This window comes from Pseudomonas sp. GW821-FHT07G06 (assembly GCF_058986625.1).
Window position 1 is genome coordinate 113,790 of the sequence record NZ_JBYSVW010000011.1, and the last position, 56,164, is coordinate 169,953.

The 56,164-nt window shown below is 59.8% G+C and carries 51 protein-coding genes and 3 pseudogenes (1 of these 54 running past the window's edge); 30 read left to right on the forward strand and 24 right to left on the reverse strand.

What is annotated here, in order from left to right; translation table 11 throughout:
- Positions 1–101: 101 nt before the first annotated feature.
- The 5 genes and pseudogenes from AC3WJW_RS19330 to AC3WJW_RS19350 all read left to right on the forward strand — a co-directional run bounded on the left by AC3WJW_RS19330 (position 102) and on the right by AC3WJW_RS19350 (position 4,765).
- Complete coding sequence (locus tag AC3WJW_RS19330) at positions 102–650, forward strand: sigma-70 family RNA polymerase sigma factor (protein ID WP_493727016.1); 549 nt, start codon at positions 102–104, stop codon at positions 648–650.
- The gene (locus AC3WJW_RS19335) at positions 647–1,660 is read left to right on the forward strand and encodes an ABC transporter substrate-binding protein (RefSeq protein ID WP_007974473.1); all 1,014 of its coding nucleotides are present in this window, start codon (positions 647–649) and stop codon (positions 1,658–1,660) included. Before AC3WJW_RS19330 ends, AC3WJW_RS19335 begins: the two co-directional genes overlap by 4 nt.
- Before the next feature lie 714 nt (positions 1,661–2,374).
- A pseudogene (locus AC3WJW_RS19340) lies at positions 2,375–3,043 on the forward strand (PAS domain-containing protein); the annotation flags it as partial.
- A gap of 129 nt (positions 3,044–3,172) precedes the next feature.
- Positions 3,173–3,589, forward strand: a pseudogene (locus AC3WJW_RS19345) (methyl-accepting chemotaxis protein); the annotation flags it as partial.
- A 516-nt stretch (positions 3,590–4,105) separates the two neighbouring features.
- The gene (locus tag AC3WJW_RS19350) at positions 4,106–4,765 is read left to right on the forward strand and encodes a peptidase inhibitor family I36 protein (RefSeq protein WP_493727017.1); all 660 of its coding nucleotides are present in this window, start codon (positions 4,106–4,108) and stop codon (positions 4,763–4,765) included.
- Positions 4,766–4,898: 133 nt separating this feature from the next.
- On the opposite strand, the gene AC3WJW_RS19355 is transcribed toward AC3WJW_RS19350, so the two are convergent.
- Entirely contained in the window at positions 4,899–5,537 is a 639-nt protein-coding gene (locus AC3WJW_RS19355; protein ID WP_493727018.1) for a glutathione S-transferase family protein, read from the reverse strand.
- A 179-nt stretch (positions 5,538–5,716) separates the two neighbouring features.
- A complete protein-coding gene (locus tag AC3WJW_RS19360; RefSeq protein WP_493727019.1) occupies positions 5,717–6,388 on the reverse strand; it encodes a hypothetical protein in 672 nt (223 codons plus the stop codon).
- A 277-nt stretch (positions 6,389–6,665) separates the two neighbouring features.
- Between AC3WJW_RS19360 and AC3WJW_RS19365 the strand changes: the two genes are divergently transcribed.
- Entirely contained in the window at positions 6,666–6,914 is a 249-nt protein-coding gene (locus AC3WJW_RS19365) for a DUF6124 family protein (RefSeq protein WP_493727020.1), read from the forward strand.
- Positions 6,915–7,069: 155 nt separating this feature from the next.
- Here the strand turns inward: AC3WJW_RS19365 and gntR are convergent, their stop codons facing one another.
- On the reverse strand, positions 7,070–8,101 hold the full coding sequence (gene gntR, locus AC3WJW_RS19370; protein WP_116582929.1) for an HTH-type transcriptional regulator GntR: 1,032 nt from the start codon (positions 8,099–8,101) through the stop codon (positions 7,070–7,072).
- 215 nt (positions 8,102–8,316) lie between these two features.
- Here gntR and AC3WJW_RS19375 point away from each other — a divergent pair, with 215 nt between their 5' ends.
- Positions 8,317–8,850: a gluconokinase gene (locus tag AC3WJW_RS19375; RefSeq protein ID WP_116582928.1), complete on the forward strand. Its 534-nt coding sequence runs from the start codon at positions 8,317–8,319 to the stop codon at positions 8,848–8,850.
- 81 nt (positions 8,851–8,931) lie between these two features.
- Entirely contained in the window at positions 8,932–10,284 is a 1,353-nt protein-coding gene (locus AC3WJW_RS19380) for a GntP family permease (protein WP_015096544.1), read from the forward strand.
- Positions 10,285–10,463: 179 nt separating this feature from the next.
- Here AC3WJW_RS19380 and alaC read toward each other — a convergent pair whose 3' ends face one another.
- The gene (gene alaC, locus AC3WJW_RS19385; protein WP_007974487.1) at positions 10,464–11,681 is read right to left on the reverse strand and encodes an alanine transaminase; all 1,218 of its coding nucleotides are present in this window, start codon (positions 11,679–11,681) and stop codon (positions 10,464–10,466) included.
- A gap of 139 nt (positions 11,682–11,820) precedes the next feature.
- Here alaC and AC3WJW_RS19390 point away from each other — a divergent pair, with 139 nt between their 5' ends.
- The 3 genes from AC3WJW_RS19390 (at position 11,821) to AC3WJW_RS19400 (ending at position 13,623) form a co-directional block, all read left to right on the forward strand.
- Positions 11,821–12,483, forward strand: a complete 663-nt coding sequence (locus tag AC3WJW_RS19390) for a LysE family translocator (protein WP_493727021.1) — start codon at positions 11,821–11,823, stop codon at positions 12,481–12,483.
- 67 nt (positions 12,484–12,550) lie between these two features.
- Positions 12,551–13,036, forward strand: coding sequence for a GyrI-like domain-containing protein (locus tag AC3WJW_RS19395; RefSeq protein WP_493727022.1), 486 nt, complete (start codon positions 12,551–12,553; stop codon positions 13,034–13,036).
- 98 nt (positions 13,037–13,134) lie between these two features.
- Positions 13,135–13,623 (forward strand): GNAT family N-acetyltransferase, encoded by a 489-nt coding sequence (locus AC3WJW_RS19400; RefSeq protein WP_493727023.1) that lies wholly within the window; start codon positions 13,135–13,137, stop codon positions 13,621–13,623.
- A gap of 135 nt (positions 13,624–13,758) precedes the next feature.
- Here AC3WJW_RS19400 and AC3WJW_RS19405 read toward each other — a convergent pair.
- A pseudogene (locus AC3WJW_RS19405) lies at positions 13,759–13,839 on the reverse strand (GNAT family N-acetyltransferase); the annotation flags it as partial.
- Between the two features lie 103 nt (positions 13,840–13,942).
- Positions 13,943–14,428, reverse strand: coding sequence for a GNAT family N-acetyltransferase (locus AC3WJW_RS19410; protein WP_493727024.1), 486 nt, complete (start codon positions 14,426–14,428; stop codon positions 13,943–13,945).
- 141 nt (positions 14,429–14,569) lie between these two features.
- Here AC3WJW_RS19410 and AC3WJW_RS19415 point away from each other — a divergent pair, with 141 nt between their 5' ends.
- From AC3WJW_RS19415 to AC3WJW_RS19425, 3 genes are all read left to right on the forward strand, one after another.
- The gene (locus AC3WJW_RS19415) at positions 14,570–14,995 is read left to right on the forward strand and encodes a YybH family protein (protein WP_493727025.1); all 426 of its coding nucleotides are present in this window, start codon (positions 14,570–14,572) and stop codon (positions 14,993–14,995) included.
- Between the two features lie 66 nt (positions 14,996–15,061).
- A complete protein-coding gene (locus tag AC3WJW_RS19420) occupies positions 15,062–15,406 on the forward strand; it encodes a YciI family protein (protein ID WP_102675444.1) in 345 nt (114 codons plus the stop codon).
- Position 15,407: 1 nt separating this feature from the next.
- Positions 15,408–16,643 carry an RNA polymerase sigma factor gene (locus AC3WJW_RS19425; protein WP_493727026.1) on the forward strand — a complete coding sequence of 412 codons (1,236 nt, stop codon included), beginning with the start codon at positions 15,408–15,410 and terminating at the stop codon, positions 16,641–16,643.
- A 125-nt stretch (positions 16,644–16,768) separates the two neighbouring features.
- Here AC3WJW_RS19425 and AC3WJW_RS19430 read toward each other — a convergent pair whose 3' ends face one another.
- A complete protein-coding gene (locus AC3WJW_RS19430; RefSeq protein WP_102700535.1) occupies positions 16,769–17,623 on the reverse strand; it encodes a LysR family transcriptional regulator in 855 nt (284 codons plus the stop codon).
- A gap of 90 nt (positions 17,624–17,713) precedes the next feature.
- Here AC3WJW_RS19430 and AC3WJW_RS19435 point away from each other — a divergent pair, with 90 nt between their 5' ends.
- A complete protein-coding gene (locus AC3WJW_RS19435; protein WP_493727027.1) occupies positions 17,714–18,151 on the forward strand; it encodes a multidrug/biocide efflux PACE transporter in 438 nt (145 codons plus the stop codon).
- Between the two features lie 54 nt (positions 18,152–18,205).
- Here AC3WJW_RS19435 and AC3WJW_RS19440 read toward each other — a convergent pair whose 3' ends face one another.
- The gene (locus tag AC3WJW_RS19440; RefSeq protein ID WP_493727028.1) at positions 18,206–18,964 is read right to left on the reverse strand and encodes an SDR family NAD(P)-dependent oxidoreductase; all 759 of its coding nucleotides are present in this window, start codon (positions 18,962–18,964) and stop codon (positions 18,206–18,208) included.
- A gap of 122 nt (positions 18,965–19,086) precedes the next feature.
- Between AC3WJW_RS19440 and AC3WJW_RS19445 the strand changes: the two genes are divergently transcribed.
- Positions 19,087–19,983, forward strand: coding sequence for a LysR family transcriptional regulator (locus tag AC3WJW_RS19445; RefSeq protein WP_493727029.1), 897 nt, complete (start codon positions 19,087–19,089; stop codon positions 19,981–19,983).
- A 122-nt stretch (positions 19,984–20,105) separates the two neighbouring features.
- Here the strand turns inward: AC3WJW_RS19445 and AC3WJW_RS19450 are convergent, their stop codons facing one another.
- On the reverse strand, positions 20,106–21,716 hold the full coding sequence (locus tag AC3WJW_RS19450; protein WP_493727030.1) for an inorganic phosphate transporter: 1,611 nt from the start codon (positions 21,714–21,716) through the stop codon (positions 20,106–20,108).
- A gap of 229 nt (positions 21,717–21,945) precedes the next feature.
- The gene (locus AC3WJW_RS19455; RefSeq protein WP_104449153.1) at positions 21,946–22,968 is read right to left on the reverse strand and encodes a transporter; all 1,023 of its coding nucleotides are present in this window, start codon (positions 22,966–22,968) and stop codon (positions 21,946–21,948) included.
- Between the two features lie 272 nt (positions 22,969–23,240).
- Between AC3WJW_RS19455 and AC3WJW_RS19460 the strand changes: the two genes are divergently transcribed.
- Complete coding sequence (locus AC3WJW_RS19460) at positions 23,241–24,866, forward strand: methyl-accepting chemotaxis protein (protein ID WP_493727031.1); 1,626 nt, start codon at positions 23,241–23,243, stop codon at positions 24,864–24,866.
- Between the two features lie 52 nt (positions 24,867–24,918).
- Here the strand turns inward: AC3WJW_RS19460 and AC3WJW_RS19465 are convergent, their stop codons facing one another.
- Both AC3WJW_RS19465 and AC3WJW_RS19470 read right to left on the reverse strand, forming a co-directional pair.
- Positions 24,919–25,224, reverse strand: a complete 306-nt coding sequence (locus AC3WJW_RS19465; protein ID WP_007974512.1) for a PepSY domain-containing protein — start codon at positions 25,222–25,224, stop codon at positions 24,919–24,921.
- A 209-nt stretch (positions 25,225–25,433) separates the two neighbouring features.
- The gene (locus tag AC3WJW_RS19470; RefSeq protein WP_493727032.1) at positions 25,434–26,561 is read right to left on the reverse strand and encodes a glycerophosphodiester phosphodiesterase; all 1,128 of its coding nucleotides are present in this window, start codon (positions 26,559–26,561) and stop codon (positions 25,434–25,436) included.
- A 211-nt stretch (positions 26,562–26,772) separates the two neighbouring features.
- Here AC3WJW_RS19470 and AC3WJW_RS19475 point away from each other — a divergent pair, with 211 nt between their 5' ends.
- A complete protein-coding gene (locus AC3WJW_RS19475; protein WP_493727033.1) occupies positions 26,773–27,099 on the forward strand; it encodes a DUF2025 family protein in 327 nt (108 codons plus the stop codon).
- 124 nt (positions 27,100–27,223) lie between these two features.
- On the opposite strand, the gene AC3WJW_RS19480 is transcribed toward AC3WJW_RS19475, so the two are convergent.
- Complete coding sequence (locus tag AC3WJW_RS19480) at positions 27,224–27,547, reverse strand: antibiotic biosynthesis monooxygenase family protein (protein ID WP_493727034.1); 324 nt, start codon at positions 27,545–27,547, stop codon at positions 27,224–27,226.
- Positions 27,544–28,251 carry a CTP synthase C-terminal region-related (seleno)protein gene (locus AC3WJW_RS19485; protein WP_493727035.1) on the reverse strand — a complete coding sequence of 236 codons (708 nt, stop codon included), beginning with the start codon at positions 28,249–28,251 and terminating at the stop codon, positions 27,544–27,546. The genes AC3WJW_RS19480 and AC3WJW_RS19485 overlap by 4 nt, the downstream gene beginning before the upstream one ends.
- 15 nt (positions 28,252–28,266) lie before the next feature.
- Here AC3WJW_RS19485 and AC3WJW_RS19490 point away from each other — a divergent pair, with 15 nt between their 5' ends.
- Positions 28,267–29,208 (forward strand): LysR family transcriptional regulator, encoded by a 942-nt coding sequence (locus AC3WJW_RS19490; protein ID WP_493727036.1) that lies wholly within the window; start codon positions 28,267–28,269, stop codon positions 29,206–29,208.
- A gap of 6 nt (positions 29,209–29,214) precedes the next feature.
- Here the strand turns inward: AC3WJW_RS19490 and AC3WJW_RS19495 are convergent, their stop codons facing one another.
- Both AC3WJW_RS19495 and AC3WJW_RS19500 read right to left on the reverse strand, forming a co-directional pair.
- Positions 29,215–29,745, reverse strand: a complete 531-nt coding sequence (locus AC3WJW_RS19495; protein WP_493727037.1) for a DUF1003 domain-containing protein — start codon at positions 29,743–29,745, stop codon at positions 29,215–29,217.
- 124 nt (positions 29,746–29,869) lie between these two features.
- Positions 29,870–30,481: a TetR/AcrR family transcriptional regulator gene (locus AC3WJW_RS19500; RefSeq protein ID WP_493727038.1), complete on the reverse strand. Its 612-nt coding sequence runs from the start codon at positions 30,479–30,481 to the stop codon at positions 29,870–29,872.
- Between the two features lie 214 nt (positions 30,482–30,695).
- On the opposite strand from AC3WJW_RS19500, the gene AC3WJW_RS19505 reads away from it, so the two are divergent.
- Positions 30,696–31,757 carry an MBL fold metallo-hydrolase gene (locus tag AC3WJW_RS19505; protein ID WP_493727039.1) on the forward strand — a complete coding sequence of 354 codons (1,062 nt, stop codon included), beginning with the start codon at positions 30,696–30,698 and terminating at the stop codon, positions 31,755–31,757.
- Between the two features lie 142 nt (positions 31,758–31,899).
- Here AC3WJW_RS19505 and AC3WJW_RS19510 read toward each other — a convergent pair whose 3' ends face one another.
- A complete protein-coding gene (locus tag AC3WJW_RS19510; protein WP_007978167.1) occupies positions 31,900–32,217 on the reverse strand; it encodes a helix-turn-helix domain-containing protein in 318 nt (105 codons plus the stop codon).
- A 119-nt stretch (positions 32,218–32,336) separates the two neighbouring features.
- Entirely contained in the window at positions 32,337–33,302 is a 966-nt protein-coding gene (locus AC3WJW_RS19515; RefSeq protein WP_493727040.1) for a hypothetical protein, read from the reverse strand.
- A 276-nt stretch (positions 33,303–33,578) separates the two neighbouring features.
- Here AC3WJW_RS19515 and AC3WJW_RS19520 point away from each other — a divergent pair, with 276 nt between their 5' ends.
- Positions 33,579–35,357 (forward strand): SulP family inorganic anion transporter, encoded by a 1,779-nt coding sequence (locus AC3WJW_RS19520; protein WP_493727041.1) that lies wholly within the window; start codon positions 33,579–33,581, stop codon positions 35,355–35,357.
- A gap of 220 nt (positions 35,358–35,577) precedes the next feature.
- Here the strand turns inward: AC3WJW_RS19520 and AC3WJW_RS19525 are convergent, their stop codons facing one another.
- From AC3WJW_RS19525 to AC3WJW_RS19545, 5 genes are all read right to left on the reverse strand, one after another.
- On the reverse strand, positions 35,578–36,336 hold the full coding sequence (locus tag AC3WJW_RS19525; RefSeq protein WP_493727042.1) for an HNH endonuclease: 759 nt from the start codon (positions 36,334–36,336) through the stop codon (positions 35,578–35,580).
- 70 nt (positions 36,337–36,406) lie between these two features.
- Positions 36,407–36,940, reverse strand: coding sequence for a BRO-N domain-containing protein (locus AC3WJW_RS19530; RefSeq protein WP_493727043.1), 534 nt, complete (start codon positions 36,938–36,940; stop codon positions 36,407–36,409).
- A gap of 406 nt (positions 36,941–37,346) precedes the next feature.
- Positions 37,347–38,594 (reverse strand): ribonucleotide-diphosphate reductase subunit beta, encoded by a 1,248-nt coding sequence (locus tag AC3WJW_RS19535; protein ID WP_007978181.1) that lies wholly within the window; start codon positions 38,592–38,594, stop codon positions 37,347–37,349.
- Between the two features lie 527 nt (positions 38,595–39,121).
- Positions 39,122–39,397, reverse strand: coding sequence for a hypothetical protein (locus tag AC3WJW_RS19540; protein ID WP_493727044.1), 276 nt, complete (start codon positions 39,395–39,397; stop codon positions 39,122–39,124).
- 189 nt (positions 39,398–39,586) lie between these two features.
- The gene (locus AC3WJW_RS19545) at positions 39,587–39,850 is read right to left on the reverse strand and encodes a DUF2790 domain-containing protein (RefSeq protein ID WP_429386284.1); all 264 of its coding nucleotides are present in this window, start codon (positions 39,848–39,850) and stop codon (positions 39,587–39,589) included.
- A gap of 696 nt (positions 39,851–40,546) precedes the next feature.
- Between AC3WJW_RS19545 and acs the strand changes: the two genes are divergently transcribed.
- The 7 genes from acs to argR all read left to right on the forward strand — a co-directional run bounded on the left by acs (position 40,547) and on the right by argR (position 48,600).
- Positions 40,547–42,502 carry an acetate--CoA ligase gene (acs, locus tag AC3WJW_RS19550; RefSeq protein WP_493727045.1) on the forward strand — a complete coding sequence of 652 codons (1,956 nt, stop codon included), beginning with the start codon at positions 40,547–40,549 and terminating at the stop codon, positions 42,500–42,502.
- 674 nt (positions 42,503–43,176) lie between these two features.
- Positions 43,177–43,953 carry an ABC transporter substrate-binding protein gene (locus AC3WJW_RS19555; RefSeq protein WP_493727046.1) on the forward strand — a complete coding sequence of 259 codons (777 nt, stop codon included), beginning with the start codon at positions 43,177–43,179 and terminating at the stop codon, positions 43,951–43,953.
- A gap of 91 nt (positions 43,954–44,044) precedes the next feature.
- Positions 44,045–44,734: an ABC transporter permease gene (locus AC3WJW_RS19560; protein WP_047532379.1), complete on the forward strand. Its 690-nt coding sequence runs from the start codon at positions 44,045–44,047 to the stop codon at positions 44,732–44,734.
- Positions 44,731–45,429, forward strand: coding sequence for an ABC transporter permease (locus AC3WJW_RS19565; protein ID WP_007971009.1), 699 nt, complete (start codon positions 44,731–44,733; stop codon positions 45,427–45,429). The genes AC3WJW_RS19560 and AC3WJW_RS19565 overlap by 4 nt, the downstream gene beginning before the upstream one ends.
- Before the next feature lies 1 nt (position 45,430).
- Positions 45,431–46,543: a M14 family metallopeptidase gene (locus AC3WJW_RS19570; protein WP_493727047.1), complete on the forward strand. Its 1,113-nt coding sequence runs from the start codon at positions 45,431–45,433 to the stop codon at positions 46,541–46,543.
- A gap of 27 nt (positions 46,544–46,570) precedes the next feature.
- Entirely contained in the window at positions 46,571–47,335 is a 765-nt protein-coding gene (locus tag AC3WJW_RS19575; RefSeq protein WP_007971015.1) for an ABC transporter ATP-binding protein, read from the forward strand.
- A 272-nt stretch (positions 47,336–47,607) separates the two neighbouring features.
- Complete coding sequence (gene argR / locus AC3WJW_RS19580; protein WP_015096503.1) at positions 47,608–48,600, forward strand: transcriptional regulator ArgR; 993 nt, start codon at positions 47,608–47,610, stop codon at positions 48,598–48,600.
- Between the two features lie 7 nt (positions 48,601–48,607).
- On the opposite strand, the gene AC3WJW_RS19585 is transcribed toward argR, so the two are convergent.
- Complete coding sequence (locus AC3WJW_RS19585) at positions 48,608–53,539, reverse strand: dermonecrotic toxin domain-containing protein (RefSeq protein ID WP_493727048.1); 4,932 nt, start codon at positions 53,537–53,539, stop codon at positions 48,608–48,610.
- Positions 53,540–53,849: 310 nt separating this feature from the next.
- On the opposite strand from AC3WJW_RS19585, the gene AC3WJW_RS19590 reads away from it, so the two are divergent.
- A complete protein-coding gene (locus AC3WJW_RS19590) occupies positions 53,850–55,070 on the forward strand; it encodes an aspartate aminotransferase family protein (protein WP_493727049.1) in 1,221 nt (406 codons plus the stop codon).
- 200 nt (positions 55,071–55,270) lie between these two features.
- Positions 55,271–56,164, forward strand: partial view of an arginine/ornithine succinyltransferase subunit alpha gene (gene aruF / locus AC3WJW_RS19595; RefSeq protein WP_007971023.1) — the 5' portion only. It continues 126 nt past the right edge of the window; the window shows 894 of its 1,020 coding nt (coding positions 1–894); it begins with the start codon at positions 55,271–55,273; the stop codon falls past the right edge of the window.

Genomic DNA, 56,164 nt, shown 5'->3' on the forward strand with positions numbered 1-56,164 from the left:
ATAAAAATAAGTTTTAAGTATTATTAATGAATAAGGCTCCTTGCTAGGATTCGCCTCACCGGACCACCGGACATTCAGCGACCCCTAACCCAGGAGCCCCTATGTCCGGCGCCGATATTCTTCACCGCAAGCACGTGGACGGACTGTTCCGCGCTCACTACCACTGGCTCTGCACACGCCTGCGTCAGTCCATGAACGATGCCGCCGCTGTCGAAGACATCGCCTGCGAAACCTTCGTGCAACTGCTCCAGGCGCCAAGCCTGACGGCAATCCGTGAACCCCGTGCCTTGCTCACCACCATCGCCCGGCGCCTGCTCTATCAGCGTTGGCGCCGAGGTGACCTGGAGCGCCAGTACCTTCAACAACTGCAACAGGCCGAGCCGATCCACGCCGAATCGCCGGAGGAACTGGCTCAACGGTCCCAGACCTTGACCCGTGTGGAGCGCAGTCTTCAGCGGCTGCCCGGCAAAGTGCGCTCGACCTTCCTGCTGTCGCGGATCGACGGCCTGACCTATCCGCAAATTGCCGCTGCGCTGGGTATCTCCCTGCGTTCGGTCAGCGACTACATGACCCGTTCCCAGGCCCTGTGCGACCGGCACAGCGCCAACCAATCCCTGAACCGCCCACTCCAGAACAAGAGGTCCGCATGAGATCGATCAAAACCCTGCTCGGCAGTTCGCTGCTGGCCCTGAGCCTGTTGTCCCACCCGGCATCGGCCACGGAAAAAGCGGCGCCTATCCATTTTGGCGACATCACTTGGGAAAGCGGCAGCCTCATCACCGAAATCCTGCGCCTGATCGTTGAAAAAGGTTACGGCTACCCGACCGACACGCTGCCGGGCAGCACCGTCAGCCTGGAAGCGGCGCTGGCCAAAAACGATATCCAGGTCATCGGTGAAGAGTGGGCCGGACGCAGCCCGGCCTGGGTCAAGGCTGCCGCTGAGGGCAAGGTCTTCGGCCTCGGCGATACGGTCAAAGGCGCCACCGAGGGCTGGTGGGTGCCGGAGTATGTGATCAAGGGCGATCCCGAGCGCGGCATCAAGCCCTTGGCCCCGGAGCTCAAGTCCGTTGCCGACCTGGCGAAGTACAAGGATGTATTCCGCGACCCCGAAGACCCGAGTCGTGGACGCTTCCTCAACAGCCCGACCGGCTGGACCTCGGAAATCGTCAACAGCCAGAAACTCAAGGCTTATGACCTGACCGCCAGCTACGTCAACTTCCGCACCGGTTCCGGCGCAGCGCTGGACGCAGAAGTGGCGTCGTCGATCCGCCGTGGCAAACCGGTGCTGTTCTACTACTGGTCGCCGACACCGTTGTTGGGGCGATTCAAACTGGTGAAGCTCGACGAACCGCCGTTCGACGCCGAAGCCTGGAAAACCCTGGCCGACGCCAACAACCCGAACCCCAAAGGCACGCGCTCGATGCCCGCGAGCCTGGCCATTGGCGTGTCGGCACCGTTCAAGGCGCAATACCCGGATCTGGTGACGTTCTTCGAAAAGGTCGACCTGCCGATTGATCTGTTGAACCAGACCCTGGGCCAGATGAGTGAAAAGCGCCAGAAACCCCGTGAAGTCGCCGAAGCGTTTTTGCGTGAGCAGCCGCAGGTGTGGAAGGGCTGGGTGCCGGGGGAGGTGGCTAGCAAGGTGAGTGCGAGCTTGTAGTTTTGTAGTGCCTGGAAAGTAGCCATCGCGAGCAAGCTCGCTCCCACAGGGGAACTGCAGCGGACGCAGTATTTGGGAACCCCAAAATCCTGTGGGAGCGAGCTTGCTCGCGATTCGATTTGAAGTCTTACGCCAGTTCGGCGGCCAACGCCGCTTTAACCGCCGGCCGCTGATCTACCTTGATCGACAAGCAATCCCCCCCAACAAGCAGCTGAACCGTTTTTGTCCTCAATGCTGGCCGACTAGTGGCCTTGCAAGCCCAAGGTTGCTGTCTATGATCAGCTGTAACTGGTTATGTCGACCGTGATGGGGCGGTCGACTGGCCGCCAGAGTGCGCAATCAAAGGCACCGACACTTGATGACAGGGAGCTGTCCGCTAAATGGAATTTGATTCGAATCTGTTAGGGCTGGCCCGCATGCGGGCTATCAAGAGAAGGATGTCTTGATGAGCGTGTCGCTGTAAGGACCCCTCCGATTGATCATCGTTTATCACCTGACTAGTCCTTCTTTTTGGAGGGATGCGTGTGCCTGTTCCACGGAACGTAGTGGTGGATGTGAAAGACCTGCAACTTTCATCAATCAAAAAATCGCGCGGAAGGTGATACAACAATGTTCAACCTACATCACAAGGCTGACCTGCTGGAAATCGAACGCTTCAGCTGTGCGCTGACCGAGGCCAACGCCAAGCTGGCGGCGGTCAGTCGTTCGATGGCGATGATTGAATTCACCCCGGACGGCATCGTCATCGATGCCAACGAAAATTTTTGCAGTGCCATGGGTTACAGCGCCGAAGAAGTGCGCGGCAAGCATCACCGGATCTTTTGTGAAGAACAGTACTACCGCAGCGACGACTACACCAAACTGTGGCGCGACCTGGCGCGGGGCGAGCCGCTGAGCGGAACCTTTTTGCGCTTGCACAAAAGCGGCCGTGAAATCTGGCTCGAAGCCAGCTACATGCCGGTGCTGGGCCCCGACCGGCAGGTCAAGAGCGTGATCAAGGTCGCTACCGACATCACCGCCCGGGTCAACAAGGAACACGAAAACGAAAGCCGACTCGCCGCGATCGGCCGCTCCATGGCCGTGATCGAATTCACGCCCGAAGGCAAGGTCATCAGCGCCAACGACAACTTCCTGAAAACCATGCAGTACTCGCTCAACGAAGTGGTGGGGCAGCATCACAGCCTGTTCTGCCACCGTGCCGAAGCCGAGTCCCAGGGTTACCGCAATTTCTGGGCTTCGCTCAACCGCGGCGAATATCACTCCCATCGTTTCGAGCGCAGGAACAAGCAAGGTCAGACGGTATTCCTCGAAGCGTCCTACAACCCGTTGTTCGACGCCAAGGGGCGTTTGTACAAAGTGGTCAAGTTTGCCAGCGACATCACTCACCAGATGACCACCCTGCAAACCGCCGCGGAATCGGCCCACAGCACCTCGGTGCAAAACGACGTCTGCGCGCGCAAGGGGTCCGAAGTGGTGCAGCAGACGGTGCAGATCATCCAGGATATTTCCCGCGATCTGAACGAAGCCGCAGTGAGTATCGATGCCGTGAGCAAACAGTCCGACATCATCGGCACCATCGTGCAGACCATCCGCGGCATTGCCGATCAGACCAATCTGCTGGCGCTCAACGCGGCGATTGAAGCGGCGCGGGCCGGTGAGCACGGGCGCGGGTTTGCGGTAGTGGCCGATGAAGTGCGCAGCCTCGCGGCGCGTACCAGCCAGGCGACACTGGAGATCGTCGAGGTGGTGCGCAAGAACCACGACTTGTCGTTGAGTGCGGTGTCGAGCATGCAATCGAGTCTGAGCCGAACCGGCCTGGGCGTGGAACTGGCGAACGAGGCGGGGGAGGTGATCCTGGAAATCCAGCAGGGCTCGCGGCATGTGGTGGATGCGATCAGTCAGTTCAACTCGACGTTGCAACTGAACTAGTCGCGGTAAATGAAAAAGGGTCCCGGTAGAGCGACCCAAAAAAAGCCGGCAAAAAGCGCGTTGACACGAGGGCCAAGAAGGTTGGGGCGTTCGGTCATTGAGCCAGCTTTGACGGAGCCCGGCAATCGGGCTCCGTTATTACATCCAAGCCAATAAGCATCCGATCTGCAAGATTTCCCTGCGCCGTTGCCCGGAAGGAGGCAGGGCCAACTTTGTCTGTTGGTTTGCCCTTGTTCCACGCCGAGCAATGTCCCATTACCTTGATCCATACCGGGATATAGAAACTGAAACCTGGTGCCGCACATTCAACGGCCGCAGCGAATGGCTGTCAGGGGGGGCATGGCGCCTGGATGAGTATCCTGGCAACCAGTACTTGGCCGCTCGGAGTCTGATACCTGTTAGTTCTGACAGTAGACGTATTATCGTATTGGTCGGACTATGTATGCGTGACTGGTTTACCGATAAAACCTCGGCTAAAAACTGGGCTACTCAATACTCGCATGGACGAAATTTAATATGAAAATCAAATGGGTTGTTATTGTTTGTTCGCTGATTGTCTGCCTCGGTGCAGTCTACTTTCTAAATGGGGAGCAAGAGTCGGTAGGGCAAAGCAAATACACATTGCTCAATCCATCAATGACTGAATTACAGAAGGACGAGGTTCAACGGCAGATTGATCAACAGCTCGCTAGAAAAGCGGGAGCGCGGCAGGTCAGTGCTACCCAAGTGGTTTATGGAGATGGAGCAGTCGTTATGACTTTCCTTCCCAAGGACTCCGCTCAACCGGATAATACCTGCGACTATGGTTATTTTTGCGTCTGGGAACACCCATATTACACTGGCAGAAAAGTGTCAGTGCGCAGTAAGCAAGAGCAAAGTCCGGTCAATCTCGCAGACTACGATATGAGCCTCCAGGTGTCGTCGTGGAAATATAACAATAAACCCTACGCTTCGATCGTATACGGGGTGAGCAGTCGTGATGGAAATGGACAAATATTAACTAGCACCCTAAAGGAAGTTGGTATTGGTGATGAGTGTTGCCCATTCAGTGTTCCTGAAAAAACAGAGCCTTCCGGAGCGTGGACAGAAATATATGCCATCGATCACCTTCAGTCCCAGGGCGACAAGATAGTGAGTATTAGTATCTCTACACTATTTGGCGGGGATACTAAGTAAGCAGTCCGTTGGACGGAGTGTTGAGCGATGCCAAATAAATCAATTAGTTGACGATTTTTGTTGAAGGAATGAGCCGGGTTCGCGGTCAATGTTTGCCGTTGGACGGCAAACATTTGCTGCACGGCTCGACAGTTCAAGGCAGACCATTGCAGCAATGCTTCAGGAAACCGGGGTGTTGCGCCAGGCGTTTGAAATACTCATCGACGGCGGGGTAGTCCGGACGCTCGATCGGGGTCATCAGCCAGCGGTTGACGGACAGGCCGATGACGATGTCGGCCAGGGTAAACCGCGGTCCGGCGACATAGGCCTTGGTGGTTGCGAGTTGATGCTCGAGGATGGCCATCTTCTGGTTCCAGCCGCGAATGCCGACTTCAAGGCTATGCGGGTCCTGGAACTCCGGGTCCTTGCGCACCAGTGCCATGAACGGGTATCTCCAGGACGGATTGAGCTCGGTGGCTTGCCAATCCATCCACTGCTCCACCCGGGCGCGAGCGGCCGGTTCGGCAGGCAGCAGCTCGGTATGATGGTGATGGTGTTTGCCCACCAGGTAGCGGCAGATGGTGTTGGACTCCCATAACACCCCGGCTTCATCAATGATCACCGGCACCTGCGCGTTGGGATTGAACCGGAGGAACTCCGGGCTGTGGGTGGAGGCAAAACCGCTGCCCCAGTCCTCGCGTTCGTAGGTGATGCCCAGTTCCTCGCAGGTCCACAGAACCTTGCGGACGTTGATCGACGAGGCTTTACCCAGAATCTTCAGTGTGTGTTCCATTGAGCTACTCCGTTAGCGAATTGGTGCGCTACGGGAATCTAACAGTGTGCCCGCCAGAGGGCGACATACGTTGCTCTGAAAGGTTAGTTGAAATCCGCTCGCAGGGGCGCCTTGATCGTTCCCATGCTCCGCCCGGTAATGCCTCAACGGACGCTCCGTGTTCGGCTCTTGATTGGACTTCAGGCGCTTGGCCGAGTCTGGCTGCTCGGCAGCAGGTCGGTCCAGATGGGCGTCGAACAGGCACTGGGAATAGGCGGGTCGAGGATCGGTTGTCTGAGTATCCAGCCCTGAAGCTGCCGGTCGATGTACACCGGGGCTGATTCGATGCACTCGCCCTTGGGCGCAACCTTGGCTTGATCCACTGACACAAATAGCGGTCCGGGCAGGTCAAACACCGTCTGGGACTGGCTTACAACGCCCGTGTCCTTGCGGGCGAAACAGTTGTTTCTACGTCCGTTCAAGTCGGTTGTCATGACCCCGGCTTCTTCCAGGTTCGCATGCCAAACGTTCATCACAACGGCTGGCCCCTCGGCTTTTGGGTGCGCAGCGAGGCAGTTTTTGATTGCCGGCATGAAACGAGGATCGCTCAAAAACTGCGTCCAGTCGTTCGGCTCCGAGGCTTGTGCCTGAATCGTTTGGCCGAGCAGGAAGGTCAGCACGCTGGTCAGGAAAATCGCTTTGCGCACAGGAATATCCGCGAGAAAAAAGTGTGCGGATTCTGCACTCGACTCTTGGGTCGCGGAGGGTAAAAGGTGTTTCGAAATGCGGATAAACAGTCCCGGAATGTTGTGTAGGAATGGTCTGAAGGTCAGCGGCTTCAGAGGCGTTCCGCAGATGACGGTTTCTTGCACCCTTGCCTACAACTACGCCAGAATCCGCCGACTTGTGCGCCTGGTATCCGGACTCTATCGTTCCGTGTCGCTGCAAATTCAGCGATCGGGTTTCGCAGCCCGGGTATCTCTAGACGCATAGCGTCCACCATTCGTGATCACTTCACTTTATGGCGGCTGTGCGTGGGAGACCTTCGGGTCTACCGGGTTCTAGAGTCCCGGTCTGCGACCCGCGTACAGCTGCCACCCTTCGTATCGCAGCGAGACGTGGCAGCTCCATCACTCTAGGAGCATTGCCATGTTCAAACCCGCGCCCAACCCCCCACGCAATCCCAGCCCGATGTTCTCCATTTCACCCGGCATCAATAACGAAACGCTGTTGGCGCACGCCTGCGAGTCACTGGCCTCGGCGAGTGTGATGACCAATGACTTTGCAACGTATCTGGAAGGCAGCCAGCGCAACACGGCGCTGGCGATCGCACAGATCATCATGCTGGCGGAACTGGCAGTGAATCGGGTGCTGGATAACCTCGATCCGCAGGATTGATCGCCGAACCTGTGGCGAGGGAGCTTGCTCCCGCTGGAGTGCGAAGCGCTCCCAATATGAGCGGATGCGTTCTATCCGCATTGCGACGGCTGCGCCGCCGAACGGGAGCAAGCCCCCTCGCCACAAAATCTCACTTCACTGCGGTTGTGTTGCGCCTATGTGCTTTCACGCACCTTCAACTCAAACCCCATGTCCTGCACCGGCCTGGCCACGCTGTTGCCGGCCATCAGCGTCAGCATCTGCTCGGCCGCGCGGCGGCCGATGGCCTCGCGCGGGGTGTTGATGCTGCTCAGGCGCGGGACCATGTGTTCGGACATGGGCAGGTCGTTGAAGCCGAGGATCGCCACTTGCTCGGGGATCTTGATCCCGTGTCGCATCGCTTCGAGCAGCGCGCCCTGGGCCAGGTCGTCGTTGCCGAAGAAGATCGCATCGACATCGGGGCGGCTGGCGATCATCTGCAGGAACAATTCGCCGCCCAGGCCGACCGAAGACGGGCGGGGCGTCAGCACTTCCAGCGCCGGGTCGTACAAACCGGCCTTTTGCAGGGCTTTGCGGAAACCTTCGCCGCGCAGCAAGGTGCGTTGGTCCAGTTGTGCGCCGATGTAGGCCAGGCGCTTGCGACCGCGAGACAGCAAGTGTTCGGCCGCCGTTTCACCGGCCGCCAGTTGCGAGAAGCCCACGCAATTGAGCCCGGCAGCACTGTCCAGCTCCATCATGTACACGCAGGGAATGTTGCTGGCTTCGATCATCCGCCGCGAACTTTCGGTGCGGTCGAACCCCGTCAGCAGCAAGCCGCGTGGCTGATAGGCCATGTAGTTGCGCAGCAGGTTTTCTTCTTCATCACGTGAGTAGTGGAAGTTGCCGATCAGCACTTCGAAGCCCTTGGGGCGCAAAACCTGATGAATGGCTTCCAGGGTGTCGATGAACAGCAAATTGGATAATGAAGGCACCAACACCACCACCGAATGGCTCTGGGCCGAGGCCAGGGCGCGGGCGGCAGGGTTGACGACATAGTTGAGTTCCAGCGCCGCTTTCTGCACTTTTTCCACCAGTTCGGTGGCCACGGTGCTGACGCCACGCAGGGCACGGGAGGCGGTGATCGGGCTGACGCCGGCCAGTCGGGCAACTTCGTTCAGGGTAGGGCGGCCAGTGGTGCGGGTATTTTTATCGTTCTTGGTTGTGTTCATCGACGGCTTGCCAAACAAAATTCAAGGCACTAAGGTAGCGCTGTCTCGATGCAGCTGCAAATGCGTGAGCGAGGGTTCGCCTGATCCTCGCTTTTTGGTGTTGGGACCTAACCTGCTGCAACCCACAAAATGACAAGAAAGGCGTCGGCAACTTCTGCTTTTGATCTAGTGTCATAACTGGCAAAGGTAGCGCTGTCTGCGCGCTGAGGTGTTACATGAACCATCCCATCACCGCCCTGGTCATCATGGGCGTTGCCGGTTGCGGCAAGACGTGCGTCAGCGAGGCCCTGTGCCAACTGAGCGGCGCTACGGCCATTGAAGGCGACTCTTTCCACCCTGCCGCCAATATCGAAAAGATGAGCGCGGGGATCCCCCTGAACGATGAAGACCGCGCCGGCTGGCTCGACAGCCTGTGCGATGAACTGCGCCGTGTCGACGCCAAGGGCGAGCGCCCGGTGCTGACCTGTTCGGCGCTCAAACACATCTATCGCGAACGTCTGCGCAGCGCCTTGCCGGGCCTGGGCTTCGTGTTCCTTGAGTTGACCCCCGAGGTGGCCGCCGACCGTGTGTCCCATCGGCCGGGCCACTTCATGCCGTCGACCCTGATCGACAGCCAGTTCGCCACCCTCGAATCGCCCGTCGGCGAGCCGTTGACCCTGGCGCTGGATGCTTCGACCCATAGCGTCGAGCAACTGGCTGCGCAGGCTCATGTCTGGTGGCAGGCGAACGGCCTGAAGCAGGCGGTATGACTGTGCTTGCAAAGACAGCGCTGTCCTCGCGGCTTCTGATTAACCCGCTTTAATAACAACAACAACCAGGAGACACCCCTAATGTTTGGCATGTCCCACGAGACGTTCCTGCTGCTCGATGCAGTGGTCACGGTGATCGGGCTTATCGTCCTGATCACCAAGTTCAAATTGCACCCCTTCCTCGCCTTGATCATCGCCGCAGCCTTCCTCGGGCTGACCTCCGGCATGCCGATCGGCACCATCATCAAGGCGTTCCAGGACGGCTTCGGTGGCGTGCTTGGCTTTGTCGGCATCATCCTCGCGCTGGGCACGATGCTCGGCAAAATGATGGCCGAATCGGGCGGTGCGGATCAGATCGCGCAGACGTTGATCCGCGCCTTCGGCAAGGACAAGGTGCAGTGGGCGATGATGTTCGCGGCCTTCCTGGTCGGTATTCCGCTGTTCTTCGAAATCGGCTTCGTGCTGCTGATCCCGCTGGTGTTCATCGTCGCCCGCCGCACGGGCGTGTCGATCATCAAGATCGGTATCCCGTTGCTGGCGGGTCTGTCCGCGGTACACGGCCTGGTGCCACCGCACCCGGGTCCGCTGCTGGCCATCGGTGTGTTCGGTGCCGACATCGGCAAGACCATTCTTTATGGTCTGATCGTTGCGCTGCCAACCGCCATCATCGCTGGCCCGATCTTCGGTACGTTCATTGCCAAGCACATCCCTGGTCATCCTAATCAGGAGCTGGTGGATCAACTGGCCCGCGAATCGGACTCTGCCGATCTGCCAAGCTTCGGCATCACGCTGGTGACCGTGTTGCTGCCGGTGTTCCTGATGCTGCTCAAGACCTTTGCCGACGTGGTGCTGCCCGATGGCAACATCTTTCGCGCCTTCATGGACCTGATCGGTCACCCGATCTCGGCGTTGCTGCTGGCATTGCTGCTGTCGCTGTATACCTTCGGTTACAAGCAGGGCATCGGTTCCAGCCAGATGATGAAATGGCTGGATGCGAGCCTCGCGCCGACCGCCGCGATCATCCTGATCATCGGTGCCGGTGGTGGCTTCAAGCAGATGCTGGTGACCAGCGGTGTGGGTGACGTGATCGGCCACATGGCGGTGAACGCACAGATCTCGCCGATCCTGCTGGCCTGGCTGGTGGCGGCGGTGATTCGTATCGCGACCGGTTCGGCGACTGTGGCGACCATCACTGGCGCCGGCATCGTGGTGCCGGTGGTGGGGATGATTCCGGGCGTGAACCGTGAGCTGCTGGTGCTGGCCACCGGTGCCGGTTCCCTGATCCTGTCCCACGTCAACGACGCCGGTTTCTGGCTGGTCAAGCAGTACTTCAACATGACCGTGGCCGAAACCTTCAAGACCTGGACGGCGATGGAAACCATCCTGTCGGTGGTCGGCCTGGGCTTTATCCTGCTGCTGTCGCTGTTCGTCTAAGCGATTCGACAGACACAAAAAAACCGCAGCGATGCGGTTTTTTTATGGGTGCTCGACTTCAAGGACTATACAAGACCCTGTGGGAGCGAGCTTGCTCGCGATAGCGGTGTATCAGTCGCCATTATTATTGACTGATACGACGCCATCGCGAGCAAGCTCGCTCCCACAGGAGATATGGGTCAGGTGTTGGATTTTGTGACTAGCCCATCCGCCCGGAACATTCCGCGAATCCCGCGTACGGCCTGGCGAATCCGGTCCTGGTTTTCGATCAGGGCAAAGCGCACGTGATCGTCGCCGTACTCGCCAAAACCGACGCCGGGCGAGACACACACTTTGGCTTCGGCCAGCAGTTTCTTGGCGAACTCCAGCGAACCCAGGTGCGCGTAAGCCTCAGGAATTTTGGCCCAGACGTACATCGACGCTTTCGGGTTTTCCACCATCCAGCCCAGTTCATGCAGGCCCTTGACCAGTACGTTGCGGCGCTGCCGATACTGCTCGGCGATGTCGCGTACGCATTGCTGATCGCCTTCCAGGGCAGCAATCGCCGCCACTTGCAGCGGGGTGAAGGTGCCGTAGTCGTGGTAGCTCTTGATCCGTGCCAGGGCGTTGACCAGTTCCGGGTTGCCGACCATGAAGCCGATGCGCCAGCCGGCCATGTTGTAGCTCTTGGACAGGGTGAAGAACTCCACCGCAATGTCCTTGGCTCCCGGTACCTGCATGATCGACGGGGCTTTCCAGCCGTCGTAGACGATGTCGGCGTAGGCCAGGTCGTGCACCACCAGCACGTCGTACTGTTTGGCGAGGGCGATGACGCGCTCGAAGAAGTCCAGCTCCACGCACTGGGCGGTCGGGTTGGACGGGAAGCCGAGGATCATCATCTTCGGCTTCGGAATCGAGCCGCGAATGGCCCGCTCCAGCTCCGCGAAGAAATCCACGCCCGGCACCAGCGGCACCGACCGCACCTGGGCGCCGGCAATCACGGCACCGTAGATGTGAATCGGGTAGCTAGGGTTGGGCACCAGTACGGTGTCGCCCTGATCCAGGGTGGCCAGCATCAGGTGTGCCAGGCCTTCCTTGGAGCCGATGGTGACGATGGCTTCGCTTTCCGGGTCGATGTCGACCTCGTAGCGGTCCTTGTACCAGTTGGAAATCGCCCGGCGCAGACGCGGAATGCCCTTGGAGGTGGAGTAGCCGTGGGTGTCTTCGCGTTGGGCCACCGTGACGAGTTTTTCGACGATGTGCGGCGGCGTGGCGCCGTCGGGGTTGCCCATGCTCAAGTCGATGATGTCTTCGCCACGACGACGGGCGGCCATCTTCAGCTCGGCAGTGATGTTGAAAACGTAAGGGGGGAGTCGATCGATGCGCGCAAAGCGGCGCGGCGAACCTTGTTCGGCCATTGTTGCCTCGGATAACGTAAGCGCCCGGAACCGTCCGAGCGACGCTGGTCACTGCGGTGACCTGTGGCGGAATGTAAGGGCAGCTGTGGCAGACTGTCCAGCCTCAAAGTAAACAAATTTTTCCGAAGGATAGGGTTCGATGGAATTTACCAGCGGCTTCTTGCTGAGCCTTTCGCTGTGCCTGGATATCGGCGTGGCCAACATCGCGATGATTACCCTGGCCATGCAGCGCGGCTATTTCCAGGGCTTTGCCCTGGGCCTCGGGACCTGCGTCGGCGACCTGATCTACGCGGTGCTGGCGCTGGCCGGCATGACCGTGTTGCTGCAGTACGAAACCGTGCGCTGGGTGTTGTGGATCGGTGGCTCGGCGCTGCTGGTGTATTTCGCGGCGAAGATGATCTATTCGGCGATTCACCACGAAGCGGTGCTGGCGCAATCGACCGAGGTGGGGCACAACTCCCATCGCAAGGAGTTCTTTCGCGGGATCTTCCTGGCCATGTCGTCGCCTAGCGCGATTCTCTGGTTCGCCGCCGTGGGTGGCACGCTGATCGCCCGTTCCGGTGGCGGTGGCGTCCTCAGCTCCGCGCTGTTTCTCGGCGGTTTTCTCTGCGCGGGGATTCTCTGGTGTGTCGGGCTGTGCTTTGCCGCGAGCCACGGCGGCAAGTTGCTCGGCGACAAGTTGCTGCGTTATTCCTATATGGCATCGGCGGCGATCTTCTGTTATTTCGCGGTCTACGTGATCCTATCGGGTTACAACGAGTTCGTTGGCGCCGGTGCGGTCGAGCCGTTGCACGCCCTGTAACTGGGCGAATCGGGTTTGGCTTCTATACTCCCAGCCGAACCCATTTTTATGCGTCAGGAGTCGAGTCATGGATGAGTTAGCACGCGTCGAACTGACGCAACCGCGCTTCGAACACGGGCACTTCCTGCTGATTGCAGGGCTGGGCGGACAATTTACCCAGCAAACCACCCAGGGTATTCCCGAGCTCTGGGAGAAATTCATCCCGCATATGGGCCATATCCCGGGCCAGAAAGGCGAAGTCACCTACGGCGTCTGCTGCAATTTCGACGGCAAGGGCGGCTTCGATTACATCGCCGGGGTCGAGATCAGCAAGCTCGACGACTTGCCGGAAACCTACCGCTGGGTGGAAGTTCAGCCGCAGCTGTATGCGGTGTTCGAACACAAGGGGCCGCTGGACACCCTGCCGCAAACCTTCCAGTACATCCATGGCACGTGGCTGCCGCAATCGGGCCACGAACTATTGGCGGCGCCGGAGTTCGAGCGTTACAGCGAAGACTTCAACCCCAAGCTCAACACCGGCAAGCTGGAACTCTGGCTGCCGATCAAGGCATGACACCTGCCGCGAGAGGCGGATCAGCCGATTCGTCTCTCGATGTCCCACGGCGGCTGATTTATCATCCCCAGCCTTTCCCAAGCTGATCCCGAGCCGCCATGAACACCGTCATCCGCAACGTCATCCCCGCCGATCTGGACCGCTGCTTTGCCATCGAAACCCTTGCCTATGAAGGCGACGAAGCCGCGACCCGCGAGAAGATCGCCACCCGCATCGCCACCTGGCCCGAGGGTTTTATCGTCGCCGAGGTGGACGGGGTCGTCGCCGGTTTCATCAACTCCGGCGCGGCGTTTCAGGTGGAAATGTCGGACGAGGCGTTCAAGGAACTGATCGGCCATGACCCGGCCGGGCCGCACGTGGTGATCATGTCGGTGGTGGTGCACCCGGATTTTCAGGGGCAGGGCCTGGCCAAACGTTTGATGGGCGAATTCATCGAGCGTATGCGTGGGATGGGCAAGGTCAGCATCAACCTGATGTGCAAGGAACGGCATATTCCGTTGTATGCCGGGTTCGGCTTTGCCTACGTCAAGCCGTCGGCGTCGGACCATGGCGGCATGGCGTGGCATGAGATGGTGCTGGAACTCTGACCCGACATAGATCCTCTGTGGGAGCGAGCTTGCTCGCGATGGCGGCGTAACATTCAACAAAGATGTCGACTGATCATCCGCTATCGCGAGCAAGCTCGCTCCCACAGGGGGGGGTGGTGTTGGTGGGGGCCGTGTTCAAAACACCAACCCCATCCGCCGCTCGTAACCGATCCGGCCCTTGTACGCCTCGCCGCTGTCGACAAAGCCGAACTCGACTTGTAGGAGCTGCCGAAGGCTGCGATCTTTTGACTTTGCTTTTCCAACAATCAAGAGCAAAAGATCGCAGCCTTCGGCAGCTCCTACAGGGGGTTGTGGTGATTCAAAAAAACAGGCCCATCCGCCGCTCGTAGCCGATCCGGCCCTTGTACGCCTCGCCGCTGTCGACAAAGCCAAACCTTTCGTACAGGGCGATGGCAGCCGCGTTATCGGCATCCACCGACAGCTCCAACCCCCGGATTTCCGGCCAGGCCAGGCGCGCCGCCTCGGGCAGCGCCTGCAGGCAGGCCTTGCCGTAGCCTTTGCCCTGGGCGCGTTGGTCGACTTGCAGGGCATGCAGGGTGGCGCTGTGTTCATTGGCCCACGCAGGCAATACGGGTGGGCGTTTGAGCAGCAGGAAGGCTACGGGAATGTCGTCGGCCAGCAGGGCAAATCCTTTGACCCCCGGGCCGGGCCTGGACAACAAGGTGTGCAATGCACCGTGGATATCACCGGAGAACTTTATCTGTTCCGGATGTACTTCAATGGCCTCGACCTGTCGGCGCTGCTGCGCATTCAGGCTTTCGTAAGGCACAAGTCGAGCTGTCACGGGAGTGTCCTTTTTCCAACATGAATAGAACCTCGGATTCTAGCGATTCTGGCCGTTTGGATTATTTTTATTTCTTCTGTCGATTCGCCGGATCGCCAGACGACTAAGGGTGTCTTCCAATAAAAACCACGGAGAACCACCATGAACTCGCAAACCCAGATCCAGAACCTCATCGAGAACTATCGTCAGGCGGTCATGACCAAGGACATTGAAAAAGTCATGGCCCTGTATGCCGATGACATCGTCTCCTTCGACGCGGTCAAGGCCCTGCAATTCAAAGGCAAGCCGGCGTATCGCGCGCATTGGCAGGCCTGTATGGAAATGTGCCCCGGCCCGCACATTTTCGAATTCCACGAAATCACCATCGAACCGTCCCAGGAGATCGCTTTCGCTCACTGGCTGGCCCATTGCGGTGGCACCAACGAGAAGGGCGAAACCCAGGCCTGCTGGATGCGTGTCTCGCAGTGCTATCGACAGGAAGCCGGGCTGTGGCAGATCGTCCACGAACATTGGTCGGCACCGTTCGACATGACCAGCGGCGCGACGCTGTTCGACCTCAAGCCCTGATCGTCGGGAAGTCGAGCCAGAATGCCAGTCAGCGACCATAGTTGATCGTTCGATAAGGAGAGCGTGATGAAGTACCTATGCCTGGTCTACAGCGATGAGCACTTGCTGCATTCGCTGCCGGAAAGCCCGAAGGACGAAGAGTGCATGGCCTATGCCGAGTCGATCCAGGGCAGTGGCCGGATGGTCGCCGCCGAGGCGCTGGAGTCGGTACAGACCGCTACCACCGTGCGCATGCGCAACGGCAAGCTGTCGATCACCGATGGTCCATTCGCTGAAACCAAGGAGCAACTGGCCGGTTTTTACCTGATCGATGCCAAGGACCTCAACGAAGCCCTCCAGGTCGCCGGGAACATTCCGGCGGCCCGGGTCGGCAGTGTCGAAGTGCGCCCCGTTCGGCAGTTGAATCCTTAAGATGCCAGGGCTGCCGGTTCAGGCGCAGGTCGAGCGGGTCTATCGCGAAGAGTCGCGGCGCATTCTTGCGACCCTGATTCGTTTGCTGGGTGATTTCGACCTCGCCGAAGAAGCCTTGCACGAGGCGTTTTTCATCGCGGTCGAACGCTGGCAGCGTGATGGCGTGCCGGACAATCCGCGGGCCTGGCTGGTGTCCGCCGGGCGCTTCAAGGCCATCGATGCCTTGCGCCGGCGCGCCCGTTTTGCCGCGTCGCAGCCCTTGCTGATCGCGCAGCTGGAGGCGTTGGAACAGGCAGACTGGAGTGATGAAGACGTGGAAGACGATCGCCTGCGGCTGATCTTCACTTGCTGCCACCCGGCCCTGGCGGCGGACGCGCAAGTGCCGCTGACACTGCGGGAAGTCTGCGACCTGACCACGGAAGAAATCGCCCGGGCCTTTCTCTCGGCCCCGGCCACCATCGCCCAGCGCATCGTGCGCGCCAAGGCAAAGATCCGTGACGCGAAAATCCCTTATCAAGTGCCGACGCTGGCTGAGTTGCCCGAGCGCCTGGACAGCGTATTACGGGTGATCTATCTGGTGTTCAACGAGGGGTATTCGGCGTCCATCGGCGCCGAACTGGTCCGCGAGGAATTGACCCGCGAGGCGATCCGTCTCGGCCGGTTACTGGTGGAGTTGTTGCCGGAGCCAGAGGTGATGGGCTTGCTGGCGTTGATGCTGCTGCACGAGTCGCGGCGTCCGGCCAGGACTTCGGCGAGCGGCGAGTTGATTGTGCTGGACGAGCAGGACCGTTCGCTGTGGGACGCCGGGTTGATCACGGAAGGCTGCGCGTTGATCGAGCACGCGCTGGGTATGGGGCGGTTCGGGCCCTATTGCCTGCAAGCGGCCATCGCGGCAGTGCATGCCGAAGCCTCGACGGCGGGGGAAACCGATTGGCCGCAGATTGTCGGCCTGTATGACGTGCTGCTGCGGGCGGTGCCGTCGCCGGTGATCGAGTTGAATCGTGCGGCGGCGATTTCCCAACGCGACGGACCGCAGGCGGGGCTGACGCTGGTCGACGCCATTCTGGCGCGGGGCGAACTGCTGGATTACCACCTGGCGCATTCGGCGCGGGCGGAGTTTTGTCGGCAGCTGGGTCGCAAGCAAGAGGCGCGGGCGGCTTGGGAGCGGGCACTGGCGTTGACCCGGCAAGAGCCGGAGCGGCGGTTTATCGAAGCGCGGCTCAAGGCGTTGGATTGATGCGGCTGTACTGGCCTCATCGCGAGCAAGCTCGCTCCCACAGGGGCAGTGGTGTACACAAATTTTGTGACCAGACACAATAACCTGTGGGAGCGAGCTTGCTCGCGATAAGGGCCGAAGGACCTTCATTCCAGCATCTTGCCCAGCAACCAGCTCCCCGCCGGCCCCGGCGGATTCAGCCGTGACCACAACGCATCCACCGACACCGTTTTCGGCCAGCCGCGCACCACCAGTTCCTGCAGGGTGCCGGGCCCGAAGCGCTCCACCAGCCAGCGGGGCAACGGCGCCCAGCCGAATCCGCCCTGGGCCATTTCCAGCAGCATCAGATAACTCGGCGCCGACCAGACGCGGCCCTTCGCCCGACTTTCATAGGGATTGATGATGGTGGCCAGGCGCAGTTCGCGGTGTTGCTGCAGGACGTCCTGATCGACGTAGTCCAGCCTTGTCAGCGGGTGGGTAGGGGACACGAACAGGGCGATTTCCGTGCGCTCGTCCACCGTCGAACTGACCAGGTCCGGCGGGTAGCTGTCCTGCATTTCGGCGAAGGCAATCTGCGCCCGGCCGCTTTGCACCAGTGACACCAGGTCATCGCATTCGGCGATCAGGCATTCGAGTTCAAGGTCGGGATAACGCTGCTCGAAGGCACTGAGTGACGCCTCGAAACGGTCCGACTGATAGGTGTCGGACAGCGCCACCGTCAGCTTCGCTTCCACCCCTTGGGACAGTTGGCGGGCGGTCATCTCCAGACGACTGCTGGCGGCCAGGATGTCTTCGGCCCGTTGCAGCATGACGCGTCCGGCCGGGGTCAGCCCGGGCTTGCGGCTGCTGCGGTCGAACAGTGTCAGGTTGAGGTCGATTTCCAGGCTGGCCACCGCCGCGCTGATGGTCGACTGACTGCGGCCCAGCTTGCGCGCCGCGGCGGAAAACGAGCCTTGGGTCGCGGCTTCGACAAACGCCAGCAACACTTCGTGAGAGGCCATAAACTATCGCCTTGATCGATGGTTATTGGTTATGAAGTATCGGTGTGATGACAGATCATGGCAACCACAGTCACTCAACGGAGTACGGCCATGAGCGCCAACAAATCCATTACTGAACGTATTTTCCAAGCCATCGGCTTTGAACTGCTGGCCATCCTGATCTGTACCCCGCTGCTGGCCTGGATCATGAAGAAGCCAATGCTGGAAATGGGCATGGTCACCGTCCTTATCGCCGCCCTGGCCCTGGCCTGGAACGTGGTCTTCAACGGTATGTTCGACCGGGTGCTCAAGCGCCTCGCCATCGCCCACAACGCCTGGGTCCGCGTGGTGCATGCGCTGTTGTTCGAAGGCGGTCTGGTCGCGCTTGGGGTGCCGCTGATTGCCTGGTGGATGGATGTCAGCCTGTGGCAGGCGTTCCTGCTGGATATCGGCGTGTTGCTGTTCTTCCTGCCGTATACCTACGTGTACCACTGGGGGTATGACGTGGTTCGGGAGCGGGTGGTGTTGCGCCAGTCTTGTGCGCAGTAACGTAAAAAAGATCGCAGCCTGCGGCAGCTCCTACAAAGCTGCGATCTTTTGATCTTACAAAAACATCCCCCCCGACGCCTCGATGCGCTGGCCATTGATCCACTGGCTGCCCGGCGCGAGCAGCAACGCAATCGCGGCGCCGATGTCGTCCGGCAAGCCGGCGCGACCCAGGGCGGTGTTGTTCGCCACCAGGGTGTTCAACCCGGGGTTGTCGCGCACGGCGCCACCGCCGAAATCGGTTTCAATCGCGCCGGGTGCGAGGATATTCACCGCGATGTTGCGCGCCCCGAGTTCCTTGGCCTGGTAGCGGGTCAACACTTCCATCGCGCCTTTCATCGCCGCGTAGGCGCTGTGGCCCGGCAGGCTGAAACGGGTCAGGCCACTGGAAATGTTGATGATGCGCCCGCCGTCATTGAGCAATGGCAACAAGCTCTGCGTGAGGAAAAACGGCCCCTTGAATTGGATGTTCACCAACAGGTCGAACTGCTCGACGGTGGTGTCGACGAAGTTGGCGTGCAGGCCGATCCCGGCGTTGTTGATCAGAAAGTCGAAACCCTCGCGCTCGAAGTGGCTGTGCAGGACCTTCGCGACTTCGCTGGCGAAGGCGCTGAAGCTTTCACTCCGGGCAACGTCCAGTTGCAGCATGACGGCGCGACCGCCCAGGCTTTCGATCTCGGCCACCAGTGCCTGGGCCTCATCGGCGCGGCTGTTGTAGGTGCCGATGATGTCGATGCCTTGGGCAACCAGGTGCAGGGCTGCGTTTTTGCCGAGGCCGCGGCTGGCGCCGGTGATCAGTGCGATTTTACGGTTCATGGGACTTCCTCAGGTGCAGTGGGCGGTTGATGTGAGGAAGTTTATTTATCCGAGCAGGGGTGATAAATAGAGTGAAACCGGAATCACTGGTCGGATAAACCGAACAATAAAAGAGCAGGCTGATGAACAAACTGGAACTGCTGCGCACCTTTGTCCGTGTCAGCGAGATGTCGAGTTTTACCCTCGCCGGAGAAAGTCTTGGGCTGCCCAGATCCACGGTGTCCGAGCATGTGCAGGCGCTGGAGGCATTGCTCGGCACCCGGCTGTTGCAACGCACCACACGCAAGGTCCAGGCGACCCAGGATGGCCTGGTGTTGTATGAGCGCAGCAAGGACCTGTTGTCGCACATGGACGAAATCGAGGGCTTGTTTCGCCAGGACGAGGCGTCGCTGGTGGGGCGCATTCGCATCGACCTGCCGAACATTCTCGCCCGTCGCGTGGTCATGCCGCGTCTGCCGGCGTTCATGGCGCAGCACCCATTGCTTGAGCTGGAAATCAGCAGCACCGACCGTCGGGTCGATCTGCTCGCCGAAGGGTTCGATTGCGTGCTGCGCATCGGCGCCCAGCCGGATCAATCGGTGGTGGCGCGACACCTGTGTGACTTCACCATGGTCAATTGCGCCAGCCCTGCGTATCTGCAGCGCTATGGCGTGCCCGAGCGGCTGGAGGATCTGACGCGGCATCGGCTGGTGCATTACGTCGGCGTTTTGGGTGCGCGTTCGGAAGGCTTTGTGTACGTCGACAAGGGGCAGGTGCAGCGACTGCCGATGGCGGGCAGTGTCACGGTCAACAGCACCGATGCCTATGAGGCCGCCTGCCTGGGTGGTTTCGGGCTGATTCAGGCGCCGAGAATGGGCATGCAGCAATACCTGCAAAGCGGTGAACTGGTCGAGGTGTTGTCGCCGTTCAATGCGCCGTCCATGGAGGCATCGCTGCTTTATGCCCGGCAGCGGCATTTGCCGTTGCGGGTGAGGGTGTTCATGGATTGGCTGGGGGAAGTGATCCGCTCGGAAGCCTGAGATCGGCCCGGGGTCCCTGTGGGAGCGAGCTTGCTCGCGATGGCGGTGGTTCAGTCAACAGTGATGTTGAATGTGATGACCTCATCGCGAGCAAGCTCGCTCCCACAGGGGTATTGCGGTGTTTAGAAGAGTTGAGTGAACAACCAGTACAGGCTGCCCGACAACAGGATCGCCGCCGGCAAGGTCAGCACCCAGGCCATCAGCAGGTTGCGGATGGTCTTCATCTGCAGGCCGCCGCCGTTGGCGACCATGGTCCCGGCCACGCCCGAGGACAGCACGTGGGTGGTCGACACCGGCAGGCCGAACATGTCGGCGGCGCCGATGGTCAGCATCGCCACGGTTTCCGCCGAGGCGCCCTGGGCGTAGGTCAGGTGGGTCTTGCCGATTTTCTCGCCGACGGTCACCACGATGCGCTTCCAGCCGACCATGGTGCCCAGGCCCAGGGCGATGGCCACGGCAATCTTCACCCACAACGGAATGAAGCGCGTGGAGTTGTCGATCTGTTGCTTGAACAGTTGCAGCTTGCCGCTGGTGTCGGCGTCGAAATTGCCGACCTTGTTCTTGTCCATCAGGCGAATGGTTTCGCTGGTCAGGTACATGTCGTTACGCACGTTGCCCACGGCCTCGGCCGGGACTTTCGACAGCGAGCCATAACCCTTGACCTGGGCACCGATGCTGCCGGTCAGCGCAGCGAGCGCCGGCACCAGTTGCGGCGTCGCTTCCTTGCTGCGCACGTATTCGGACAGCACAGGGCGCGGGTCGGCTGGCGCTGGCAGCGGGGCAGCCTTGACCAAGGCTTGCTGGGTGACTTCGGCGACCGCCGCGAACTGCAAGGCCTGATCGGCCGGCATGGTGCGGTTCAGCGCGTAGGCCATTGGCAGTGTGCCCACCAGAATCAGCATGATCAGGCCCATGCCTTTCTGGCCGTCGTTCGAACCGTGGGCAAAGGACACGCCGGTGCAGGTCACGATCAACAGGCCGCGAATCCACCATGGCGGCGGGGTCTCGCCCTTGGGCTCCTTGTACAGCGCACGATTCTTGACGAACGCGCGCAGGGCCAGCAACAGCAGCGCGGCACAGCCGAAGCCGACCAGGGGCGAGAGCAGCAGCGCGTAACCGATCTTGGTCGCTTGCGCCCAGTCCACGCCGCTGGTGCCGTCGCGGCCGTGCATCAGGGCGTTGGCCACGCCGACACCGATGATCGAACCGATCAGGGTGTGCGAGGACGACGCCGGCAGCCCCAGCCACCAGGTGCCGAGGTTCCACAGGATCGCGGCGATCAGCAGAGCGAAGATCATCGCGAAACCGGCGGACGAGCCGACTTGCAGAATCAGCTCCACCGGCAGCAGGGCGATAATGCCGAACGCCACCGCGCCGCTGGACAGCAGCACCCCGAGGAAGTTGAAGAAACCGGACCAGACCACCGCCACGTTCGGCGGCAGCGAATGGGTGTAGATCACCGTGGCCACCGCGTTGGCGGTGTCATGGAAGCCGTTGACGAACTCAAAGCCCAGGGCGATCAAGAGCGCCACGCCGAGCAGCAGGAACGGCGTCCAGGTGGTGACCACCGTGCCGAGTTCGTTCATGTCGTGCATCAGGCTATAGGCAGTAAACAACAAGCCGATGGCCAGCACGGCAAAAAATACCACGAGGGTGATCAGGCCGGGCTTCTTGTCGAATTGCGGTCTGGCGCTACTGGCCGGTGCCGGGGCGGTGAAGGAGGGCGTAGCCATCACGGACATTCCTGAGGAGGGAGGTGTACCGGTGATAATCGTTGCCAATTGTTACAGGGAGACTGCTTTGGATCAGTGTTTGGTTTTTTGCAGGGCCGCTGATCTGGAATCGAGCGCTGAACCCTGTGGGAGCGAGCTTGCTCGCGATGACGGTCTTTCATTCAACATCTCTGTTGGCTGACAGGGCCTCATCGCGAGCAAGCTCGCTCCCACAGGTTTTCGGACAGACTCAATAATCCTGCTGCTTGCGAAACGCCCAGCGCCCGGCAATCACGGTAAAGGTCGCGACCAGCGCCACCAGGATCCAGAAACCTTCTGGGTCACCGGCCAGCGGAATGCCGCCGACGTTCATGCCGAAAAAACCGGCAATAATGTTGATTGGCAGCGCCAGCACCGTCACCACTGTCAGGGTGAACAGCGTGCGGTTGGTCTGTTCGTTGATGTTGGCGGCGATCTCTTCCTGCAACAGCTTGATCCGCTCACCCAGCGCCGTGAGGTCGTTGATGATCAGCGCAAACTCCTCGGTGGATTTGCGCAGTTCCTTCACGTCTTCCTTTTGCAGCCATTGCGGCGGCCGGTTGAGCAGGCGCAGCAATGAACCTGGCTCCAGCGCCAGCAGCCGTTGCAAACGCACCAGCACCCGGCGATTGGCGCCCAGCTCGGCGCGGTTGGTCGACAGGCGCGAGGAGAGCAACTCGTCTTCGATCTGGTCCACGCTCTGGCTGGTCTTGCGCACGATCTGGGTCAGCACTTCACCCTGGTCGCGCAGCAGATGCACCAGCAGCTCCAGCGGGGAGCGAAAGCATTCCCGGGCCTTCACCGACGAGCGCAACTTGTCCACCGAGTGCAGCGGCTGCAGGCGGGCGCTGATGATCAGCCGGCTGCGGGCGCACACCCACAAGGTCGAGACATCCGACGAGACCAGGTTGCTGAGGTTGAACACCACGTCGTTGACCACCGCCAGCAACGCGGAGTCGACATGCTCGATGCGCGTCGAGCGCGAGCCTTCGTGCAGCGCCTCGAAAAATTCCTCGGGCAACTCCAGGTGGCTTTTCATCCAGCGCTCGCACGCGGCATGGGCGAGGTTCAGGTGCAGCCAGAGAAACTGTTCGTCGCTCTCCGGTTGTTGCAGGTACTGCAAGGCTTCGGCGGAGTTGATTTCCCGACCGGCCTCACCGGGGCGAAAACTGAAACCGTAGAGCAGGCCGAACAGATCCGTGTCGCGATGGCTTTGATCGATGCTGTGGTTCATGAGGACTCGCAAGGGGAGGCGCCTGTCACGTGTTTTACAGGTTCACTTGAGCGGCATCATCGCAAGCCGGGATGACGTTTTTGTGACAGGAAAATAACGCAAACGAATGCCCTACCGGCGGTCGGAATGCTCTCAAGAACCGCTCTGGCACGCCGATCACGCTTGGGTTAAGTTGCGCGCCGCAGGCCTCGGCCGAGACCGCAGACAGGGATGTCCGGACACCTTCCACGCCTTTTCGGGGCGTGCCTCATTCCTGTCATGAGTACCCTTCGATGCTTTTGCAAAAGTCCTTGAGAGCACAAATTCTCGCCCTGCTGAGTGGCAGCCTGCTGGCGATGCTGTTGATCGCCCTGGCGTGCTTTCACTTCCTGTCCAGTGGCGTGCAGAGCTACGCCAATCTGATCGAGGGCCCGCTGCATACCTCGCAATTGATCGATGAAGCCAACCTGCAATTCAAGGTGCAGGTGCAAGAGTGGAAAAACGTCCTGTTGCGCGGCAAGCAACCGGCGGACTTGAGCAAGTACTGGGGGCAATTCGAAGACCGTCAGCGTGATGTGCAAAACATCCTTGGCGAACTGGCCGCGCAGAAGGGCATCGAGCCGTCACTCAAGAACCGCATCGAGCGCTTGCGTGACGAACATCGTCAGTTGGGCGCGGCGTATCAGAAGGGGCGGGACGCGTTCGTGGCCGCTGGCGGTGATCCGACGGCGGGCGATACCGCGGTCAAAGGCGTAGACCGCGCGACCAGCGATCAGATGAGCGAACTGGTCAGCGAGTTGCGCAAACAGGGTATCGAGCAGTCGACCTTGATCAGCGCCGCCGCCGATCGCACGGTGCTGCTGGGGCTGGTCGTGATGCTGGTTTCGGGGGTGTTGATCGGCCTGCTGAGCCTGTGGCTGGTCAACCGCAACCTGGTCGAGCCGATCCGCAAACTGATCGACTACGTGGCGCAACTCAGTCAGGGTCGTCTCGCCGAGCGCGTGGCCAGCACCCGTCAGGACGAGTTGGGCAAACTGGCGATCGCCGCCAACACCCTGCGCGATTTCCTCGCCGAAACCTTCAGCCGTTTGCAGCGCAGCGCGTCGGACCTCGACAGCGCCAGCGGTGAGTTGAACTCGATCGCCACCGTGATGGCCGGCGGTACCAACGAGCAGTTCAACCGCACCGATCAGGTGGCCACGGCAATGAACGAAATGTCTGCCACGGCACAGGAAGTGGCGCGTCATGCCGCCGAAGCGGCGCGGGCCGCCGACGATGCCGACCAGTCCGCCCAGCAGGGCGAAAAAGTCATGCAGGGCACCATCCACACCATCACCCGGATGCGTGGCGAAATCGCCAACACCGCCACGGTCATCCGCCAACTGGAAACCGACAGCGGGCGCATCGGCAAGGTCCTGGAAGTGATTCGCGGCATCGCCGAACAGACCAACCTGCTGGCGCTCAACGCGGCCATCGAAGCGGCCCGCGCCGGTGAGGCCGGGCGCGGTTTCGCCGTGGTGGCTGATGAAGTCCGCAGCCTGGCCCAGCGCACGGCAGCGTCGATCATCGAGATCAACCAGATCATTCAAACCGTGCAGACCGGTGCAATCGAAGCGGCTCAGGCGATTGAAAGCGGTCAGTCACGCAGCGAAGAAAGCGTGCAGCAGGTGACCGAGGCCGGCGCCATGCTCGAACGCATCACCCTGGCCGTGGAAGCCATCCGCGACATGAACCGGCAGATCGCCACTGCAGCCGAAGAACAGACCTCAGTGGCTGAAGACATCTCGCGCAACCTCACCGAGATCACCAGCATCGCCAGCACCAACCTGGACAACGTGCAGCGCACCGAAGCGGCGAGCAACAACCTGCACGGTTTGTCGGGGCAGTTGAACGAGGTGACGGCGCGTTTGAGCGCTTAAACGCAAAAAGCCGCACGATCGTCAGAGCGTGCGGCTTTTGTGGGTGTTGTGATTACTTGTCTTGCTTGTTTTTCAGGACCTTGCCGTTAGAGGCATCGATGTCCACATCCCACTCGACGTTCTTGGCGTCGCGCAACTCGATCTCATACTCGTAACCGTTGAAATGGTTATCCAGCTCGGTTTTGGTGATCGTTGCACCCGGGTGCAGATCCAGAGCGATCTTGTTCAGATCTTCCAGGGGTTTGATCTTGCCGTCCTTGACCAGTTGCGGGATCTCATCCACGCGCACGTCGGCCTGGGCCAGACCGGCAGTGAGGGTCAGGGTTGCAGCGGTAAACAAAGCAGTCAGAGTCTTCATGGGCTTCTTTCCTTGGGTGATCTGTTTAAGTGAGATCAGGTTAGCTTTTGTAACTTAAGCCACCCTTAAAACCCTCTACATGTCCTGCATCAATTCCTGTGGGAGCGTGGCTTGCCCGCGATAGCGGAGTGTCAGTCAACGTTGATGTTGAAGCTGATGGCCTCTTCGCGGGCAAGCCACGCTCCCACAGGGTTTTGCGTGATTGCGGGTCAGTAGCCGTTGTTCTGTAGTACCTGCGCCACGCTCGCCACCGCCGGGCGTTTATTGAACTTCAACAACTCACTGGCGCGGTTGGTGAAGATCCCGTCGACGCCGGCGTCCATGACTTTCTGGTAGTCCACCGCATCGTCGATGGTGTAGACGTGCACCAGCAGGCCCTGATCGTGGGTGTACTGGTTCATCCAGGGTTGCACCAGGTCCGAGTAACTCTGGTCGCCACCCTGGGTCAGTGCGGCGGACGGGCCGGTACCGATGGTGCCCTGGGCCTTGGCGTAGTCGACCCAGCGCTGGAATTCGACGTTGTCCTTCGGTTGCTGTTTGGCGTAGTAAGCGGCTTTATCTTTTTCGCCGGACTCGGCAAAGGTCACCTTGGACTTGGGCTCGATACTGCCTTCACCGACCCACAGCAGCAGGATTTTCGGCACCTTCGGCATTTCCTTTTGCAGCAGTTCGAGACTGCTCTTCTCGAAGGTCTGCAGGACCACCTTGCCGTTGCCCTGGCCAACCGCCAGCTGGTTTTTCGCCGGTTTCGATTCGCTCGGGTTCAGCCAACCACGGGCCTGGAGTTTTTCCTTGAGGTCGTGTTCGATGCCGGGAAACTGCTTGGGCTCCTTGGTCTCGATGTACAGCCCGGGCTTGTGCTGAGCGTTGCCCTCGGCGATGTCGATGATTTCATCCAGGGTCAGAATCTTCAGGCCGGCGAAGGCAGGACGCGCGCGATCCGGGTAGGCGGCATTGAACCAACTGCCCGCATCCAGGGTTTTCAGCTCGGCCATGGTGAAGGCATTGGCCGGGCTGTCCTTGCGCTCGGGGAATTTGCTGGCGACGTCGGTCGTGCGTTGCAGGTTGTTGTCGTGCAGGGCGAACAGCACGCCGTCCTTGCTGCGCTGCAGATCCATTTCCAGGTAATCGGCACCCAGGTCGCGGGCCGTCTTGTAGGCCGCGGCGGTGGATTCCGGCGCATCGAAAGACGCGCCACGGTGGGCAATCACCGCCGGGTGCGGAATGCCCAGGCGAGTCGCCAGTTCCGTGGGACCGGGTTCGCTGGCGGCCTGTGCCTGGCCGAGGCCTAGCAGCAGGCTCAATAACAGGGCGCTTTTAGTGAAGGTTGCGGGCATGGTCGAGGTCCTTTCGCAATGAGTGAGCGGTCCCTTTTAACAACTCATCTTTGCAGGCGCTATCACGAGACCGACATAAACCTGCCTGAAGCTGATTTTCGTCAGCGTTTTTGTGCGCCCGTTTGCAGTACGCTGGGGCCCTGCAATTTCCCCGGCAGAGGGAAACGCAGGCCCTGCGTGTAAACCAACGATCACCATTGCGGGGTTTACCATGCGCATCACTTCCCAGCTCATCTGCCAGGCGGCCGACCAACTCAAAGGCTTCGTCGGCCTTAACCGCAAGACCGGCCACTACCTCGTGCGCTTCAGCGAAGATTCGTTCGGCATGGACGTGGCGGACGACGGCATCATCCCGACCAGCGAATTCGTCTGGGGCGCGGGGCCCGGGCAGGCCATGACGCTCAAGCGCGAATTGATCCAGTTGTTGCTGGACCAGAACATCGATGACCGGATCAACATCACCGAGCCGTTGCGGGTGTACATGAGCCGGCGGGAAGTGCCGGAGATATCGGCGGTTCGCAGTCTGGTTCAGGGCTGAGTTTTTGTGGTGAATTGACTGGCCCCATCGCGAGCAGGCTCGCTCCCACAAAGATTGATGGCAGCACACGAAACCTGTGGGAGCGAGCCTGCTCGCGAAGAGGGCCTCAAAAACACCACATCATTCACAGACTGAACCCGTAGGCCCGCTCAACCCGACACACCCGCGTATGACACCGCGCATACCAGGTCGAACGCCCACGCTCGCGAATCGCCGTATGCTCAGGATGCTGCTTCCACGCCAGAATCGCCGCCTCACTGGCCCAATACGACACGGTTATTCCCAGCCCATCCTCACCCCGAGCCGATTCCACTCCGAGAAACCCCGGCTGTTCACGGACCAGTTCGAGCATCTGTGCGGCCGCTTCGGCGTAACCCTGATCACCTTCGGTGCGCAGCGAAGTGAAGATCACCGCGTAATAAGGCGCCGTTGGCGTATCGGCGATCATGACGAGCGCCCCGCACAGGCTTGGAAAAAGGCGCCAACCAGCGGCGGCAAGACGCCCCCGAGTGCCGCCCGCTCGGGTTGAAACAAGGTCGCGACAAAGAACGGATGGCCGCTGAGTTCGACCGCGCGCAGTCCCTGTTGCGAATCGTGGCCGACGGCGTGCAGCTCGTGCTTGAGCAACTCCCGTTCGAACTGCGGATTCACCCCATAGCGACAGCGATAGCCTTCACGAATCTCGGCGCTTTCGTACGCCTGTGCGATCAACGAGCCTTCAGCCAGATGAATGAAATCGACGGCCTCGACCAGCGCGCACGACAGTGGCGCTAGCAGCGCCCGTGCTGCATCGGGCGCCGTCTCGCCGTGTTCGGCATCCGACCAGCCCAGCACATTGCGCGCATATTCCAGCACCGCGTGTTGAAAACCGCCGCAGGTGCCGAGGAAAGGTCGCCGTTGTTCGCGGGCAAAACGGATCGCCAGCAATGCACCGTCCATGTTGCGATACGGACTGGCCGGCACACACCAGAAGCCATCGAACGGGTGCAGCGGTGTCTCGGCGTGGATTTCATCCGTGGCCAGCCATTGCCATTGCACGTCCAGGCCGCTGTGTTCTACGGCCATTTCAAGGGCTACGGGAATGGCCTGGTGGGCGGTGACTTGCGGGTCGTAGTCGCCGATCAGGGCGATGCGAATCGGAGGGTTTTCCATGAGGGGCCTCTGCACTTGTTGATTCCTGAGGCCCACTATAGATTGGCGTTCACGCACTCCATATTGGCGTTTTCCCAAGTGATCAATGCAGCCGCGCACTATCGACTGGACTACCCGGACCTGGCCCTGATCCTCGCATTGGTGCGCGGCGGCTCTCTGGCCCGGGCCGCGCAGCTGTTGAGGGTGGACGTCTCGACGGTGTTTCGAGCGGTGCGCCGGCTGGAGGCTGCGCTGGGTCAGCAATTGTTCGAAAAAAGCCGCGCCGGTTACCTGCCCACCACCCTGGCGCAGTCACTGGCCGAGCAGGCCGAGCGCGCTGAACAGGCGCTGGAGGCGGCGCGCATCGGTGTGGAGCAGGGGGGTGAAGTGATCAGCGGCATCGTGCGCCTGACCTGTACCGATTCGGTCTTGCAAGGTTTGCTGTTGCCGGCGCTGGCGCAGTTCATGCCGAACTATCCGGCGCTGACGCTCGAACTCAGCACCTCCAATGATTTTGCCAACCTCAGCCGCCGGGATGCCGATATCGCCCTGCGCCTGACCCGCACGCCACCGGAGCACCTGGTGGGACGGCGACTGGCGGATATTGCCTACCGCGTGTGCGCCAGTGAGCGATACCTGCAATCGGTCAACACCACAGACCTGGCCTCATTGACCTGGATCGCCCCGGATGACTTCCTGCCGGATCACCCGACCGTGACCTGGCGTCGCCAGGCCTTGCCGGGCGTAACGCCGGGTTACCGTTGCAACAGCATGCTGTCGGTTACCGAGCTGGTCAGGGCGGGGTTGGGTGTCGCGGCGTTGCCGGACTTCTTGATCGGCGAGGGATTACGTCCGTTGGGCGAGCCCTTGCACGGATACGACACCGCGCTGTGGCTGCTGACCCGTCCCGACTGCCGGGCCTTGCGCTCGGTGGTCACCTTGTTCGATGAGCTGGGGCGGGCGCTGAAACTGCCGTGAAACCGTTCAGGCCTGTGGCTCATCCTTGCGCACGAAGTGTTGATGCATTTCCGAAGTCAGGTTTTCGATGCGCTCGGTGAGGGCCTTGGTCATCTCGGTGAGGCGGGTGTTCTGTTCGAGCAGTTCCAGCAGTTGCGCGGTGTTTTTCGCGGCTTCTGCCTGCCGCTCACTGTTGGCGGTCGCCAGCGCTTCGCGGTGCTGCGCATCGGCATCGGATTGGGCCTTGTCCCGCGCGGCCTGACGCGTCTGGGCCAACAGGATCAAAGGCGCGGCATAGGCCGATTGCAGGCTGAACGCCAGGTTGAGCAGGATGAACGGGTACGCATCGAAGTGGGTGACACCGAACAGGTTGAGGCACACCCAGACCACCACGATCAGCGTTTGGGCGCCGAGAAAGGTCGGGGTCCCGAAGAACCGCGCAAAGGCTTCGGCGCGCAGGGCGAACTTGTCATTGCCAAAGGTCGGCGCCAGATGAGCGTGATGGCGATGGAAACGCAGGTGATCGACGGGGGCGGCGGTTTCGTGGCTGGTGGTCATGATGGGCTCTGTCTGGCGCTGGGACTGAAGCTCACTATAGCCTCAGCGCCGGTTTCATTCTGAAACACATGTGCCATTCAAATCAGAGCCATCCATCCTTCGACATCGCCGTTGACCTTGTCATTTATTGCAACTGATAGCAGGCCAGAAACATGTCCAGCGCGGACTCGGCCACCTGGTGTTGTTCTTCCGACGACAAGCCAGGCTTGCCCATGGAAATCTGCGGCCAGAAGGCAAACGACTTGAGCAGCCCCTGCACCTGCTGTGCGGCAAAATCAGGGGCAATGGCTTTCAACCGACCGTCGGCCTGTGCGGCCCGAATCCATACCGTCAGCCCTTCTTCGCGTTCGCCCATGCGCGCCACCATATCCTGCGCCCGCTCCGGGGAATGAATGGTCGCCGCTATCGCCACCCGGGCCAGATCGAGAAAGTTGTCATCGCCCAACATTTGCAGCTTGGCCATCAGCAATAGGCGCAGTTGGTCGCGCAATGGCAGGTCGGGACGGTAGGCCGTTTCCTGTTCTGCCGTCACCCGGATCCATAACTGATTGAGGATTTCGGCGAACAACTCTTCCTTGCTGGGAAAGTGGTTGTACACCGTGCGCTTCGACACACCGGCAGTGGCCGCAATCCTGTCCATGCTGGTGATCTCGAACCCGTTGTCACGGAACTCGTTGATCGCCGCTTGAATGATCGCTTGGCGTTTTCGGTCGGTGAGGCGCTGTGGAGCTGTCATAAGTACGCTTCGGCAGGAAGAAATGGGAAATTACACTCAGCAGTTTACTTGTCGCCGACTTTGATGCAACCTAGAAACTACACTGTGCAGTGTAATGTTTTGTTAATCCTGCCCGGTAAAAATAGAAAGTCCGGCTGATGCGTGCGTGCCTTGGCCATTTATCGTCCCAAAACGGAGAATCGCGTCAAACGCGGTTTTTCTGGAGTCATTAGTCATGGCCAATTCAAACTCCCCGGCGGACAACGCCTCCACACCTGAAGCGTCCCGACAGGCTCAAGGCCAGTATCAGAACTTCACGCCGGTTCAACGTTTAAGCTTTGGCAAAACCATGGGCATCCTGTGGAACGCGCTGTTCCACAAACCGCAAAACACCCGCCCGAGCGCCCCCGTCCCGGTGCAAGCCCTGACGCAAGCCGCGCTGATCGCAGCGCCGAATCACAGCGTCTATCGCCTGGGCCACTCCACGGTGCTGCTCAAACTGCGCGACAAATTCTGGATCACCGACCCGGTCTTCGCCGAGCGCGCCTCGCCCGTGCAATGGGCCGGCCCCAAGCGTTTCCACCAGCCACCGATCAGCCTGGAAGCATTGCCGCCGATCGAAGCGGTGATCCTGTCCCACGACCACTACGATCACCTGGACCATCAGGCCGTGCTCAAGCTCGCGGACAAAACCAAACACTTCCTGGCCCCGCTGGGCGTAGGCGACACCCTGATCAAGTGGGGCATCGACCCCAGCAAAGTCCGCCAACTGGACTGGTGGCAAGGCACGGAAGTCGAGGGCATCCAGTTCATCGCCACCCCGTCGCAACACTTCTCCGGCCGTGGCCTGTTCGACAGCAACAGCACCCTCTGGGCCTCGTGGGTGATGATCGACGGTGACACGCGCATTTTCTTCAGCGGCGACAGCGGTTACTTCGACGGCTTCAAACGCATCGGCGAACAGTACGGCCCATTCGACCTGACCCTGATGGAAACCGGCGCCTACAACGTCGACTGGCCGCACGTGCACATGCAACCCGAACAAACCCTGCAAGCCCACCTCGACCTCAAGGGCCGCTGGCTGTTGCCGATCCACAACGGCACCTTCGACCTGTCGATGCACGCCTGGTACGAACCCTTCGACCGAATCCTGGCCCTGGCCTGGGAACGCAATGTATCGATCACCACACCGCAGATGGGAGAGGCGTTCAATTTGATGCATCCGCAGCGGGGTGGGGCGTGGTGGCTGGCGGTGGAAGGGGAGAGTGAGCGGGTGGTGGTGCAGAACGCCCTGTAGGAGCGAGCTTGCTCCGGGCGGCGATCCGACGATGGACTCAAGGACACCGCGTTTATCCAGGATTTGCGCGTTATCGTTAACGTCCATCGCGAGCAGGCTCGCTCCTACAGGGGGGGCATTTATGGTCAAGCGGGGAGTTGGCTCACTCGACCATCGCAAAATCCGCCCGCCCAACCGGATTCGGCGTCGACCCTTTCACATTCATCCCTCGACCCGGCGCAAACCCGGGGAAGAACACCAACCCTTCCGATTCGAACCGATAGGCCAGCGCCAGGCGCGTGACATCCAGCACCTCCTGGCGTGCCTCGAAGCGTTGAATGGCCTCCACCGAGACTCGGGACTCGCGCGACAACTCTTCCACACTCCAGCCCAGCATCGCTCGGGCCTGGGCGCAGTGGGCCGGGGTGAATTGGAAGAGGGCGATACGTTCCAGGGTGATTTTCATCGCTTGAGAGGCCATGGTGTTCTCCGGGCTCGAGAGTGTTGGTCAAAATATACTGTGTTTTTGTACAGTTGTTTTGAGCCCGGATCAAACGCAATTTTTGATTATTCTTTTCAGGCAGACGAACGGCACTGCACTTATTTGTCCGCCAACCCTGGCGCTTCCCGCACGATAAAGTGATCCAGATTCTCGATGTTGGCGCTGAACACCCCGAACGTCTGCTCGGGGTTTTTCTTGCTCGGCACCTGCTTCAGCTCAGGCGTCACGCCATAAAAGAAGCAGTACAATTCCCGCCCGCTCTCGATGGCATGCTTGATCTCCTCGAGGAACGCCTTGCGCTTGCGGTAGCTGTCGATGAGCTTTTTGCTCAGGTAGACATTGACCGAGTAAGGCCTCTTTTCGAACCAGACCTTCTTCTCGAAATCGATGCGAAAACTCTGGGTGTAGTCCTTGATCTCCTTGACCTTGCCCCAGTAAATCAGCCCCTTGTTGTCTTGCAGATACTCGATCTTCTTGAAAAACGACCCGTAAGGCGCGGTGTGCTCGCCAATCTTCAGCGGCACGCGCTTGAGCAAATCCTTGTCGCCGAAGTTCGATACGAAACACTCCACCGGATGGGCGAAGACGCTGGTCTTGTCCGGGGCCGATTCCCTGCCCGGCTGCTCGACGTTGCTTGCCACCAAAGGCGTTGGCGACTCATCCCGCACCCCGTCCGCCGCGACCTTCGGGCTGGACGGCTTACGCACATACTCACGCCGAGTCAGTAACAATTCCAACGGGAAATGTTCCTCGCGGCTGTCATCCGTTTCCGCCTCATCCACACCCGACGCCGGCGTCTTCAGGCTGGCATAAGGGCAGCCCTCGACATGCCGCGTACTCGGCAGGTTCTTGAAGTGCGGGGTGCGCACGTAATTCACATTCTTCGCGTTGAACGTGCCCAGCTCATTGGCCGCATCGAACGCCAGACGACAGGCATCGTTGGGGCACTGGAAGTGTTCCCGGGCGGAGTCGAAATCCATCGTCTCGTCGAAATTCAGATCCCGAACGTCGTAGATCGACAACTTGTCGTTGAGGCTGAGGCAGTAGGCGAGGTCGAATTTCATGTCGGCTTCCAAATCCTTTAGGTGAACAGCTTCCAGTGATGGCGCATTCGAAGCAATAGCTACACTGAGATCACTTCCATATCACCGAGCCTGCACAACCCATCAACGAGGGAATGCTCCCTTGTAGGAGCGAGCTTGCTCGCGATGGTCGTTAACGATGCAGCGTGTTTACTGACTAAACGCGGCGCTCTTGAGTCCATCGTCGGAACGCCGCCCGGAGCAAGCTCGCTCCTACAAAATTTTAAATGAACAGCATTACATCAACGAGGGCGATTCATGAGCCATCCAGATACTTCGCCCCCTCTCCCGGAGCCAGGCCGGATAGCCCGCCGGGATGAACAGACCGGTTGGCGCCGCTGGCTGCCGGGATTGAGCGTGCTGCGCGAGTACCAATGGGCATGGTTGCGTTACGACATCGTCGCCGGCCTGGTGCTGACCACGATGCTGGTGCCCGTCGGTATTGCCTACGCGGTGGCATCGGGCGTGCCCGGCATTTATGGCCTCTACGCGACCATCGTTCCGCTGCTGTTCTATGCCCTGTTCGGCCCCAGCCGGATTCTGGTGATGGGGCCGGACTCCTCCCTGGTGGCCGTCATCCTGGCCGTCATCATTCCACTCTCCGGCGGCGACCCGCAGCGTGCCGTCGCCCTGGCGGGGATGATGGCGATCGTCTCGGGAGCGGTGTGCATCCTGGCCGGTATGGCGCGCCTGGGTTTTATCACCGAGCTGCTGTCCAAGCCGATCCGCTACGGCTACATGAACGGCATCGCACTGACCGTATTGATCAGCCAGTTGCCCAAGCTGTTCGGTTTTTCCATTGAGTCCGACGGCCCATTGAGAAACATAGGAGCCATCGTCTCGGCGCTGATGGAAGGAAAGGTCAACTGGACCACCTTCACCGTAGGCGGGCTCACCCTAGCGGTGATCCTGCTACTCAAACGATGGCCGCGACTGCCGGGCATCCTGATCGCCGTGGTCGGCGCGACGGTCGCCGTGGGTGCCCTCGACCTGGCGACACGCGCCGGAGTGTCGGTCCTCGGTTCGCTCCCCCAAGGCTTGCCCGGATTCGCCATCCCCTGGATCACCACCGCCGACATCGTCCCGGTGGTGATCGGCGGGTGCGCCGTCGCACTCGTCTCGTTCGCCGACACCAGCGTGCTCTCCCGTGTCTATGCGGCGCGGACCCGAACCTACGTCAACCCGAACCAGGAAATGATGGGCCTCGGCATCGCCAACCTCGCGGCCGGATTTTTCCAGGGCTTCCCGATCAGCAGCAGCTCGTCACGCACGCCCGTGGCCGAAGCCGCCGGCGCCAAAACCCAAATGACCGGCGTCGTCGGCGCACTCGCGGTTGCCTTGCTGCTGGTGGTAGCACCGGACCTGCTGCAACACCTGCCGTCCAGCGCCCTGGCGGCCGTCGTGATCGCCTCGGCCATCGGCCTGATCGAAATCACCGACCTGCGCCGGATCTATCGCATCCAGCGCTGGGAATGCTGGCTATCGATTGTCTGCACCGTCGGCGTGGCCGTGTTCGGCGCGATCGAGGGCATCGGCCTGGCCATCGTGATCGCGATCATCGAATTCCTCTGGGACGCCTGGCGCCCGTACTCCGCCGTATTGGGCCGCGCCGACGGGGTCAAGGGCTACCACGACATCAAACGCTACCCCGACGCACACCTGATCCCCGGCCTGGTCCTGTTTCGCTGGGATGCGCCCTTGTTCTTCGCCAACGCCGAACAGTTCAACGACCGCGTGCTGGACGCCGTCGCGGCATCCCCCACACCCGTGCGCTGGCTGGTGGTCGCCGCAGAGCCGGTCACCAGCGTCGACGTGACCTCCGCCGACATGCTCGCCGAACTGGACGACACCCTGCACGCGGCGGGAATCGAGTTGTGCATTGCCGAGATGAAGGATCCGGTGAAGGACAAGCTGAAGCGGTTTGGGTTGTTTGCGAGGTTGGGGGAGACGGCGTTTTTTCCTACGATTGGGACGGCGGTGGATAGTTATGTGGCGAATTATCGGGTGGACTGGATGGAAGGGGAGGTGGATCGATGAGCCGGGCTGGCTTGCGGTGTGCGCCGCGATTTCGCAAGACCAGCGCAGTAACTAAGTCAGACACTAACCTTGTGGCGAGGGGGCTTGCCCCCGTTGGGCTGCGAAGCGGCCCCAAAACCCGCAAATATGATGTATCAGGTAAACCGCGTTGTCTGATTTCGCGACTGCTACGCGGCCGAACGGGAGCAAGCTTCCTCGCCACGGGTTTTGCTTTGCTCGCTTATTCGGGTCTCAACCGTTTCACCTTTGTATAAAGCGAAGCTGTGAACTCCTCTCGGTCACTCGAATGATGACAACGACGATGGCAGTTCGGACACAGTGCTACGGTATTGCTCCGACGATCTGTGCCTTGTTGTACCAAGTGCTTAACGTGGTGAACCTCAAGATAAGGTGTCCCATCCTTTTCAAACGGAGCAGGTTGGCCACAACCCTCACAGATACCTTTTGCGTTCGCTAAAATCCACTTTTTGATTTTTGATGTCCGAACAAAAGACTTGGTGATGCTGACCATTTGTTGAGGGATCAAAACGCCTTCCGGTTCACTCACCAAGTCCTGTTTTTTAACTCGCTTAACTACTCGAATTGGAGCTTCATCATCAGCAATAGGCGTATCGGTATTGCGCGTCAAAATCCCTTTGGATTGAAGAATCCTGTTGAGGCGCGCGGTTATTCCTGAGCCAAGATGTTCCTTAGGCTTGTAAGCGGACATTGTCTTCAAGCCAAGTTCGTTGAACAAGGCGGAAATATTCTTTAGGCGGTAATCGATGGAGTTGTAGTTGCGACCTGGGAGCACGCTGGCTTGTAAAATCCTGTATTCCGAAGCTTTACTGAATTTTTCATCGTTTGGGTATCGCGCCTGAATTGCGAGATACGCGTCGACCGAAGCTGCCAATTCGTCATCAGTCCAGCCATTATCTTCTTTTTCCGTATCCATAAAACCGCCGAGGGTTGAAACCCTCGGACGATACTGAGTGGCCACTACGACTGTCTAGGAAAATTCCTACACAAAACAGGGGCGATTCTAGCAAGAGATCCTACAAACACGTTACCTAGCCCATTGATTGCTTCGACAACTGAAACACCCGCGCAACCTTCCGCCACCAAGGTTTAGCTGCCGGCATCCGCCATTGCGTGTGATCGAGCAGCAGATACGGCATGTCCCGCAGCCGAATCCAGCCTTCATCCTGCCAGTGCAGCAGGCTCAGTGACATCTCCGGCCAGTCCAACAGACTCAGCATCGGCCGATCCGAATTGTCCGACTGCTCCGCATCACGTAAGGCCGGCACCACTTGATGGGTGATCCACTCACGCAGCAAGCGATTTCCTGGTGCGTAGTGATAGACCAGCAGCGCATAGACACCGGACTCACTGAGCATCAGCTGTTTTTCCGCTTGCCGGTAATACTCAATCCACAACGGGCGGTGTTGGTCTTTGTCCAGTTTGTTGACCATGCGCTCACTCAGATGGAAACCCATCAAGCGGCCTATATCGCGGGCGCAGAACCACGGTTGGTTTTCCAGGAGGAGAGCATGGAGAGGGAGATTGTGGCGGGTGAAGACTGTTACAGGAAAGAGATCAGACATGGCCAATCTCCATGGTTCGGAGAGTGACGAGAAGGTTGTGTTCAGGCATATCCATTACCTCTACGTTTGGACTTTTGCGGGCCTGACCCCAACGTAGAGTGGACATAAGAAGCTCCAACGAGCAAAAGCCTCACACAGCCGTCCGATCAATCACCAAGGGTGACTGCTCGTCTGTGTAATTGGCTAGCTTTCTACGTTGGGCGTTTCTTAGGCACCTGCAGTAGAGCTTAGGGCCGCATGGAATGGCCCTCAATACAGATGGTGCTGGAATACATGTAGGAGGTTTAACTACTACTGAGATTGCGAGTAAGAGTTTTCCTACCCCACAAAAAAGCCCCGATCAGATCGGGGCTTTCAGATGTTCGATTTGTCGATTCAAGTCGTCAAATCGCGGCTAGCTTGGGAATTAATCCCAGCTAAGCGCCCCACCAGTCTGATACTCAATAACCCGAGTCTCAAAGAAATTCTTCTCTTTCTTCAAGTCCATAATCTCGCTCATCCAAGGGAACGGGTTAGTGGTCCCTGGGTACTCTTCCTTCAAACCAATCTGGCTCAAACGACGGTTAGCGATGAACTTCAGGTAGTCCTCCATCATCGCCGCATTCATGCCCAACACCCCGCGAGGCATGGTATCCCGCGCGTATTCGATCTCCAGCTGAGTGCCCTGCAGAATCATCTGCGAAGCTTCTTCCTTCATCTCGGCATCCCACAAGTGCGGGTTTTCGATTTTGATCTGGTTGATCACGTCGATGCCGAAGTTAAGGTGCATGGATTCGTCGCGCAGGATGTATTGGAACTGCTCGGCGACGCCGGTCATTTTGTTGCGGCGGCCCATGGAGAGGATCTGGGTGAAGCCGCAGTAGAAGAAGATGCCTTCCAGGACGCAGTAGTAGGCGATCAGGTTGCGCAGCAGTTCTTTGTCGGTTTCGACGGTGCCGGTTTCGAACTTCGGATCGGAGATCGAGCGGGTGTATTTCAGGCCCCAGGTGGCTTTTTTCGCGACCGATGGGATCTCGTGGTACATGTTGAAGATTTCGCCTTCATCCATGGCCAGCGATTCGATGCAGTACTGGTAGGCGTGGGTGTGGATCGCCTCTTCGAAGGCCTGGCGCAGGATGTACTGGCGGCATTCCGGGTTGGTGATCAGGCGGTACACGGCCAGGACCAGGTTGTTGGCAACCAGGGAGTCGGCGGTGGAGAAGAAGCCGAGGTTGCGCATCACGATGCGGCGTTCGTCGTCGGTCAGGCCTTCCGGGTTTTTCCAGAGGGCGATGTCGGCGGTCATGTTGACTTCTTGCGGCATCCAGTGGTTTGCGCAGCCGTCCAGGTATTTCTGCCAGGCCCAGTCGTACTTGAAGGGTACGAGTTGGTTGAGGTCGGCGCGGCAGTTGATCATGCGCTTTTCGTCAACGGCGACACGGGCGGAGGCGCCTTCGAGTTCGGCGAGGCCTTCGGCGACGTCGAGGGAATCCAGGGCGGCTTTGGCGCGGGCAACGGCGGCGGAGTCAGCGGCGGTCACGGCACGGGCTTCCAGGGCGGCGGCACCGCCGGCGCTGTCGAGACGGTCCATGTTGGCTTCGGTGGCGTGGCCAGCGTTGGCGCTCTTGACTGCTACTTCCGTGTCTTCTTTGTCGAATTCGTCCCAGCTCAGCATGACGTGTCGTCTCCTGCGTGAGGGCCAGAGTGCCCGTGTGAAAATGGATAGGTTGGTTTTTCACACGGCCTTACTGGCCGCGTTGGATCTAAAGGAATCGTTTTTTGCAGCAGCTATACGCAGGCATCAAACAGAATTTTGTACGGGGTTCCGAGAGCCACTGATGGGCGCAGCAAGCGGCAAGCGCCTGTGCGGGGCTTCAGACTGGCTTTTCATCCCTGTAAGGGGATATTGCAGGCCCGTTTAAGGCCGCATTATAGGGAAGTTTTGCGTGCTGTGGTGCGGCGAAATGGCTCACGGATCGGTCGACAGGGGCCGTATTTCGGTCGGAGCGAGGGTTTACAGGGCTTTGAACGGTTTTGGCGGGGGAAGATTTTTTTTCTTAATTTTTTGCCCTGGATTATTTTTGTTCAAGAAATAACCAAAATTGGCATTTTTTACTACATCTTGTGTTTCGGTGGGGTTTTCTCAGGCTCCAGACACAACTAAGCCCGACCGAAGTCGGGCTGTGAAGTCACGCGGGTGGATCAGCTCAGGCGACCTGCACCGACGTGGTCGGCACCATCGGCGGCGAGGCGGGCGGCACCGATGTGGTCAGCGCCGTCGGAAGCCAGTTTGCCGGCACCTACATGGTCAGCGCCATCAGCGGCAAAAGAGGCTGAACCGGTGTGGTCGTAGCCGTCGGAAGCGACAGCCGCTTCAGTGGTGTAGGCGGCCGAGTTGGTGCGGTCGTAACCATCGGCGGCGAAGGTGTTGGCAGCCAGAACGGAGAGGGTCAGGGCGAGGATCAGTTGGGTTTTCATGGTCAGTGCTCCGGATTCGTGGGCGTTGTTTGTCTTGGGTTGAATTGGATACTACGCCGATAAATTCGATTAAAAAGCGCAAATAAATGCTTAAAATAATCGATTTAATCGATCATCAAGGTTCGGCGCTTCATCTGCCTGATCGTGGCGGGTGGGTCGAACCTTATTGGGGGAGGGGGGAAGCAGGGATCAGCCGTTAGAGCAACCGTTGCCCATCGCGCTGTAACGCAGGATATGTCGTTGACCGTTGGAATCTTCGTATTCCATTTTCATGGGGACAACTTCACAAACATTCGGTGCTTCGCTCATCGAGATCACTTTGGCGATGTCCAGATTCATCGAGTAAGTGTATTCCTCAATAGGCGGTTGTTGCTGCGCGACATCAGTCGGGACCTCGCTTGCCATGGCAGTTACGCACACGCTGCCGAGGGCCAGAACCAATAAAGCTTTCATTTGAGTTTTACCTTTCTAAGGTCGAGAGGGGGCACGCAATCCTTTTGAGATTGCGTGTGGAGCTTCAGTACCTGGGTGTTTGATTAACTGCCTTCGTGGGGGCTGTAACTTGGTTAATCAGGTTGCCTTGTTGGCGTGGCAGATTTTAGGGGTGACGGATACGTTCATATAGACGTGGTTTTGATAAACACCTTTGACAGATCCTGTAACAATCCCTGAATAGCCTCTTCTTTTGTAGGAGCGAGCCTGCTCGCGATGAGCCAGAGAGCACCACGGGGTGTCAGATTGGGCGCGTTATCGTTGACGACCATCGCGAGCGAGCTCGCTCCCACAGGTGCCGCTTTTGTAGGAGCGAGCCTGCTCGCGATGAGCCAGAGAGCACCGCGGGGTGTCAGATTGGGCGCGTTATCGTTGACGACCATCGCGAGCGAGCTCGCTCCTACAGGTACCGCTTTTGTAGGAACGAGCCTGCTCGCGATGAGCCAGAGAGCACCGTGGGGTGTCAGATTGGGCGCGTTATCGTTGACGACCATCGCGAGCAGGCTCGCTCCCACAGGTGCCGCGGTGGTATTGGGTTTGACGGGTATTCACGACATTTTGTGTGGGCTTGTTACTACCATCGTCGAATGGTTCTATAGGCCCGGCCCGGCTACAACAGGGTCATACAAAAACAACTATTCCACCGAGGTAAGAAAGATGAGTGCGGCTTCCCTGTATCCCGTTCGTCCCGAGGTTCTGGCCAACACCCTGACCGACGAGGCGACCTACAAGGCCATGTACCAGCAGTCGGTCGTCAACCCCGACGGCTTCTGGCGCGAGCAAGCCAAGCGCCTCGACTGGATCAAGCCGTTCACCACGGTGAAGCAGACCTCCTTCGACGATCACCATGTCGACATCAAGTGGTTCGCCGACGGCACCCTGAACGTGTCCTACAACTGCCTGGACCGTCATCTGGCCGAACGCGGCGATCAGGTCGCGATCATCTGGGAGGGCGATGACCCTGCCGAAAGCCGCAACATCACTTACCGCGAGCTGCACGAGCAGGTCTGCAAGTTCGCCAACGCCCTGCGCGGCCAGGACGTGCACCGCGGCGACGTGGTGACGATTTACATGCCGATGATCCCCGAAGCCGTGGTCGCCATGCTGGCCTGTACCCGGATCGGCGCGATTCACTCGGTGGTGTTCGGCGGCTTCTCGCCGGAAGCCCTGGCCGGTCGCATCATCGACTGCCGCTCGAAAGTGGTGATCACCGCCGACGAAGGCATTCGTGCCGGCAAGAAGATCCCGCTCAAGGCCAACGTCGACGACGCGCTGACCAACCCGGAAACCAGCAGCATCCAGAAAGTCATCGTGTGCAAGCGCACCGGTGGCGAGATCAAGTGGAACCAGCATCGCGACATCTGGTTCGAGGACCTGATGAAAGTGGCCGGCACCGTGTGCGCGCCGAAAGAGATGGGCGCCGAAGAGGCGCTGTTCATCCTCTACACTTCGGGCTCCACCGGCAAGCCGAAGGGCGTGCAGCACACCACCGGCGGCTACCTGCTGTACGCGGCCATGACTCACGAACGCGTGTTCGACTACCGCCCGGGCGAAATCTACTGGTGCACCGCCGACGTCGGCTGGGTCACCGGCCACAGTTACATCGTCTACGGCCCGCTGGCCAACGGCGCGACCACCCTGCTGTTCGAAGGCGTGCCGAACTACCCGGACATCACCCGGGTGGCGAAGATCGTCGACAAGCACCAGGTCAACATCCTCTACACCGCACCGACCGCGATCCGCGCCATGATGGCCTCGGGCACCGCCGCGGTAGAAGGCGCCGATGGCAGCAGCCTGCGTCTGCTCGGCTCGGTGGGCGAGCCGATCAACCCGGAAGCCTGGGACTGGTACTACAAGAACGTCGGCAAGTCCCGTTGCCCGATCGTCGACACCTGGTGGCAGACCGAAACCGGCGGCAACATGATGAGCCCGCTGCCGGGCGCTCATGCGCTCAAGCCGGGTTCGGCGGCACGTCCGTTCTTCGGCGTGGTGCCGGCCCTGGTGGACAACCTGGGCAACATCATCGAAGGCGAGGCCGAGGGCAACCTGGTGATTCTCGATTCGTGGCCGGGCCAGGCGCGTACGCTGTATGGTGACCACGACCGCTTCGTCGACACCTACTTCAAGACCTTCCGTGGCATGTACTTCACCGGTGACGGCGCCCGTCGCGATGCCGATGGCTACTACTGGATCACCGGTCGCGTGGACGACGTGCTCAACGTCTCCGGCCACCGCATGGGCACCGCCGAGATCGAAAGCGCGATGGTCGCGCACCCGAAAGTCGCCGAAGCGGCGGTGGTCGGTGTGCCGCACGACATCAAGGGACAGGGCATTTATGTCTACGTCACCCTGAAAAACGGCGAGGAGCCGAACGAGCAGCTGCGCCTGGAACTGAAAAACTGGGTGCGCAAGGAGATCGGGCCGATTGCTTCGCCGGATGTGATCCAGTGGGCGCCGGGGCTGCCGAAGACTCGTTCGGGCAAGATCATGCGGCGGATTCTGCGCAAGATTGCCACGGCGGAATACGATGGGTTGGGGGATATTTCCACCCTGGCGGATCCGAGTGTGGTGCAGCATTTGATTGATACGCACAAGACGATGAATGTTGCTTAAGTAGCGTTCGGCGTCATCCAAAGCCCCGCCCGGCATTGCGCCTGGCGGGGTTTTTTTGTGGGTAAAAGTCAAAAGATCGCAGCCTTCGGCAGCTCCTGCAGGGATTGTGTCCAGTCACACACGGTGGCGGGCGGAACCGTATCCCCTGTAGGAGCTGCCGAAGGCTGCGATCTTTTGATGTTGATTTTCAACCAATAATTATCGGCTTCATGTAGGCACCATCCTACTGTTACCTGCGACCCTTCCGGTTACTGAATGTGTAACCGCTCGCTCCGATACGGGGCGATGGGAAACGCCAAGTGCCGTATCAGCGCCTGTTAACCACCCTTCAGAAATAAGACATCACGCTGCGCTTGCCGGATTAGAAGGGTTTGCCAATAATAGGCCCGCAATTTGCAATATAGATCGGTTCAATGTCTTTTGCTCTTGCATGATTTTGCAGGGCTGTCAACGTGCTAAAACGACTTTCTCGGTGCTTCTGTAATTAGTTGTCGCATTGAAGAAATATCGGCCTCGGGCCTGTCGTTAGAATGCCGATCACTCGCTCGTCGTTGCCCGTGTTGAATTTAAACACCGGCTTCCCAGGACGCAGCACTGCTTTCTGGTTCCACTCATTCGCATATTGGGCTGTTGCTCACTCTGCCGTTTTTGCCCTTTACCGATGGAGTCCCAAGATGAAGAAACTCGTGCTGCTTGGCGCCCTGGCACTGTCCGTGCTGTCGCTGCCATCCTTCGCCGATGAAAAGCCTCTGAAAATTGGTATCGAAGCGGCTTACCCTCCGTTCGCTTCCAAAGCACCGGACGGCAGCATCGTTGGTTTCGACTACGACATCGGCAACGCCTTGTGCGAAGAGATGAAGGTCAAGTGCGTGTGGGTCGAGCAAGAGTTCGACGGCCTGATCCCGGCACTGAAAGTGCGCAAGATCGACGCGATCCTGTCGTCCATGTCGATCACTGAAGATCGCAAGAAGTCCGTGGACTTCACCAACAAGTACTACAACACCCCGGCTCGCCTGGTCATGAAGGCCGGCACCCAGGTCAGCGACGGCCTGACCGAGCTCAAGGGCAAGAACATCGGCGTGCAGCGTGGTTCGATCCACGAGCGTTTCGCCCGCGAAGTCCTGGCCCCGCTGGGTGCCGAGATCAAGCCTTACGGTTCGCAGAACGAAATTTACCTCGACGTGGCCGCCGGCCGCCTCGACGGCACCGTGGCAGACGCTACGCTTCTGGATGACGGCTTCCTGAAAACCGACGCCGGTAATGGTTTCGCCTTCGTCGGCCCTGCGTTCACCGACGTCAAATACTTCGGCGACGGCGTAGGCATCGCGGTGCGCAAGGGCGACAAGGCCGAGCTGGACAAGCTCAACGCCGCCATCGCCGCCATTCGCGAGAACGGCAAGTACAAGCAAATCCAGGACAAATACTTCGCCTTCGATATCTACGGCAAGTAACACGCCCCGGCGACAAGTCCGAAATGGCGCAAGCAGCAGGATCTCTGAGGTTTGCGCCATTTTTTCATCCCAACTTTCGAGGACCTGAATCATGTTGAAAGGCTACGGGGCTGTCATCCTCGATGGCGCTTGGCTGACGCTTCAGCTCGCCTTGTCGTCCATGGCCCTGGCCATCGTTCTGGGCCTGATCGGCGTGGCACTGCGTCTGTCGCCGGTGCGCTGGCTGGCCTGGCTGGGCGACCTGTATTCCACGGTGATCCGCGGTATTCCCGACCTGGTGCTGATCCTGCTGATTTTCTACGGCGGCCAGGACTTGCTCAACCGCGTCGCACCGCTGCTCGGTTTTGACGAGTACATCGACTTGAATCCGTTGGCCGCCGGTATCGGCACCCTGGGTTTCATCTTCGGTGCGTACCTGTCGGAAACCTTCCGTGGCGCGTTCATGGCGATCCCCAAGGGTCAGGCCGAAGCCGGCATGGCCTACGGCATGAGCAGTTTCCAGGTGTTCTTCCGGGTGTTGGTGCCACAGATGATTCGCCTGGCGATTCCGGGCTTCACCAACAACTGGCTGGTATTGACCAAGGCCACCGCGCTGATTTCGGTGGTGGGTCTGCAGGACATGATGTTCAAGGCCAAGCAGGCGGCCGATGCCACCCGCGAGCCTTTCACCTTCTTCCTCGCAGTGGCGGCGATGTACCTGGTGATCACCAGTGTGTCGTTGCTGGCATTGCGTCACCTTGAGAAGCGCTACTCGGTAGGCGTAAGGGCGGCTGATCTATGATCTTCGACTACAACGTCATTTGGGAGGCCTTGCCGCTGTATTTCGGCGGCCTGGTGACCACCCTCAAACTGCTCGCGCTGTCGCTGTTCTTCGGCTTGCTGTGCGCATTGCCGCTGGGCCTGATGCGCGTCTCGAAGAACTCGGTGGTCAACATGTCCGCCTGGCTCTATACCTACGTGATCCGCGGCACACCGATGCTGGTGCAGCTGTTTTTGATCTACTACGGTCTGGCGCAGTTCGAAGCGGTGCGTGAAAGCTTCCTCTGGCCGTGGCTGTCCAGCGCAACGTTCTGTGCGTGCCTGGCGTTCGCGATCAACACCAGCGCCTACACCGCCGAGATCATCGCCGGCAGCCTGCGCGCCACGCCAAACGGCGAGATCGAAGCGGCCAAGGCCATGGGCATGTCGCGCTTCAAGATGTACAAACGCATCCTGCTGCCGTCGGCCCTGCGCCGGGCGCTGCCGCAGTACAGCAACGAAGTGATCATGATGCTGCAGACCACCAGTCTGGCGTCCATCGTGACCCTGATCGACATCACCGGTGCCGCGCGCACGGTCAACGCCCAGTTCTACCTGCCGTTCGAGGCCTACATCACCGCCGGCGTGTTCTATCTGTGCCTGACCTTCATCCTGGTGAAGCTGTTCAAGATGGCCGAGCGCCGCTGGCTGGGCTACCTGGCCCCGCGGAAGCACTGATATGGAACGCATCGATCATGCTTTGCCGTGGAGCCACCTGGGCAGCGAACGCCGGATTTCGGTGTTCCGCTTCGGTAGTGGCGAGCGCAAGGCCTATATCCAGGCCAGCCTGCATGCCGATGAGCTGCCGGGCATGCGCACTGCGTTCGAGCTGAAAAAACGTCTGGCCGAACTCGAGGCCCAGGGCTTGCTCAACGGTGTGGTCGAACTGGTGCCGGTGGCTAATCCACTGGGCCTGGGTCAACTGCTTCAGGGCAATCATCAAGGGCGTTTCGAGGCGGGCAGCGGCAAGAACTTCAACCGCGATTTCGTCGAGTTGAGCGCACCTGTTGCGGCTGCCTTGGCTGAAAGCCTGGGTGACGATCCGCACGCCAACATTCGCCTGATCCGTCAGGCGATGGTCGATCATCTGGCCGCTTTGCCAGAGGCGAGCAGCCAGTTGCAAGGCATGCAGCGCGTTCTGCTCAGCCACGCCTGCACCGCCGATGTGGTGCTGGATCTGCATTGCGATGCCGAAGCGGCGCTGCACATGTACGCCTTGCCGCAGCACTGGCCGCAGTGGCGTTCGCTGGCTGCGCACCTGAACGTGCGGGTCGGTTTGCTGGCGGAAGATTCCGGCGGCAGCTCGTTCGACGAAGCCTGTTCGTTGCCGTGGTTGCGCCTGTCGCGTCTGTTCCCGGAGGCGCAAATTCCGCTGGCCTGCCTGGCGACTACCATTGAATTGGGTGGTCAGGCCGACACCGGTCGCGCCGAAGCAGAGGCTTGTGCCGAAGGCATTCTGGCGTTCCTCGCCGAGCAAGGCCTGATCGGTGGTGAATGGCCGAAGCCTGCGCAAGACCCTTGCGAAGGCATGCCATTCGAAGGCACTGAATTGTTGTTCGCGCCGCACCCCGGTGTGGTGACGTTCCTGCGTAAGCCCGGTGAGTGGGTTGAAGCGGGTGACGAGATTTTTGAAGTGATCGATCCGTTGGCGGATCGGGTCAGCACGGTGTGTGCTGGTACGTCCGGGGTGCTGTTTGCCATTGAACGGCTGCGTTATGCCCAACCCGGTTTCTGGCTGGCCAAGGTGGCGGGGCGCGAAGCGCTGCGTCACGGGCGCTTGCTCAACGACTGACTGACTGTTTTTGTGAGAACCGACCGCATGTACAAACTTGAAGTCCAAGACCTGCATAAACGCTATGGCAGTCACGAAGTGCTCAAGGGCGTGTCCCTGAAAGCGGCAGCCGGCGATGTGATCAGCATCATCGGCTCCAGTGGCTCCGGCAAAAGTACCTTCCTGCGCTGCATCAACCTGCTGGAGCAGCCGCACGCGGGCAAGATCCTGCTCAACAACGAAGAGTTGAAGTTGGTGGCGAACAAGGACGGCGCGTTGAAGGCCGCCGACCCGAAACAGCTGCAACGCATGCGTTCGCGCCTGTCGATGGTGTTCCAGCATTTCAACCTGTGGTCGCACATGACCGCGCTGGAAAACATCATGGAAGCGCCGGTGCACGTGCTCGGCGTGTCCAAGGCCGAAGCCCGGGAAAAAGCCGAGCACTACCTGAACAAGGTCGGCGTGGCCCATCGCAAAGACGCTTACCCGGGCCACATGTCCGGCGGCGAGCAGCAGCGCGTGGCGATTGCCCGTGCACTGGCGATGGAACCTGAGGTGATGCTGTTCGACGAACCGACCTCGGCCCTCGACCCGGAGCTGGTGGGCGACGTGTTGAAAGTCATGCAGGCCCTGGCCCAGGAAGGCCGGACCATGGTGGTGGTGACCCACGAAATGGGCTTCGCCCGTGAAGTGTCGAACCAGCTGGTGTTCCTGCACAAAGGTGTGGTCGAAGAAAGCGGCAACCCGCGCGAAGTGCTGGTCAATCCGCAATCGGAGCGTCTGCAGCAGTTCCTCTCGGGCAGCCTGAAGTAAATCGAACTCCCGTTGTGCACCTGAATAGTGCATGCTTCGCCGTTTAGAGGCTGGCCCCGATCCCGTGTGTAGGAGCTGTCGAGTGAAACGAGGCTGCGATCTTTTGATCTGAAAAACCAAGATCAAAAGATCGCAGCCTTCGGCAGCTCCTACAAGGTGGGGTGGCAGGCGGCTCCTGTGTTTGATCTCTGTTGGTTTCGAGATTTGCGTTCATTTACGGGCTAGCATTGGCCCATGCCTTCATCTCTGTTCTTCGCTTCGGATTGCCCACCATGACTGCCCATCGAATTGGTTTCCTGATTTGGCCCAGCACTAAAGCACTGACGCTTGCGCTGGCTGAGGAGGCCTTGCGTGTTGCCCAGCGTGTGCATCCGGACGTGGTTTACGAGCTGTCGTTCCTGCAGGCTGAAGCCATTACAGAAGCCGCGGCCGACAGCGCCTGGCAATTGCCGGGTGAGGCATGGACCGGCAAGCTGGAAAACTTCCAGAAACTGTTCCTGCTCGCTGACGAGCCACCGACCGCACTGGCGCCGGCGCTCAGCAGTGCGCTCAAACAGCTGGTGCGCTCCGGTTGCGTGATCGGCGGTCTGTCGGCCGGTGTGTACCCGTTGGCGCAACTCGGTTTGCTCGACGGTTATCGCGCGGCCGTGCATTGGCGCTGGCAGGATGATTTCGCCGAGCGATTCCCCAAGGTCATCGCCACCAGCCACCTGTTCGACTGGGATCGCGATCGCCTGACCGCGTGCGGCGGCATGTCGGTGCTCGACCTGTTGCTGGCCGTGTTGGCCCGCGACCATGGTGCGGAGCTGGCGGGTGCGGTCTCCGAAGAGCTGGTGGTCGAGCGCATCCGCGAGGGCGGCGAGCGCCAGCGTATCCCGTTGCAGAATCGTCTCGGCTCCAGCCATCCGAAGCTCACGCAAGCCGTGTTGCTGATGGAAGCCAACATCGAAGAGCCGCTGACCACCGACGAAATCGCCCAGCACGTGTGCGTGTCCCGTCGGCAGCTGGAGCGGATCTTCAAGCAATACCTCAACCGTGTGCCGAGCCAGTACTACCTGGAACTGCGCCTGAACAAGGCCCGGCAGATGTTGATGCAAACCAGCAAGTCGATCATCCAGATCGGCCTGTCCTGTGGCTTCTCCTCGGGGCCGCATTTCTCCAGCGCCTATCGCAACTTCTTCGGTGCCACGCCGCGGGAAGATCGCAACCAGCGGCGCAGCAGCAGCCCGTTCGAGTTGTCGTCGGTGCCGCCGGAACGCGGTTAGCCAGTACTCAGTCTTCGATGTCGGAGTCGGGCGCCCCATCCACCTGTATGTCGGCTATGTCGTCGATACCCAGATCATTCTCGGTTGCGCGAAAGTATGCAGCGATGCGTTGCAAGCTTTGCGCATTGAACGGGTTGCCGCTGAATTCAAAGCTTTCTCCGACACCCGAGTCCACCTCCATGATTTCGGGCGGCATCTCGGTAATGGCGTTGAAGCTCAGGTCGACGTCGGTCCAGGTCGTGATGCTCAGCACTCCCTTGGGGATTTCAGTGATGCCCGTGTGGCTCAAGTCCAGTGAGGATATTTCTGTCATATGGCTAAGGTCAGGGCTTGGGCCGAGTGGATTGTCCCGCAGGCTCAAGTAGTCAAGGTGCTCCATCCCTGCCAGGGCCTCTACGGTTTCCGGAGTCAGCGTAATGCCGCACTCCGACAAGCTCAGCACCGACAACCTGCCCATTCTGAAGATGGCTTCGGGAAGGTTGCCCAGTTGGTATCCCCGTACGGTCAGGGATTCCAGGTTGGCAAAACTGTCCAGGAACCGGCCAAGTCCAGGTGCAATGCCATGGGCGGTCGTCAGGTACATTTCGGGCACATGACTGAAGTCGGCTGACAGCGTCGGCAGGTCACCCATGATGGCCAGGTGTGAGACGAATCCGTACTCACTCACGGTCATGCTTTCAATGGGGATCTGGCGCCAGCAGCGTTCCAGGTTTTGCTTGAACTCGTCTCTTTTGACGTGCTCGGCAAACATCTCCTCGGCCGTCAGCGGGGCGCCAGTAACGGAATGGGTCTCGGGCACATCGGCCGTCCACCGGCTCAGTTCGGTACCGAGTCGGGTGAGTTCGAGCTCGCGACGGGTCAACTCGGCTCGACCCTCTGCGAGTGTGCCGGGTAAGCGATAGATAAAGTCGCTGGCTTCTTCGTTGTCCAGATTTGGGTAGAGGGCTTTGGCGCGATCGATATCGACCTGTTCGGCATAGACTCCAACGTTCTTTTCGGTTCGCTGGTAGTGAAGCTTGATGTGTTCCCGGGTGGTCGAGGACAGGGGGTTGTTGCCAAAATCAAAACGCTCGGTGATTTCGTCGGGCAGGTCGAAGAGGGCTGTGGGCAATTCGGTGATCTGGTTGTCGTTGAAAATGGCGGTTCGAATGCTCGGGTGATTCACCAGACCGTCGGGAATGCGCGTAATTCCGGTACTGGAAAGATCGACGTAGTTCAGCTTCGGCATGTTTGCGAGGGAAGGGCACACACCGAGCGGGTTTTTGTACAGGTCGAGCGCGTTCAATTGGTTCAGGGCAGAAAGGGTGGCGAGACTCTGTTCTGTGAGGGTTACGGCGCAGTCGCTGAGGATGAGTGTGTCGAGTTGGGGCCATTTGGCAATGGCGTCCGGCAACTGCCTCAGTTCGAAGTTGCGTAGCGCCAGACGGTTGAGCCCGGAAAACCCCTTCAAAAAATCATTCACGCCACGGGTGGCACGGTGACCTTCAAGCGCCACGCTGCGCACCTGAGGGAAATCGACGCTCAGCTTTGGCAACTCGCCAAAAACCGGCTGGGAAAATACAAAGGAGACCGGTTCGCCCTGGGCGCTGTCGTAGGTGGCCTGACGCCGCCAGCAGTCGAGCAAACTGGCTATCAATTGCCGACGTGCATGCCGTTGACTGGCGAGCTGCTCGATGCTCAAGCGGGTTTGCGTACCCGGAACATACAGCGGGATCTCGTCGTGCCAGGCGCTCAATTGCTCAAACAATTGCGCGTGTTGATTAAACAGGCGCTGGAGTTCTGCGCGCGGTCCGCCGGGATGGCCTTGCAGTCGTGCGGCAAAGGCTTCCAGTTCCTCTGCGCTCAGATGGGGAAACAGCCGATAGATATGGCTTTGTAATGAAGGGGTATTGACCGGCATCCGGAGATAACCGTCGCCCCCGCCCAGCAAACGCATGACCGCCGGATCGTAGGCAGGCTTGAGGTTCGGCCGTTGCGCCAGCAGCGCACGCAATGTTTCGCGAGTGACGGCGTGGGTGCGAATCAGCTGCTTGAGCCTTTCGCCCTCACCTATGTTGAGGTTGAGGGCGATTCGCTCGCTGTCGGGCAGTGCCTGTAACAGGCTGGAATAGAGGGAGTCGGTGTCACTGAGCTGTTCACCGGCGGCATCGTAGGCCTGATAAGCCCCTTCATTGGTCAATACCAGCACCTTGCGCCCGGGCGCATCCAGTTCGCCAATACTGTCGATCAGCGGCCCGGTGTGGGTGTATTGGCGGATTTCCAGGCGCAGTTGTCCCGACCAGCCAGGCAAGCGTTCCAGGGTGTGCAACGCCAGGCGATCGGTGTCGAGATGGTTGCGCGTCGAGTACAGGTCGAGCCCTTCATAGGCACGAGTGACGCGCACTTGCAGGCCGGCCTCCTGTGCCAGTTCCGTGAGGCGTTTGGACAATGTTCCACGTTCCAGTTGCTCGCGTTCCGCGGCACTGGCGCTGTCGAGCAGTGCTTCGGCAAGGCTGGTTGGCAAACCGGGTTCGCTGTCGATAATGCGCTGGACCAAGGGGCGCGCACCTTGTTCGATTTTGCGGTAGCGCTGGCTGAAGAGGATTTCCCGTTTGTCGGCGGCAAGCGTTGTCAGGTAGCGGCGCACTGAGCTTGCGTCGGTGCTGTCGAGGTGTTGCAACAGGGTGTTGATCAGGTCGCCATCGTCCAGTTGCGCTAGGTTGATCTGCACCACGACCTGGTTGCCCGTGCCGCGCTCCCAGAGGGTTTCTCCTGTTGCGTCGATCAGTCGCAGCCCCTTGTCCGCTGGCCAGCTACCGTAGTCGCAGAGCAGTTCCAGTTGCATCAGCGGATCAGCCTTCCGGTAATCGTCCGCACGATTGCTGCCGATTTGATCAATGAAGATCTGCAGGTCCTGATCGATCGTGAAGCGTTTGAGGGTGTCGGCCAGCAGCGGCGGCAGTTGTTCGGCGTCGACATGCATCTTGCGCAAGGCGTTTTCGTGACAGCCACTGATGCTTAGGATGCGCTCGCGTTCGCTCGCGGAAAAACGCAGCATGTCCGGGCCGATACGTCGCAGCAGGGTGTCCCGGTCCCAGGTCAGTGGCTGCTCGAGTTCGGTGTGCCAGGCGCCTTTTCCGTTGTGCCTCAGGGTGGGTTGATAAGCTTCGGGACGCGTGGGGTGCTGGATGCGGTGGCGCCCGGTCAACGGATCTTCGGTCACGGAGTAACGGCTGTTGTCCAGTGTCAGCAGGGTTTTGCCTTGATGGGTGTGCAGTCCCATCGAGTCGGGTTTCGCGTCGTTGGGGATCGCGACGGTTTGTTCGTAAGGCGTCAGGTCGGGCTGCCAATAGCGGGTTTCGCCATTGGGGCGTTTCACGGCGTTGAAGCGGTCGATGAATTGCACGGCTTCCCGGGGCAGGACCGCGCGAAATTCGCTGACGGCGATCATGCCGCCTGCCGCGAAAGTGCCCAGTTGCACTGCCGATTCAACCATCCCCATGAAATGCTCGAACGCTTCGTTCGTCAGGCCTTCTGCCCAGTCGACAACACCTTCGAAGGTTTCATCCAGCAGTTGATAGGCCGTGTAAGCCAGCATCAGTTCGCCAAGGAACGGGACGAACGGCAACGCGATGAAGGCTGCGATGTTCAGCAGCGCCGAGGCGATTTCCGTGAAGGAGTCCCATAACGCCCATCGGGCCTTGCGGTCGACCGTGGCCGTCGACACTGCGATCACGCGCGCGTCATTGAGGATCTTGTCGAGTTTGCGTTGATAGAGATGGACCCACAGGTCACTTCTGATCGGCGTTGCTGCCATTTGCAGGTCGGGACGCTGGTTAGGGGTTTGTCTCCAGGTCGGCCGTGGATCGCCGGGTGGGACCGGTTGCCAGGTGATGGGGTCGAGACGATTGTTCAGCTCGGCGAAGAAGTAACCGCGGTCTTCATGATTGATGAAACGACTGAAAAACTGTTGATAGTCGGGTGCCCGCAGGCGCTGGCTCAATTCCTTGGCGAATGCCGCCGATGAGGGGTATTGCTTGATGGGGTGTTCGGGGTCGTCAGGAATGTAGACCACTACCCGGACCGCTTCGCGGGCGCGTTCCAGTTCCGGGGCGAACAGCACGATGCCGGTCAGGCGGGCATTCATGATCGTCAGTTCATGGCATCGCCAGGATTGACCGTGTGCATCGGAGAGCAGGCGAAGAAGCGGCTGATGGACGTCGCTGGCCAGCAGGTTTTGCATCTGCGCCATCTGCAGGGCAGCGGTCAGTGCAGTTTTTTGGCTTTCGCGAATTTTCGCTTGCAGGATCGCCCTGGCCACCGGGTTGCTGATGCCAAGGTTGTCGTACAGGTACCTTTTATAGCGCTCGCCAATGTCGAGCTCGCGGCACAGCTGGGTGAACGCGGTGATGGGCATCTTCGCCAGAATCTGTGGCAGGGTGCTGAAGTGCCCGGTGGAAGAGGGCGCAGTGATGTAGGTCGAGGCGGGCTCAAAGGCGTCGGCTTCGGTTTCGGCGCTTTCGAAGTTGTGCAACGCGGCGTCCAGCAACGACACGGTCCAGGTGCGGGCGGCTCCGGACTTCAGGCGCAACCAGGGTATGTGTGCGGGAATGTAAAGGCGCAGAAAGATTTTGCTGACATCCGCTTCCAGGCCGAATCGTGTCTTGAGTGCGCCCTTGAGCATGGGTTCGGCGAAGGCTGCGGGGTCCAGCAGATTCGCCAGGGCCTGATCGACCCGGTTCTGGCTCACCGTCTGCAGGGTAATGAGTCGGTCGAGTTCGGCGTGCTGAGCTGCAGATGCATCCCTGATGGGGTTGGGCAACGCTGGCTTGATGTTGCGCAGCGCTTCACGCCTTCGTGGCGTGGTTTGGCGAAGCCAGGGCGGAATGACGTTCATCAGATGCTGGTAATGCGCGTCGGGCCTGAAAGTCTCAGGGATGTCGGGGTTTTCGGTGTTCATGGGGATAGGTCCACCATTGCTGTTGATAGACCGTCAGGAAAACCCGTAATCGAAGACGACGCGCGGTACATATCTACCGCCTTCATTGAATCGCCATGGGTTACGACACAGCGAGCTGCCGCAAACGCCCGCCGCCAGTTAAACTGCGCCTTTGCGACCCTATATGTCGCATTGCCGTAAACCCGGGAAAATCCGGGGTTTGCGCTATAAGAAGTTGTCGCTTGGCGGCAAGGCCGGGCTGAAAACTGTCCTTACAATCCCCCCATCGCTCGCCAGTTTCAGGCGAGTGTTTTCTCTTCAGGAGACTCCGATGTCCGTTGAGCACGCTGCGGTACAACGCGCCGATTTCGATCAGGTAATGGTTCCCAACTATGCGCCTGCCGCATTCATTCCTGTGCGTGGCGCCGGTTCCCGCGTCTGGGACCAGTCCGGTCGCGAGCTGATCGACTTCGCCGGCGGGATTGCCGTTAACGTATTGGGCCACGCGCATCCGGCGCTGGTCGGTGCCTTGACCGAGCAGGCGAACAAGCTGTGGCACGTGTCCAACGTGTTCACCAATGAGCCGGCCCTGCGCCTGGCGCACAAGCTGGTCGACGCCACCTTTGCCGACCGCGCCTTCTTCTGCAACTCCGGCGCCGAAGCCAACGAGGCCGCTTTCAAGCTGGCCCGTCGTGTCGGTTTCGACCGTTTCGGCAGCGAGAAATACGAGATCATCGCCGCGCTCAACAGCTTCCACGGCCGTACCCTGTTCACCGTGAACGTCGGTGGCCAGTCGAAGTACTCCGATGGTTTCGGTCCGAAGATCACCGGCATCACCCACGTGCCGTACAACGATCTGGCCGCGCTGAAAGCCGCCATTTCCGACAAGACATGCGCTGTGGTGCTGGAGCCGATCCAGGGCGAAAGCGGTGTCATCCCGGCTGAACTCGAATACCTGCAAGGTGCTCGCGAACTGTGCACCGCGCACAACGCATTGCTGATCTTCGACGAAGTGCAAACCGGCATGGGCCGCACCGGCCACCTGTTCGCCTACCAGCATTACGGCGTGATCCCGGACATCCTGACCAGCGCCAAGAGCCTGGGCGGTGGTTTCCCGATCGCCGCCATGTTGACCACTGAAGACCTGGCCAAGCACCTGGTCGTCGGCACCCACGGCACCACCTACGGCGGCAACCCGCTGGCGTGTGCGGTCGCGGAAGCTGTGATCGACGTGATCAACACCCCTGAAGTGCTGGCCGGCGTCAACGCCAAGCACGACAAGTTCAAGGCGCGTCTTGAGCAGATCGGCGAAAAATACGGCCTGTTCACCAAGGTGCGTGGCATGGGCCTGTTGATCGGCTGCGTGTTGAGCGAAGCGTGGAAAGGCAAGGCCAAGGACATCTTCAACGCCGCTGAAAAAGAAGGCCTGATGGTCCTGCAAGCCGGCCCGGACGTGGTGCGTTTCGCGCCAAGCCTGGTGGTGGAAGACGCCGATATCGATGCCGGCCTGGACCGCTTCGAACGTGCCGCGGCAAAACTGACGCAAGCCTGATAGACCCTTCGACGCCTGACCGTTCAGGCGTCGAACCCAATTTTGATGCCGGGCTTGTTCCATTGTGGGAGCGAGCCTGCTCGCGAAGAGGGCGTGTCAGTCAACATCTCTGCTGACTGATACACCGCTTTCGCGAGCAGGCTCGCTCCCACAGTGTCCGGCGTTTTTTCTGTTAATTTATAAGAGAAAGGAGTGACACCATGCTGGTGATGCGCCCCGCGCAAATGGCTGATCTGGGCGAGGTACAGCGTCTGGCTGCGGACAGTCCGATTGGTGTCACTTCCTTGCCGGATGACGTTGAACGCCTGAGCGACAAGATCGCGGCAAGCGAAGCCTCGTTCGCCGCCGAAGTGAGCTTCAACGGTGAGGAAAGTTATTTCTTCGTCCTCGAAGACTCCGCCACCGGCAAGCTGGTCGGTTGCTCGGCCATCGTGGCGTCGGCCGGTTACTCCGAGCCGTTCTACAGCTTTCGCAACGAAACCTTCGTGCACGCTTCGCGCGAGCTGAAGATTCACAACAAGATCCACGTGCTCTCCCAGTGCCACGACCTGACCGGCAACAGCTTGCTGACCAGTTTCTACGTGCAGCGCGATCTGGTGGGTTCGCCGTGGTCGGAACTCAACTCCCGTGGCCGCTTGCTGTTCGTGGCCAGCCATCCGGAGCGTTTTGCCGATTCCGTGGTGACCGAGATCGTCGGTTACAGCGATGAAAACGGCGACTCGCCATTCTGGGATGCCATCGGGCGCAACTTTTTCGACCTCAACTACGCTGAAGCCGAGCGTCTGTGCGGCCTGAAGAGCCGTACGTTCCTCGCCGAACTGATGCCGCATTACCCGATCTACGTGCCCCTGTTGCCGGACTCCGCGCAAGAGGCGATGGGCCAGGTGCACCCGCGGGCGCAGATCACCTTCGACATCCTGATGCGCGAAGGCTTCGAGACCGATCACTACATCGACATTTTCGACGGCGGCCCGACCCTGCATGCCCGCGTCTCGGGGATCCGTTCGATCGCCCAGAGCCGCGTAGTGCCGGTGAAGATCGGCGAGCCGGTCAAAGGTGTCGGTCGCCAGTACCTGGTGGCCAACGCCCAGTTG

Bases quoted from the DNA above. Each gene is read 5' to 3' on its own strand.
- AC3WJW_RS19330 (WP_493727016.1), top strand. From the start codon at position 102: ATGTCCGGCGCCGATATTCTTCACCGCAAGCACGTGGACGGACTGTTC.
- AC3WJW_RS19335 (WP_007974473.1), top strand. From the start codon at position 647: ATGAGATCGATCAAAACCCTGCTCGGCAGTTCGCTGCTGGCCCTGAGC.
- AC3WJW_RS19350 (WP_493727017.1), top strand. From the start codon at position 4,106: ATGAAAATCAAATGGGTTGTTATTGTTTGTTCGCTGATTGTCTGCCTC.
- AC3WJW_RS19355 (WP_493727018.1), bottom strand. From the start codon at position 5,537: ATGGAACACACACTGAAGATTCTGGGTAAAGCCTCGTCGATCAACGTC.
- AC3WJW_RS19365 (WP_493727020.1), top strand. From the start codon at position 6,666: ATGTTCAAACCCGCGCCCAACCCCCCACGCAATCCCAGCCCGATGTTC.
- gntR (WP_116582929.1), bottom strand. From the start codon at position 8,101: ATGAACACAACCAAGAACGATAAAAATACCCGCACCACTGGCCGCCCT.
- AC3WJW_RS19375 (WP_116582928.1), top strand. From the start codon at position 8,317: ATGAACCATCCCATCACCGCCCTGGTCATCATGGGCGTTGCCGGTTGC.
- AC3WJW_RS19380 (WP_015096544.1), top strand. From the start codon at position 8,932: ATGTTTGGCATGTCCCACGAGACGTTCCTGCTGCTCGATGCAGTGGTC.
- alaC (WP_007974487.1), bottom strand. From the start codon at position 11,681: ATGGCCGAACAAGGTTCGCCGCGCCGCTTTGCGCGCATCGATCGACTC.
- AC3WJW_RS19390 (WP_493727021.1), top strand. From the start codon at position 11,821: ATGGAATTTACCAGCGGCTTCTTGCTGAGCCTTTCGCTGTGCCTGGAT.
- AC3WJW_RS19395 (WP_493727022.1), top strand. From the start codon at position 12,551: ATGGATGAGTTAGCACGCGTCGAACTGACGCAACCGCGCTTCGAACAC.
- AC3WJW_RS19400 (WP_493727023.1), top strand. From the start codon at position 13,135: ATGAACACCGTCATCCGCAACGTCATCCCCGCCGATCTGGACCGCTGC.
- AC3WJW_RS19415 (WP_493727025.1), top strand. From the start codon at position 14,570: ATGAACTCGCAAACCCAGATCCAGAACCTCATCGAGAACTATCGTCAG.
- AC3WJW_RS19420 (WP_102675444.1), top strand. From the start codon at position 15,062: ATGAAGTACCTATGCCTGGTCTACAGCGATGAGCACTTGCTGCATTCG.
- AC3WJW_RS19425 (WP_493727026.1), top strand. From the start codon at position 15,408: ATGCCAGGGCTGCCGGTTCAGGCGCAGGTCGAGCGGGTCTATCGCGAA.
- AC3WJW_RS19430 (WP_102700535.1), bottom strand. From the start codon at position 17,623: ATGGCCTCTCACGAAGTGTTGCTGGCGTTTGTCGAAGCCGCGACCCAA.
- AC3WJW_RS19435 (WP_493727027.1), top strand. From the start codon at position 17,714: ATGAGCGCCAACAAATCCATTACTGAACGTATTTTCCAAGCCATCGGC.
- AC3WJW_RS19440 (WP_493727028.1), bottom strand. From the start codon at position 18,964: ATGAACCGTAAAATCGCACTGATCACCGGCGCCAGCCGCGGCCTCGGC.
- AC3WJW_RS19445 (WP_493727029.1), top strand. From the start codon at position 19,087: ATGAACAAACTGGAACTGCTGCGCACCTTTGTCCGTGTCAGCGAGATG.
- AC3WJW_RS19450 (WP_493727030.1), bottom strand. From the start codon at position 21,716: ATGGCTACGCCCTCCTTCACCGCCCCGGCACCGGCCAGTAGCGCCAGA.
- AC3WJW_RS19455 (WP_104449153.1), bottom strand. From the start codon at position 22,968: ATGAACCACAGCATCGATCAAAGCCATCGCGACACGGATCTGTTCGGC.
- AC3WJW_RS19460 (WP_493727031.1), top strand. From the start codon at position 23,241: ATGCTTTTGCAAAAGTCCTTGAGAGCACAAATTCTCGCCCTGCTGAGT.
- AC3WJW_RS19465 (WP_007974512.1), bottom strand. From the start codon at position 25,224: ATGAAGACTCTGACTGCTTTGTTTACCGCTGCAACCCTGACCCTCACT.
- AC3WJW_RS19470 (WP_493727032.1), bottom strand. From the start codon at position 26,561: ATGCCCGCAACCTTCACTAAAAGCGCCCTGTTATTGAGCCTGCTGCTA.
- AC3WJW_RS19475 (WP_493727033.1), top strand. From the start codon at position 26,773: ATGCGCATCACTTCCCAGCTCATCTGCCAGGCGGCCGACCAACTCAAA.
- AC3WJW_RS19480 (WP_493727034.1), bottom strand. From the start codon at position 27,547: ATGATCGCCGATACGCCAACGGCGCCTTATTACGCGGTGATCTTCACT.
- AC3WJW_RS19485 (WP_493727035.1), bottom strand. From the start codon at position 28,251: ATGGAAAACCCTCCGATTCGCATCGCCCTGATCGGCGACTACGACCCG.
- AC3WJW_RS19495 (WP_493727037.1), bottom strand. From the start codon at position 29,745: ATGACCACCAGCCACGAAACCGCCGCCCCCGTCGATCACCTGCGTTTC.
- AC3WJW_RS19500 (WP_493727038.1), bottom strand. From the start codon at position 30,481: ATGACAGCTCCACAGCGCCTCACCGACCGAAAACGCCAAGCGATCATT.
- AC3WJW_RS19505 (WP_493727039.1), top strand. From the start codon at position 30,696: ATGGCCAATTCAAACTCCCCGGCGGACAACGCCTCCACACCTGAAGCG.
- AC3WJW_RS19510 (WP_007978167.1), bottom strand. From the start codon at position 32,217: ATGGCCTCTCAAGCGATGAAAATCACCCTGGAACGTATCGCCCTCTTC.
- AC3WJW_RS19515 (WP_493727040.1), bottom strand. From the start codon at position 33,302: ATGAAATTCGACCTCGCCTACTGCCTCAGCCTCAACGACAAGTTGTCG.
- AC3WJW_RS19520 (WP_493727041.1), top strand. From the start codon at position 33,579: ATGAGCCATCCAGATACTTCGCCCCCTCTCCCGGAGCCAGGCCGGATA.
- AC3WJW_RS19530 (WP_493727043.1), bottom strand. From the start codon at position 36,940: ATGTCTGATCTCTTTCCTGTAACAGTCTTCACCCGCCACAATCTCCCT.
- AC3WJW_RS19535 (WP_007978181.1), bottom strand. From the start codon at position 38,594: ATGCTGAGCTGGGACGAATTCGACAAAGAAGACACGGAAGTAGCAGTC.
- AC3WJW_RS19540 (WP_493727044.1), bottom strand. From the start codon at position 39,397: ATGAAAACCCAACTGATCCTCGCCCTGACCCTCTCCGTTCTGGCTGCC.
- AC3WJW_RS19545 (WP_429386284.1), bottom strand. From the start codon at position 39,850: ATGAAAGCTTTATTGGTTCTGGCCCTCGGCAGCGTGTGCGTAACTGCC.
- acs (WP_493727045.1), top strand. From the start codon at position 40,547: ATGAGTGCGGCTTCCCTGTATCCCGTTCGTCCCGAGGTTCTGGCCAAC.
- AC3WJW_RS19555 (WP_493727046.1), top strand. From the start codon at position 43,177: ATGAAGAAACTCGTGCTGCTTGGCGCCCTGGCACTGTCCGTGCTGTCG.
- AC3WJW_RS19560 (WP_047532379.1), top strand. From the start codon at position 44,045: ATGTTGAAAGGCTACGGGGCTGTCATCCTCGATGGCGCTTGGCTGACG.
- AC3WJW_RS19565 (WP_007971009.1), top strand. From the start codon at position 44,731: ATGATCTTCGACTACAACGTCATTTGGGAGGCCTTGCCGCTGTATTTC.
- AC3WJW_RS19570 (WP_493727047.1), top strand. From the start codon at position 45,431: ATGGAACGCATCGATCATGCTTTGCCGTGGAGCCACCTGGGCAGCGAA.
- AC3WJW_RS19575 (WP_007971015.1), top strand. From the start codon at position 46,571: ATGTACAAACTTGAAGTCCAAGACCTGCATAAACGCTATGGCAGTCAC.
- argR (WP_015096503.1), top strand. From the start codon at position 47,608: ATGACTGCCCATCGAATTGGTTTCCTGATTTGGCCCAGCACTAAAGCA.
- AC3WJW_RS19585 (WP_493727048.1), bottom strand. From the start codon at position 53,539: ATGAACACCGAAAACCCCGACATCCCTGAGACTTTCAGGCCCGACGCG.
- AC3WJW_RS19590 (WP_493727049.1), top strand. From the start codon at position 53,850: ATGTCCGTTGAGCACGCTGCGGTACAACGCGCCGATTTCGATCAGGTA.